This is a genomic window from Cellvibrio sp. UBA7671, assembly GCA_002483145.1.
GTDB lineage: Bacteria > Pseudomonadota > Gammaproteobacteria > Pseudomonadales > Cellvibrionaceae > Cellvibrio > Cellvibrio fibrivorans.
On record DLHJ01000002.1, the window covers coordinates 57,672 to 115,342 of the forward strand.

General features: G+C 48.9%; 47 protein-coding genes (2 of these 47 cut by a window edge). 33 read left to right on the forward strand and 14 right to left on the reverse strand.

Annotated elements, in window-relative coordinates; translation table 11 throughout:
- The 3 genes from dnaE to B4E62_RS00805 all read left to right on the forward strand — a co-directional run.
- Positions 1-906: the final stretch of a DNA polymerase III subunit alpha gene (gene dnaE / locus B4E62_RS00795; protein WP_331350693.1), read on the forward strand. Its footprint begins 2,628 nt before the window's first position; the window shows 906 of its 3,534 coding nt (coding positions 2,629-3,534); its start codon lies off the left edge, out of view; it ends in the stop codon at positions 904-906.
- 198 nt (positions 907-1,104) lie between these two features.
- A complete protein-coding gene (locus tag B4E62_RS00800; protein WP_331350694.1) occupies positions 1,105-1,554 on the forward strand; it encodes a CBS domain-containing protein in 450 nt (149 codons plus the stop codon).
- Between the two features lie 249 nt (positions 1,555-1,803).
- Positions 1,804-2,751 carry an acetyl-CoA carboxylase carboxyltransferase subunit alpha gene (locus B4E62_RS00805; protein WP_310071675.1) on the forward strand — a complete coding sequence of 316 codons (948 nt, stop codon included), beginning with the start codon at positions 1,804-1,806 and terminating at the stop codon, positions 2,749-2,751.
- 72 nt (positions 2,752-2,823) lie between these two features.
- Here B4E62_RS00805 and B4E62_RS00810 read toward each other — a convergent pair whose 3' ends face one another.
- Positions 2,824-5,022 (reverse strand): bifunctional serine/threonine-protein kinase/formylglycine-generating enzyme family protein, encoded by a 2,199-nt coding sequence (locus tag B4E62_RS00810; RefSeq protein WP_331350695.1) that lies wholly within the window; start codon positions 5,020-5,022, stop codon positions 2,824-2,826.
- 125 nt (positions 5,023-5,147) lie between these two features.
- Positions 5,148-7,691 (reverse strand): YgiQ family radical SAM protein, encoded by a 2,544-nt coding sequence (locus tag B4E62_RS00815; protein ID WP_331350696.1) that lies wholly within the window; start codon positions 7,689-7,691, stop codon positions 5,148-5,150.
- A gap of 161 nt (positions 7,692-7,852) precedes the next feature.
- On the opposite strand from B4E62_RS00815, the gene B4E62_RS00820 reads away from it, so the two are divergent.
- Positions 7,853-8,869 carry a hypothetical protein gene (locus B4E62_RS00820; protein WP_331350697.1) on the forward strand — a complete coding sequence of 339 codons (1,017 nt, stop codon included), beginning with the start codon at positions 7,853-7,855 and terminating at the stop codon, positions 8,867-8,869.
- 60 nt (positions 8,870-8,929) lie between these two features.
- Here B4E62_RS00820 and B4E62_RS00825 read toward each other — a convergent pair whose 3' ends face one another.
- The 4 genes from B4E62_RS00825 to yciH form a co-directional block, all read right to left on the reverse strand.
- Positions 8,930-9,193 (reverse strand): rhodanese-like domain-containing protein, encoded by a 264-nt coding sequence (locus tag B4E62_RS00825; RefSeq protein WP_310071683.1) that lies wholly within the window; start codon positions 9,191-9,193, stop codon positions 8,930-8,932.
- A 136-nt stretch (positions 9,194-9,329) separates the two neighbouring features.
- The gene (locus B4E62_RS00830; RefSeq protein ID WP_310071686.1) at positions 9,330-9,866 is read right to left on the reverse strand and encodes an energy transducer TonB; all 537 of its coding nucleotides are present in this window, start codon (positions 9,864-9,866) and stop codon (positions 9,330-9,332) included.
- A gap of 74 nt (positions 9,867-9,940) precedes the next feature.
- Positions 9,941-10,162, reverse strand: a complete 222-nt coding sequence (locus B4E62_RS00835) for a DUF3820 family protein (protein WP_331350698.1) — start codon at positions 10,160-10,162, stop codon at positions 9,941-9,943.
- Between the two features lie 2 nt (positions 10,163-10,164).
- Positions 10,165-10,494, reverse strand: a complete 330-nt coding sequence (yciH, locus tag B4E62_RS00840) for a stress response translation initiation inhibitor YciH (protein ID WP_331350699.1) — start codon at positions 10,492-10,494, stop codon at positions 10,165-10,167.
- Between the two features lie 100 nt (positions 10,495-10,594).
- Here yciH and B4E62_RS00845 point away from each other — a divergent pair, with 100 nt between their 5' ends.
- The 3 genes from B4E62_RS00845 to B4E62_RS00855 all read left to right on the forward strand — a co-directional run bounded on the left by B4E62_RS00845 (position 10,595) and on the right by B4E62_RS00855 (position 14,780).
- Entirely contained in the window at positions 10,595-11,803 is a 1,209-nt protein-coding gene (locus B4E62_RS00845) for a serine hydrolase domain-containing protein (RefSeq protein ID WP_331350700.1), read from the forward strand.
- Positions 11,796-12,017, forward strand: coding sequence for a SlyX family protein (locus B4E62_RS00850; protein ID WP_310071695.1), 222 nt, complete (start codon positions 11,796-11,798; stop codon positions 12,015-12,017). The genes B4E62_RS00845 and B4E62_RS00850 overlap by 8 nt, the downstream gene beginning before the upstream one ends.
- 195 nt (positions 12,018-12,212) lie before the next feature.
- Positions 12,213-14,780, forward strand: a complete 2,568-nt coding sequence (locus B4E62_RS00855; RefSeq protein WP_331350701.1) for a sensor domain-containing protein — start codon at positions 12,213-12,215, stop codon at positions 14,778-14,780.
- Between the two features lie 22 nt (positions 14,781-14,802).
- Here B4E62_RS00855 and B4E62_RS00860 read toward each other — a convergent pair whose 3' ends face one another.
- Positions 14,803-16,281, reverse strand: a complete 1,479-nt coding sequence (locus tag B4E62_RS00860) for a M48 family metalloprotease (RefSeq protein WP_331350963.1) — start codon at positions 16,279-16,281, stop codon at positions 14,803-14,805.
- Between the two features lie 220 nt (positions 16,282-16,501).
- On the opposite strand from B4E62_RS00860, the gene B4E62_RS00865 reads away from it, so the two are divergent.
- The 5 genes from B4E62_RS00865 to B4E62_RS00885 all read left to right on the forward strand — a co-directional run bounded on the left by B4E62_RS00865 (position 16,502) and on the right by B4E62_RS00885 (position 25,794).
- Positions 16,502-16,762, forward strand: coding sequence for a sulfurtransferase TusA family protein (locus B4E62_RS00865; RefSeq protein WP_331350702.1), 261 nt, complete (start codon positions 16,502-16,504; stop codon positions 16,760-16,762).
- A gap of 72 nt (positions 16,763-16,834) precedes the next feature.
- Positions 16,835-19,795 carry an insulinase family protein gene (locus B4E62_RS00870; RefSeq protein ID WP_331350703.1) on the forward strand — a complete coding sequence of 987 codons (2,961 nt, stop codon included), beginning with the start codon at positions 16,835-16,837 and terminating at the stop codon, positions 19,793-19,795.
- 452 nt (positions 19,796-20,247) lie between these two features.
- Positions 20,248-22,899, forward strand: coding sequence for a pyruvate dehydrogenase (acetyl-transferring), homodimeric type (gene aceE, locus B4E62_RS00875; protein ID WP_331350704.1), 2,652 nt, complete (start codon positions 20,248-20,250; stop codon positions 22,897-22,899).
- A 95-nt stretch (positions 22,900-22,994) separates the two neighbouring features.
- Entirely contained in the window at positions 22,995-24,608 is a 1,614-nt protein-coding gene (gene aceF, locus B4E62_RS00880) for a dihydrolipoyllysine-residue acetyltransferase (protein WP_331350705.1), read from the forward strand.
- A 172-nt stretch (positions 24,609-24,780) separates the two neighbouring features.
- Positions 24,781-25,794: an alpha/beta hydrolase gene (locus B4E62_RS00885; RefSeq protein ID WP_331350706.1), complete on the forward strand. Its 1,014-nt coding sequence runs from the start codon at positions 24,781-24,783 to the stop codon at positions 25,792-25,794.
- Here the strand turns inward: B4E62_RS00885 and B4E62_RS00890 are convergent.
- The 5 genes from B4E62_RS00890 to B4E62_RS00910 all read right to left on the reverse strand — a co-directional run bounded on the left by B4E62_RS00890 (position 25,763) and on the right by B4E62_RS00910 (position 29,981).
- Complete coding sequence (locus B4E62_RS00890) at positions 25,763-26,377, reverse strand: DUF1287 domain-containing protein (protein ID WP_331350707.1); 615 nt, start codon at positions 26,375-26,377, stop codon at positions 25,763-25,765. The genes B4E62_RS00885 and B4E62_RS00890 overlap by 32 nt on opposite strands.
- A gap of 13 nt (positions 26,378-26,390) precedes the next feature.
- Complete coding sequence (locus B4E62_RS00895; protein WP_331350708.1) at positions 26,391-26,795, reverse strand: VanZ family protein; 405 nt, start codon at positions 26,793-26,795, stop codon at positions 26,391-26,393.
- A gap of 75 nt (positions 26,796-26,870) precedes the next feature.
- The gene (gene mobA, locus B4E62_RS00900) at positions 26,871-27,494 is read right to left on the reverse strand and encodes a molybdenum cofactor guanylyltransferase MobA (protein ID WP_310071717.1); all 624 of its coding nucleotides are present in this window, start codon (positions 27,492-27,494) and stop codon (positions 26,871-26,873) included.
- Positions 27,495-27,684: 190 nt separating this feature from the next.
- On the reverse strand, positions 27,685-29,385 hold the full coding sequence (locus B4E62_RS00905) for a GMC family oxidoreductase (protein WP_310071719.1): 1,701 nt from the start codon (positions 29,383-29,385) through the stop codon (positions 27,685-27,687).
- A 2-nt stretch (positions 29,386-29,387) separates the two neighbouring features.
- Positions 29,388-29,981, reverse strand: coding sequence for a gluconate 2-dehydrogenase subunit 3 family protein (locus B4E62_RS00910; RefSeq protein WP_310071721.1), 594 nt, complete (start codon positions 29,979-29,981; stop codon positions 29,388-29,390).
- 239 nt (positions 29,982-30,220) lie between these two features.
- On the opposite strand from B4E62_RS00910, the gene pdxH reads away from it, so the two are divergent.
- From pdxH to B4E62_RS00955, 9 genes are all read left to right on the forward strand, one after another.
- Entirely contained in the window at positions 30,221-30,865 is a 645-nt protein-coding gene (pdxH, locus tag B4E62_RS00915) for a pyridoxamine 5'-phosphate oxidase (protein ID WP_331350709.1), read from the forward strand.
- Positions 30,865-31,863 (forward strand): NAD(P)H-quinone oxidoreductase, encoded by a 999-nt coding sequence (locus B4E62_RS00920; RefSeq protein ID WP_331350964.1) that lies wholly within the window; start codon positions 30,865-30,867, stop codon positions 31,861-31,863. The genes pdxH and B4E62_RS00920 overlap by 1 nt, the downstream gene beginning before the upstream one ends.
- A complete protein-coding gene (locus B4E62_RS00925) occupies positions 31,856-33,058 on the forward strand; it encodes a CaiB/BaiF CoA-transferase family protein (protein ID WP_310071725.1) in 1,203 nt (400 codons plus the stop codon). The genes B4E62_RS00920 and B4E62_RS00925 overlap by 8 nt, the downstream gene beginning before the upstream one ends.
- Positions 33,059-33,068: 10 nt before the next feature.
- A complete protein-coding gene (locus tag B4E62_RS00930) occupies positions 33,069-33,338 on the forward strand; it encodes a DUF1653 domain-containing protein (protein ID WP_331350710.1) in 270 nt (89 codons plus the stop codon).
- Complete coding sequence (gene tadA / locus B4E62_RS00935) at positions 33,335-33,871, forward strand: tRNA adenosine(34) deaminase TadA (RefSeq protein ID WP_331350711.1); 537 nt, start codon at positions 33,335-33,337, stop codon at positions 33,869-33,871. The genes B4E62_RS00930 and tadA overlap by 4 nt, the downstream gene beginning before the upstream one ends.
- A 544-nt stretch (positions 33,872-34,415) precedes the next feature.
- Positions 34,416-35,024, forward strand: coding sequence for a DUF2214 domain-containing protein (locus B4E62_RS00940; protein ID WP_310071732.1), 609 nt, complete (start codon positions 34,416-34,418; stop codon positions 35,022-35,024).
- Between the two features lie 188 nt (positions 35,025-35,212).
- A complete protein-coding gene (locus tag B4E62_RS00945; RefSeq protein ID WP_331350712.1) occupies positions 35,213-36,328 on the forward strand; it encodes a cellulose binding domain-containing protein in 1,116 nt (371 codons plus the stop codon).
- A gap of 24 nt (positions 36,329-36,352) precedes the next feature.
- Positions 36,353-39,727 carry a DUF1592 domain-containing protein gene (locus B4E62_RS00950; RefSeq protein WP_331350713.1) on the forward strand — a complete coding sequence of 1,125 codons (3,375 nt, stop codon included), beginning with the start codon at positions 36,353-36,355 and terminating at the stop codon, positions 39,725-39,727.
- A 42-nt stretch (positions 39,728-39,769) separates the two neighbouring features.
- Positions 39,770-41,017 carry a DUF1552 domain-containing protein gene (locus tag B4E62_RS00955; RefSeq protein WP_331350714.1) on the forward strand — a complete coding sequence of 416 codons (1,248 nt, stop codon included), beginning with the start codon at positions 39,770-39,772 and terminating at the stop codon, positions 41,015-41,017.
- A gap of 479 nt (positions 41,018-41,496) precedes the next feature.
- On the opposite strand, the gene ppnN is transcribed toward B4E62_RS00955, so the two are convergent.
- The gene (gene ppnN / locus B4E62_RS00960; RefSeq protein ID WP_310071744.1) at positions 41,497-42,909 is read right to left on the reverse strand and encodes a nucleotide 5'-monophosphate nucleosidase PpnN; all 1,413 of its coding nucleotides are present in this window, start codon (positions 42,907-42,909) and stop codon (positions 41,497-41,499) included.
- A gap of 202 nt (positions 42,910-43,111) precedes the next feature.
- Between ppnN and B4E62_RS00965 the strand changes: the two genes are divergently transcribed.
- The gene (locus tag B4E62_RS00965) at positions 43,112-43,780 is read left to right on the forward strand and encodes an alpha/beta hydrolase (RefSeq protein WP_331350715.1); all 669 of its coding nucleotides are present in this window, start codon (positions 43,112-43,114) and stop codon (positions 43,778-43,780) included.
- A 9-nt stretch (positions 43,781-43,789) separates the two neighbouring features.
- Here B4E62_RS00965 and B4E62_RS00970 read toward each other — a convergent pair whose 3' ends face one another.
- Positions 43,790-44,875 (reverse strand): beta-N-acetylglucosaminidase domain-containing protein, encoded by a 1,086-nt coding sequence (locus B4E62_RS00970; protein WP_331350716.1) that lies wholly within the window; start codon positions 44,873-44,875, stop codon positions 43,790-43,792.
- 432 nt (positions 44,876-45,307) lie between these two features.
- On the opposite strand from B4E62_RS00970, the gene pgi reads away from it, so the two are divergent.
- From pgi to alaS, 11 genes are all read left to right on the forward strand, one after another.
- Entirely contained in the window at positions 45,308-46,969 is a 1,662-nt protein-coding gene (pgi, locus tag B4E62_RS00975; RefSeq protein WP_331350717.1) for a glucose-6-phosphate isomerase, read from the forward strand.
- Between the two features lie 111 nt (positions 46,970-47,080).
- On the forward strand, positions 47,081-48,907 hold the full coding sequence (gene edd, locus B4E62_RS00980) for a phosphogluconate dehydratase (protein WP_331350718.1): 1,827 nt from the start codon (positions 47,081-47,083) through the stop codon (positions 48,905-48,907).
- Positions 48,908-49,003: 96 nt separating this feature from the next.
- Entirely contained in the window at positions 49,004-50,491 is a 1,488-nt protein-coding gene (zwf, locus tag B4E62_RS00985) for a glucose-6-phosphate dehydrogenase (RefSeq protein ID WP_310071755.1), read from the forward strand.
- Positions 50,485-51,195, forward strand: coding sequence for a 6-phosphogluconolactonase (pgl, locus tag B4E62_RS00990; protein WP_331350719.1), 711 nt, complete (start codon positions 50,485-50,487; stop codon positions 51,193-51,195). The genes zwf and pgl overlap by 7 nt, the downstream gene beginning before the upstream one ends.
- 87 nt (positions 51,196-51,282) lie before the next feature.
- The gene (gene eda, locus B4E62_RS00995) at positions 51,283-51,918 is read left to right on the forward strand and encodes a bifunctional 4-hydroxy-2-oxoglutarate aldolase/2-dehydro-3-deoxy-phosphogluconate aldolase (protein ID WP_007642915.1); all 636 of its coding nucleotides are present in this window, start codon (positions 51,283-51,285) and stop codon (positions 51,916-51,918) included.
- A gap of 129 nt (positions 51,919-52,047) precedes the next feature.
- Positions 52,048-53,052 carry a type I glyceraldehyde-3-phosphate dehydrogenase gene (gene gap / locus B4E62_RS01000; RefSeq protein ID WP_310071762.1) on the forward strand — a complete coding sequence of 335 codons (1,005 nt, stop codon included), beginning with the start codon at positions 52,048-52,050 and terminating at the stop codon, positions 53,050-53,052.
- 11 nt (positions 53,053-53,063) lie between these two features.
- A complete protein-coding gene (gene pyk, locus B4E62_RS01005) occupies positions 53,064-54,509 on the forward strand; it encodes a pyruvate kinase (RefSeq protein WP_310071764.1) in 1,446 nt (481 codons plus the stop codon).
- 79 nt (positions 54,510-54,588) lie between these two features.
- Positions 54,589-55,404 (forward strand): M23 family metallopeptidase, encoded by an 816-nt coding sequence (locus tag B4E62_RS01010; protein ID WP_331350720.1) that lies wholly within the window; start codon positions 54,589-54,591, stop codon positions 55,402-55,404.
- Between the two features lie 57 nt (positions 55,405-55,461).
- Positions 55,462-57,294, forward strand: a complete 1,833-nt coding sequence (locus tag B4E62_RS01015) for a C13 family peptidase (RefSeq protein ID WP_331350721.1) — start codon at positions 55,462-55,464, stop codon at positions 57,292-57,294.
- A gap of 90 nt (positions 57,295-57,384) precedes the next feature.
- Positions 57,385-57,579, forward strand: coding sequence for a Trm112 family protein (locus B4E62_RS01020; RefSeq protein ID WP_310071770.1), 195 nt, complete (start codon positions 57,385-57,387; stop codon positions 57,577-57,579).
- Between the two features lie 61 nt (positions 57,580-57,640).
- A protein-coding gene (gene alaS, locus B4E62_RS01025; RefSeq protein ID WP_310071772.1) for an alanine--tRNA ligase crosses the window boundary here: on the forward strand, positions 57,641-57,671 show its 5' portion. The gene runs 2,600 nt beyond the window's last position; only the first 31 of its 2,631 coding nucleotides appear in the window; it begins with the start codon at positions 57,641-57,643; the stop codon falls past the right edge of the window.

Here is a 57,671-nt window from a genome sequence, read left to right on the forward strand (position 1 = left end):
AACAAGCGTGCGATGGAAGCGATTATCCGCTCCGGTGCTGCCGATAATCTCGGCCCGACCAGCAATACACCGCAACATAATATCGACCATGACCGCGCAGTGATGTTTGCCGCTATGGGTGAAGCCGTTAAAACCGCTGAGCAAGCCATGGCCAATACCAATGCAGGTATGATGGATTTGTTCGGTGCGGTGATTGCCAATGACGAATCCAACCGCGATGTGTACAGTGATTTCCGCCGTGTGCGCACCTGGACTATGAAGGAGCGCTTGAATGCAGAAAAAGAAACTCTCGGTTTGTATCTCACCGGCCATCCAATTGATGAATACGAAAGTGAACTCACTCATCTGGTTAGTTCGCGTATCGCCAATTTAAAACCTGAGAAAAGCACACAGACTATTTCCGGTTTGGTCATCTCCCAGCGTATCGTGAAAACCAAGCGCGGCGATAACATGGCAATCCTGACGATTGATGATCGCACCGGGCGCATGGACGTTACCCTTTTTGCCGAGACGTTTAATAACTCGCGCGATGTGTTATCAAAAGATGGGTTGCTCGTGATTAGTGGGCAAGTCAGGTATGACGACTTCAGTGGTATGTTAAAAATGAGTGCCGATAATCTGCGCTTGCTTGCTGATGTGCGTCAGGAAAAAGTACGGGAACTTTGGCTGGAGTTGGAATCCGGTGCACTGCCCGCCAGCTTTTCACGCGAGTTGGGTGAGATGCTGGATCCCTATCGCCAGTCCCCTCAGCAAGAAGCTCGTTGCGCGATTGTCGTTGATTATTTGCGGAGCGATGCGCGTGCACAATTGCGTTTTGGCAGCCAGTGGAATGTGCGTCCGGAAGACGAATTATTACAGCGCTTGCGCGATAGCTATGGCAGCGGAAAAGTGCGTTTGGTTTATTAAATCTACTTTTATTATCGCCCTTCAACGTCACGGAAAGGCTGTGCTGCAGTCTTTTTCTTTTTTAATGCTATAGATTTGTTTAGATAAACCTGTTCTAAAAAATCAGCTGCTAAAGATTTTTTCAGTCTCTTGCTTCCATCATATCCATCTAAACTCTAATTGAAAGGTCTAAAAAACTGAATGATGGAGGGCAGTAACATGTCATCAATTCTTGTTAAAGATTATATGCAAGCCAATGTGCAGGCGATTAAGGCGGATGCCAGCGTGCGCGAGGTGGTGGAGCATTTACTCAAATGGAATATTACTGGCGCACCAGTGGTGGATGCGAGCATGGCAGTGGTGGGTTTTGTGTCGGAACAAGATTGCATTAAAGAAATGTTAAACAGCGCTTTCTACGCTGAGGATTCAGCTCTGGTCACCAGCATTATGCGGTGTGATGTGCTGAGTGTTACTCCGGATACCAGTATTCTGGAGATCGCGGAAATCATGCTCGGTAACAAACCTAAAAATTATCCTGTCACTGAGCACGGCAAGCTGGTGGGGTTGATCAATCGCCGGCATATCTTGCAGGCCTTAAAACAACACAGTGGGAGCTACTTCTCACCGGGCCGTGAGCGCCCATTATTTTCTCTGGTACAAGTTATGTAATAGCGTCTACTGCTTAGGGGTTTGTTCCTCAGTGGGGCAAATCCTGACGCCACATCTTTTCAGTCCGGTTTAAGGTCCAGGCACTCCCTTCATTTTCGCTGGAAAAGATCGACTAAATCGCCCATTTCGCGTAAGGTAGCGCCCCAATTGTGCTGCCTGTTAGACTGACTAAAAAGCCATCAGTAGCAGGCTGCAGCACTCACCCTATAAGTCAAAATGGTAGTTTGCTACCCGGATCAAGAGCTCGCTATGAATCTGAATTATCTGGATTTTGAACAGCCCATCGCCGAACTCGAAGGCAAGATTGAAGAATTACAACTAGTGGGCAACAGTTCCGATGTGAACATCGCCGATGAAATCGCCAAGTTGCGTGAAAAGAGTACCAAGTTGACTGAGACAATCTATTCCAAGCTGACCGCTTGGGATATCGTAAAAGTCGCCCGTCACCCGCACCGCCCGTATACCTCTGATTATATTTCCCGTGTGTTTACCGAGTTTGACGAGTTGCATGGTGACCGTCACTTTGGTGATGACGCAGCTATTATTGGTGGCGTAGCACGTCTGGACGGCAAACCGGTGATGGTAATTGGCGAAGAAAAAGGCCGTACTGTCAGTGAAAAAGTTATGCGCAACTTCGGTATGCCGCGTCCAGAAGGCTACCGTAAGGCTTTGCGCTTGATGGAAATGGCTGAGCGTTTCAAGCTCCCGGTATTGACCCTGATTGATACTCCCGGTGCCTATCCTGGTATCGACTCGGAAGAGCGTGGTATTTCTGAATCTATCGCACAAAACCTAGCAGTTATGTCGCGTCTGCGCACCCCGATTGTCTGTACAGTAATCGGTGAAGGTTCTTCTGGCGGCGCCTTGGCGATCGGTGTAGGTGACCAGCTCAACATGCTGCAGTATTCCACCTATTTCGTTATCTCCCCTGAAGGTTGCGCCAATATCATTTGGAAAACCGTTGCTAAAGCACCAGAAGCAGCGCAAGCAATGGGTGTTACCTCAAAAATTTTGCAAGACTTGGGCATTGTTGATGAAACCATTCCCGAGCCTCTGGGCGGCGCCCATCGCAATGTGGACGATATGGCGAAAAAACTGCAGGAACGTTTAGTGGCGCAGGTTGATCGTTTGAGCAAAGAACCAGTTGATGCATTACTTGAACGCCGTTATCAGCGCTTGATGAGCTATGGTAATTAATCCAAAATAAAATTTTGAATAAAAAAACCGCTGATGAGAGTCAGCGGTTTTTTTATGGGAGTTAATTGAAGATTAATTTTCCCGCTTGAAAATGCTATCGGAAATCTCACGAAAAATATTGCGTCTTCGCGGTCTGTTTTCGTTTTTGATTTCATTCTCTATTTGTTGTGCCGGGGTTTCTTGTACCAAGCGCAAGCCAATGGACTTGCGCGATTTGCTTGCAGTAATTGCCACTTGCGAATAAGCCGTAATGGCTTCAACTTTACTGGCAAATGATCCGCCACGCACTCTGCGTTTTATACAGGCTGATGCGGGAGTTTTATCAGCGCAATCATTTACCCATTCGGCGACATTGCCAGCGGTATCGTGGATGCCAAAATCATTGGGCGGAAAACTGCCTACCGGCTGCGTTTTATTGTTAAAGAAGCTTGCCCAGAATGATTTGCAGCCACGGCGACAATTCGCCCGCTCATGTGCGTCATTTTCATTGTTACCCCACCAGTAACTGCTGGTCGTGTTTCCACGCGCGGCATATTCCCATTCGGCTGCTGTTGGTAGGCGATAATTTTTACCGGTAGTTTTGCTAAGCCAATTGGCGTAGGCGATGGCATCATCCCAGCTGACATTAATGACCGGGCGCTCACCGCGGCCCCAGCCCATATCGTCAGGTAATGCGCGATTGGTTGCTAGCGCAAAAAAATCGTATTCATTAAATGTAATTTCGTAGCGACTGACTAAGTAATTATTTTCCAGCACTACCGTATTAGCAGTGCTGCTATTGGCATCGCCCATTAAAAATGAATCGCTATAAACCTCTACCATTTCTGGTAATGGCAGTTGGTTTGGGTTGGCAATTTGTGCTGATTTTTGTAGCGCAATGTCCCAGGTTTGGTTACGTGCATTAAGCCTTATCCATTTGGTCTTGGTTGCATAACCCGGGTGGCTGATTTCTATATGGTAAGCAGCGGGGGCGAGTGGCATACCGGTTGAATATTTATCTTTGATATTGAGTATGCGAACCCGCGCTTCAGCGGGTATAGGATTAATAGTTAGCGGCAATAAATTGTCGCTCACATTTTGGTGGGCGTTTGTTGTCTCATCACTCCCGTTTGCAGACAGCTGTGCCCATTGTTCACGTGTGCTGGTACTGGGTTGTTCATCAACAAACATAAAACCTATCGCCAATAGTACAAGTAAACCTAGCGAACCATAAACCCAGCGCAGTTTGTTGCGGCTATCGTTAAATATGCTTGATGTTGGACCAGCCATATAACCAGGTGCCGCGACAAGTGTCTGCTCTAACTGCGAGCTGGTGATGATAGTTGGCTCTGCTGGGGATGTGGAAAGTTTCCCCGCTGTCGCATTAAAAAACGCGGCAGATCTATTTGCAAAAAATCGTAGGTCTTGTGCTATGAGACTGCCTAATGTCTTGACTAATTGAACAGATTTCACAGTCCCACCGCCAACCATCATCAGCGATTTGTTGCTGGCAATAGGTTCGAGTATATCAATCAGCTCGCGCGCTGTTTGGAAGCGCTGCTCCGGTTTTTTGGCGAGCAGTTTGTCCATTATCGATTGCAGTGCAAATACATTCAGTGGAAGCTTGGGGGCTTGCTCATGAATATGTTTTATTCCCAATGCGAGCGAACTATCTGCTTGAAACGGACGCTTGCCGGTAAGCATTTCATAGAGCACTACACCAAGGCTGTATAAATCCGATCGCCCATCGCTGGTCTCGCCCTTTGCTTGTTCCGGGCTCATGTAATAGGGCGTACCGATTACTGCTCCCACTTGCGTCATATTCGCTTTAGATTTAATTGTGCGTGCTATGCCAAAATCGGTGAGTACGGGTGAGTCATCTTCGCGGAACAAAATATTTTCTGGTTTGATATCGCGATGAACGTAGCCTTTGCTGTGAGCATGTTCCAATGCAGCAGCAATTCCCAAGGTGATTTTTAATGCAGTGTCAGTCGCAACTCCCTGCGTGATTTTTTCATCCAATGAACCTTTGGGTAAAAACTCCATGGAGATATAATTAAATTTTTCATGCCGACCTATGTCGTAAATCGGAATAATATTCGGATGTGAGAGTTGGCCGATTATAGTAGCTTCGCGTTGAAAGCGTTGGTGAAATTCCGGATCTTGATCCAAAGACGGCTTCATGATTTTAAGTGCAACAGTACGCCCAACACTGTGTTGGGTGGCTAGGTAAACAGTCGCCATACCGCCACTGTTGATTTTTTTGATCAGTGTGTAGCCGGGGATTTGCATTTTTATAAATAAATCAGATTTGTATTGGCAATCAGGGAGGTTGTGCGAGCGGCTATTTTAGCGGAATTTGCTGAATAGAAACTGGCTAGTTTGCACAAATCCATTTGTGCAAAGCAGGTCGAGTATTATTTCTTGGGTGCACCAGGTTTATGCCGCGGGTTTTGTCCGGAAGGGCGCTTGTTAATGAGCTGTAGCTTGCCCGCCTTAGCGCCTGTGAATTCCTTTTTTACCGGTGCGCCAGCGCCTTTAGGTGCGGTGGTTTGGGCATTGAATTTTTTGGCGCTTTCAAATTTATCGCCAAAAGCTTTTGCTGCAGGTTTGCTTGCGCTTTTGGCAGTAGCTTGGTGGTTGTTCGTCTTGCCCGTGAATTTACCTGTAGCGGGCTTGCCCGCTGGTTTTCCTTGCACACGTGCGTTCGGGCTGTGGCCGCGACCAGTGTTGCGTGCATCCGCCTGTTCATCCGGGATCAATGCTGAGGCACTACTACCGATCAAGTGTGGCTTACGCATGGCGCGCAGTGCTTCACGGATCATCGGCCAGTTGGCGGGGTCGTGATAACGCAGCAACGCTTTTTGTAGGCGACGTTGTTCTATGCCGCGCGGAATATTAATCTTCCCGCTCTTGTAGGTTAATTTTTTCAGTGGATTGCGCTCGCTCACATACATCGCTGTCGCCAATGACATGGGCGATGGATAAAAGGTTTGCACTTGGTCTACTTCAAAATTATTTTTCTTTAACCAGAGCGCAAGGTTGAGCATATCTTCATCGCGCGTGCCCGGGTGCGCTGCGATAAAATAGGGAATTAAAAATTGTTCCTTACCCGCTTCTTTTGAAAATTTATCAAACATGCGTTTGAATTCGTAGTAGCTACTCATTTTCGGTTTCATCATTTGCGAGAGCACACCTTCTTCGGTGTGCTCTGGTGCAATTTTCAAATAACCGCCCACGTGGTGGGTCACTAGTTCTTTTACGTATTCGGGATCGAGCACCGCGAGGTCATAGCGCAAACCAGAAGCAACGGATACTCTATTTACACCGCGAATTTTGCGCGCTTCACGATATAAATTCGTGGTGTGTTTGTGGCTGGTGGTTAAATTTTTACAAATAGTCGGATACACGCACGATAAACGACGGCATTTGGATAGCGTCGGCATATCTTTGCAGGTAAGGCGATACATGTTCGCCGTAGGGCCACCCAAATCAGAAATATGGCCGGTAAAGCCCGGCACTTTATCGCGAATATCCTCAATTTCTTTAAGGATCGATTCTTGCGAACGGCTCTGGATAATACGGCCTTCGTGCTCGGTGATCGAACAAAAAGTACAGCCGCCAAAACAACCACGCATGATATTCACTGAGGTTTTAATCATGTCGTAGGCGGGAATTTTTTGCTTGCCATAAACCGGATGCGGCACGCGTGCGTAAGGCAAATCAAATACACCATCCAGCTCATCGGTTTCCAATGGAATTGGTGGTGGATTAATCCAGACTTCGCGGTTTTCATGTTTTTGAATCATCGGGCGCGCGTTGTAGGGATTTGCTTCTTGATGCAAAACACGCGATGCATGCGCATACAAAATCGGATCATTCCTTACTTTGTCGAAGGAGGGCAGACGCACGTACACTTTTTCCGCATCCATCATTTCACTGCGGTTTTGCAACGGCATGGGAATAATGCGAATTGGCTGCGGTTCATTGGGGTCGAATGCTTTTTCGCTTTCAATACCTTGTGCGGGGCAGCCTTGCGTATTTAATTGATTAACAGCGAGTTGTTCGGCTGCTTCCGGATTCAATGTCGCAATTTGCTCCGCCATTTTTTCCGGATCAAGTTGGCGCAAGCCAATCTGCGAGTTATTGATATCCGTTTGCGCAGCATCCACTACGGATTTTGCGTTATGTTGGTACTCATAGGGGTTAGGCAATTTATCGATATTACCCGGCCAATCGATGCGTGTGGAATCAATTTCCGTCCAGCCAGCGGGCGGTTCTTTTTTGATAACCACGGTACCGCGAATACTGTCGAGTTCTTTAATGCTTTTGCCGGCGGCGAGTGAATGCGCCACTTCGGCAATCGCACGCTCGGCATTGCCGTACAGCAAAATATCCGCAGTGGCGTCGATCAATACCGAGCGGCGTACTTCATTGCTCCAGTAATCGTACTGTGCGATACGACGCAAACTGGCTTCGATTCCACCTAGCACAATCGGCACATCTTTGTAGGCTTCTTTGCAGCGCTGGCTGTATACGGTTACTGCGCGGTCGGGGCGTTTACCGCCTTGGCCGCCGGGAGTATAGGCATCGTCCGAGCGCAGGCGAAGGTCGGCAGTGTAGCGGTTGATCATGGAGTCCATGTTGCCCGCGCTTACGCCAAAAAACAGGTTGGGTTTGCCGAGGGCTTTGAATGGCTCGGCGCTGCGCCAGTCGGGCTGGGCGATAATCCCCACGCGAAACCCTTGGGATTCGAGAAACCGGCCAATCACTGCCATGCCAAAACTCGGGTGATCCACATAGGCATCGCCACAGACGACGATAATGTCGCAGGTTTCCCAGCCCAATTTGTCCATCTCTGCACGGCTCATCGGCAGAAAGGGGGCTGGCTTGTAGGTTTTAGCCTGGCTATGGATGTTGGGTTTTGGGTAGGAAAAAAGGTGTTTGGCGGTGCTGTTCATGCTTCGGTACTGCGCTGGGTAAGAATCAAGTAGCCATTGTCCCAGAATCCTGCGCGCCTATACAGCGCTAATAGTGAAACCCGGTGTTATGTTGGACTGGCGACTTATCTGGTAGGCTTCAAAGCCGATGGCAAGAATCACTTGGTAATCGAGGCTTGATAATGGGATATAGTAATGCAGACCGCACACCTATCCAAAATGTGCAGAACCAGCAAGGGCCGCAGGCTGGTATAACGCAATTTGACGATAAACGTACCAGTTCAACTGCGCAATTACAGCTGCAAGGCATGATGTCTTCCAGCCCTCTGAAGGTGACACAGCGTAAAGTACAGGCGTCAATCCGGTCATCAATCATTGCGCAGAAACAGTCTATCCCCGGGGCATCCGCGCGTGAACCTAACCGGGAGTATGTAAATCCTCTTCAATCGGCCTCTGACACTATTCAGATGGTAGTATCTCCGAGTGCTACTTATGTCCCGGGGCCTAATGAACTTAATGAAATTGCAAATCTTGACGGCCAAATAGCTGCAGCTGAAGTCACGGCGCAGAATCGAATAGCCAACCCCCCAATGGGGTACGTACATACGCCAACCCAAGCGGCTTATATGGCTAATCCGACGGCTGCTATGTGGGGGTATTGTGTTGAGGAACAGCTAAACCAGCTCGCTCCCGGACTTGGTTGGGCGACCCAATATCCATTGGCGAACTCCCGCCCCGATTATCACAAGGCGGTGGGTGGACAACAGATATTTGTCGATCTGACATCTGCGGCGCAGGCTGGACCTGCAGGGGGTCATATCACTGCCAAGTTGGATATATCAGCCCCTAACGGGATCGCGCCAGCAAATTGGAAAGCTGCCGATATAACACATAATTCCCTGAATCCCCTGAATGGTATGCCCGCAGCACCTAATTACAATGGTGCGGTTACCCAGCCACACATGCAGTACTTCCAGCGATACCATAATTTCTGCCAAAACCCGCATGCAAATTGGGATCCCTATATGGAGAATCTTTTCCAGTACTACGGCAACATTTCGCAGGCAAGGTTTACCCAAGTGTTTAATCAAAATGATCGTGACCTGTTTGTGCAGAGAGCTCAGGAAGAGCCAGATGACTCTTCCAGTGAAGACTATTCAAGTGACGAATATTCTAGCGATGTAGATATGGAGGACTGATCTTGGTAGTTGAGCAGGGGCCCGCTCAGAATTTGTAAGCGGATGGGCTCAGCATTGAACTCATTGCTGCAAGAGCGCCTCGTATGCCCCTTCATTCACAGCATGATTAAATCCCATTGCGCGTAAAGTTTGTTGTGCAATACCGGAGCGATTTCCTGAGCGGCAGTACAAATGAATTACGGCATTTTTATCGGCGGTCACCTCGCTAATGCGCAGTGCAATCTCTTCGTAGGGAATATGCACTGCACCTTCAATATGACCTGCGTTAAATTCGTCTGTAGTGCGGACATCGATCCAAAGACCAGAGAATGGATTGGTAGACATAGCCAATAAACCTGTGATTATTCAAGTGGGGGGCAATCGCGTAGGATAACAATCCCAGGGCGGGAATTACCAGTCGCAAACAACTACGCCCGCAAGAGCGGGCGTAGTCTATTTTTTGCCGACTGGTTTTTGGCGGTTAGGCGCTAGCCAATAAACGGTCGTATTTGCGGCTGAGCATATCGTAGAACTGTTCACGGACTTGCACGATGGTATTTTTCAGGGCGGTGATTTGCTCAAGTGAAATATCCTTGCGGCCGATGTAAACCTGCTTGCGGTAGACCGCAATTTTGGCACCGTACAAACGCAGGCTACGCTCCAGATTCTTCTCGCCCAACATCAATAATTTTGCTTCAGCTTCGGCCAGTTTTTTAAATTCGGCCACCAATTCGGTATTGACTGCATCCAGCTCAACGCGGCGTGCCTGCGGCCAGCGCTCACCAAATTGGATGGATTCTACGACCAGCGACGAATACTTGGCGAAGATATGGGTAACCGTGCCTACCTGGGTGGAAACCTCCTCCAGAATTTGCAGGCGGCGGTTATCGCGCGCGCTGGTGGCTGGCTGCTGATTAGCCTTGCGCAGGACAATCCATGCGGTAACGGCGGCAATAAGAGCACCCAGACCAATCTTCAGGGAAGTGTCAGTTAATTGTAGAAAAAGCTCGTTATTCATTTGCTAATGCCCCTCTGTCAGAAAAACGGCGGTTTTGGTTCGTTGACAGGGGTTTTGCAATAAATAGGCCAGCGTTATTTCAGTGGTTTGAGCAAGGGCTCCAAACCATTCAGGCGGATTTCATACATCAACCCCAGCAGCTGCCCGAGTTTGCCTTTGGGGAAGCCTTCGCGTCCCATCCACATCAAATAATGTTCGGGAATATCGGCTATCACATGGCCTGCGTACTTACCATAGGGCATGGGTGTGGTGACTAATTCTTTGAGCAGTTGGGGATCAAAGGGGAATTCGTCCACGATCAGCCACCCGCCAATTTCACGGTGAAGCCGCGCTTTTCCAGCTCGGCTTTGAGTTTATCTCGCTGGTCGCCCTGAATTTCGATTATTCCATCCTTCAAAGACCCACCCACACCGCAGGTGACTTTCAAGGCTTTGGCGAGGTCTTTTAATTTGGCTTCATCGAGTGGCACGCCTGTAATGGTGGTGACACCTTTGCCATTGCGTCCGGCAGTCTCGCGGCGGATGCGCACTATGCCATCGCCTTGCGGAATACTTGCTGCAGGTTTTTCGTCTTTGATACGGCCAGTCTCGGTGGAATAGACGAGGCGGGAGTTTTTATCTTTGTTCATGATGACGGCTCACGGGAAACAAGCTGCCAATTCTAACCTCGGGCACTGGTAGAATGCGCGCAACTTTTTTACCGAAAATGCGTTTTAAAGAGATCGATCTATGACAATAAACGGCCAATGGTTGCCACGGTGGCAACCGCTTATTGATGCCTTTGCCGCTAATTTTACCCAAGGCGAGGAGGGTGCCGGTTTGGCGCTTGTACATCGCGGTAAATTGGTGGTGAATATTTGGGCTGGGCAACGCAGCAATAAACTGGCGGGGTTGGAGCAGGTTGAGTGGAGCGAGGATACGCTCGTCAATATTTTTTCGGCGGGCAAAGGACTGGTTGCACTCTGTATTTTGCAGCTGGTGGCCGAGGGCAAATTGCAATTGGATGAACCGGTTGCCAGTATCTGGCCGGAGTTTGTACATGCCGATAAAGGCGCAATTACGCTGCGCCAGTTGTTGTGTCATCGCGCGGGTTTGGCTGCGTTTCATCAGCATATTCCCAACGAACAAATTTTTAATTGGGACTTGATGACCCAAGCCGCTGCTGCTGAGATGCCTTGGTGGGAACCTAACACCGCACAGGGTTATTCGCCGTTTATGTTTGGTTGGATTTTGGGTGAGCTGGTCAGGCGCGCTAGCGGCTATGCAAGTTTCAATGATTATTTTCAAGCGCGCATAGCCCAGCCTTTGCAAGTAAATTGTCACTTCGGTGTGCCAGATTATTTGCTGGATGCGATTGCCGACACCGGCCCGCTTAAACGCCCTTTGGGGGGAGCGGCCAGCTCGACGGGTGCTGATAGCATCGCGTTAGGAAAATTGATGAAAGCTGATCCTCGCGGCGTCACCAATCGCGCGTTTTCCAATCCCATCAGTTTGATGACGGCAACGAATTCACGCGAATGGCGCCAGGCACAAATTCCGGCAGCGGGTGCACACGCGGATGCGCGGGCTTTGGCAACTATTTATGGCACTCTTTGTAGCGCTCCGGCAAACGCACAGCAACATTTACTGGATGGATCGGTGTTGCCACTCTGTTGGCAGCAGCAGACATTTGAGGATGATCGCACACTGGGTTTGCCGCTGCGGTTTAGTCATGGATTTATGTTATCGCAACATGACCGCGCAGATTGTCGCTACGGTCGCGGTGCGCGTGCCTTTGGTCACCCAGGCGCAGGTGGTTGTATTGGTTTTGCAGATCCGGATTTTGAGTTGGGTTTTGGTTACGTGACCCATCGCATGGGGCAGGGGTTATTGATCGACGAGCGCGCGGTGCGTTTGATCGATGCGGCTTATCACATTCTGGAGTTGGAAAATGTCTGATATCGAAGAGCAATTAATTGATGTGCAAACCCGCGTGGCTTATCAGGAAGATACGCTTGCACAATTGAATGATGTGATCACTAAACAAGATGCCGAGCTAGTGCAATTGAAACAGCAAATACGCCTGCTGGCGCAGCGGCTGGATGAATTAGCGCGCGACCCGGCACAGGCTGGTGAAACTGATATTACCAATGACCGGCCGCCGCATTATTGACAGTTATTCGCTGATACTTTTCCCTGGTTTCTGGTGGGGCGATTGCTTGGCGCTGCATTAAGATTGGATGGCGCACAAATCTGCATAAATAATAATAACTGCGAACTAATGCCTGATTAAGACGCGTTCAAAAAATTCTTGTCTACACTTTGGATTTGACGAATCTTAATTGGGTATAGGGCGATTTTATTGACTATGCAGCATTCCAGTTCACCGAGTGACCCGGCAAGCCCATTGCCAGCTGATCTCGCCATCGAAAACGCGTTGGATGCGTCCAGCATTGCGTCTTGGAACATGGATGTTATTAGCGGGGATCTACATATCTCCCCTGAACTCATTGAATCATTGACTGAATCTGCCCCGGAGTTAGCGCAGCTTTCCGATTTATTATCGCTCTTACCCAAAGCCGATAAATACCTTTTTCTCCAATCCTTTAATGCCGATCCCCAGGATCAGGACACCCAGCGGTTGCGTTCATGCGATGTGCGTTTGGTTGGCATCGCCGGCGAGCCACGTGTGCGTTTTGTGGGGCGATTACAATCGGGGTCAGATGTAGTGGGGCGTCGTTTTGAGGGAATGGTAATCAGTGCCCATCACTGGCTGGCAAGCCCGAGCGATGAATATGCATTGCAGTTTTTGTCTGGGCTATTTGCCGAGAGCCCAATCCCCAGTGTGATCACTGATAAACATGGAATTGTTTTGCATATGAATCAGGCCATGGAGCGGTTGTTTCATTTATCGCATCGCCAAGCGGAAAGTGCCGCTGGTTTTTATTCTATTTTGCGCGATAAGCGTGTCTGTTCTGACCCTGATCTTTATGCCGCGATTCGCGCTGTGTATTTTGACGGAGCAATACGAACGTTGGAGATGAATTACTCGTTGGGCAATATTCATCGCAGTCGTTTTATCAGCGATAAAAATTTATATTTCCGCGCAAGTTTTTTACCCATCCGCGACCGGCAGGGTAATACAGAACGCGTGCTGGTACAGTTGCAGGATTTATCGCGCGAAAAAAGTGCACGCGATGCCCTGCAGGAAAGCGAAGCCAGTTACAAAGCGTTTATCACCAATAGCTCAGAGGCAATCTGGTGTTACGACATGCAACCACCGGTTGCGGTTAATCTGGAGTTGGAGGCACAAGTAAAAAAAATTGCCCAGAGTGCCCGCTTGGTTGAAGCGAACAAAGTCTTGTTAAATATGCTCGGTGCCAATTCATTGGACGATATTTTGGGCATGGGATTGATGGAAAGCGGTTCGACAAACTATGTGTTTGATATTCATTTTTTTGTTAACAACCAATATGAAATGATCGATCACGATATAGTGCGGCAGGACCATCGCGGTAAAAATTATTATTTCCAGATTTGTTGCACGGGTATTGTGGAAGATGGTTTTCTCAAGCGTGTATGGGGTACCACCAAAGATATCACGGCGCGCAAACGTTACGAAGATAAGTTGCGCTACCAATCCTTTCATGACTCTCTCACTGCCTTGCCCAATCGCGAAAAACTTTATGCTGATATGGAGGAGTGTTTTGCGCAGCGCAGCGCAGACCAAATCAGCGCGCTCTTATTAATTGATCTGGATCGTTTTAAAGAAATCAATGATACGCTCGGGCACAACGTGGGCGATCATTTATTGCAATTAATCGGCCCACGCTTGGCCAACGAAATGTCCGAAGTGCCAGGCACCGTAGCGCGTTTGGGTGGCGATGAATTTGCGGTGTTTTTACCTCGTATTCGTAGTACCCATCAAGCAGTGGTATTTGGTCATCGTCTACTCGATGCGCTTGCGCAGGAATTTGATCTAGATGGTTTTACCACACAAATTTCAGCGAGTATCGGTATCGCCATATCACCGCAGCAAGCGCAAGATCATCATGCATTGATGCGTTATGCCGATATCGCTATGTACTATGCCAAAGGGCAAATGCTGGGGTTGTCGATTTACAGCCCTGAATATGACCCTCACTCAACCAAACGCCTCGCAATCGTGAGTGAGTTGGGGCGTGCTATTCGCGAAAATCAATTGTGTCTTTATTACCAGCCCAAAGTGTTATTGGACGAGCAGCGTTGTTACGGTTTTGAGGCTCTGATTCGGTGGATTCATCCTGAATTAGGATTTGTTCCTCCTGCGGATTTTATTCCCATCGCCGAATTAACCAGTTTAATTCACCAGCTCACGGCATGGGTGTTGGAAAAAGCGATTGAGCAGTGCCGCCGCTGGCAAGATCAGGGCATGTCGTTAAGTATTGCGGTGAATTTATCGGCACGCAATTTAATGGATGACAATATACCCAAATTGGTTGAGCGCTTATTGGCAAAGTACAAGTTACCTGCCTCGCGACTTGAATTGGAAATTACCGAAAGTTCCATTATGACCGACCCAACGCGCGCACTTCGCAATTTGGATGCATTGCATGAGTTGGGCGTACATTTGGCGATTGATGATTTCGGTACAGGTTATTCATCGCTTGCCTATCTCAAGCGTTTGCCGGTGCAAACACTGAAAATCGACAACTCCTTTGTGCGCAATATGCTGGAAGATTTGCAAGATGAATTGATCGTTAATTCCACTATCCATCTCGCTCACAATTTAGGGTTAACGGTGGTAGCAGAAGGCGTAGAAAATGAAGCGCTGCTGGCGCGCCTGAGTGAGATGGGTTGCGATGAAGCCCAGGGTTATTTTATTGGCAGGCCAATGGCAGTTATTAATGCCGATGAATGGATTGTTGAATCGGGTTGGATAAAGCAGCCATCGTAAACGATGGCTGTGTGGATAATCGTTAGAAACCTTCGACCTGCATTTGCGCTTCTACATATTTCAAACGCTCTTCAATCAATGCTGTGCGGTAAGTGTTGCCTTGTGTCAGCTTTAGCGCGTTGCGCAATTGGATTTGTGCGCGATCATAAACACCATTCAAAATAAAATATTCTGCACGCGCTTCGTGTACCCCGAGAATATTTCCTGCCAAACCGTTTACCTCTGCCAGTAGATACCACACATAGTCGTCCTTACTACGTTTGCGCGAATAGCGTTCCAGAATATCCGCGCACTGTTGATAAATGCCCGCTTTCATCAAAGCTTCGGCGTGGCGAATGATCAAGGGGTAGCTGTCTGGGTATTGCTTTAATTGTGTTTCAAGAATTTCCAACCCGGCCTTGTAACGCTCGGCGGCGATTTCAATATCGGAGCGCATAATTTGGTAGGTAATCCGCGTGGGATCTTTTTCCAGTAGTGGGGCGAGAGCATCACGGGCGGCATCAAATTGGCTGGCTTCCGTTAGTGCCAGCACCAGTCCGTAGCGGCTGGCATCAGGGTTATCGCTTTCTTTCTCCAATTCACTTTTAAACATTCTGGCTGCGATTTGCGGTGTCTCTTCAGCACCTACTCTTACACGGGTACGCACCAGTTGGAATTCCAAATTGTCTTCCACCGGTTTGCGTACGTATTGCATAGCGCGGTTGCGCGCATCAGCCACACGGGTTTCGCTTACCGGGTGGGTGAGCAGGTATTCAGGTGGGCGGCGATTAAGACGGTTGGCGCGTACCATTTGCTCGAACATATCGGCTGCGGCGTAAGGGTCAAGGCCTGCTTCAACAATGGTCTGCATACCAATGCGGTCAGCCTCCTGCTCGTTCTGGCGGCTAAACGCGAGCGACGCCTGCTGCGCAGCGGCTTGGGTGCCCATAATCGCGGCGACACCGGCATCGCTATTGCTGTTGGCGGCCAGTACTAAACCCGCCAGCATACCGGCGAGCATCGGCATCATCATGTTCTTTTGCTGTTCGAGCCGGCGCGCATAGTGGCGCTGGCTCAAGTGCCCCAGTTCGTGGGTGAGTACGGCGGCTAATTGGTTTTCAGTCTTGGCGTACATTAGCAGGCCGGTGTGCACGCCAATAATATTCCCGGGTACCGCGAAGGCGTTAAGCGTGTTATTTTCGGCGACAACCAGGTCAATCCGCTTCTCGTCCAGTTGGCTGTGTGGGATTAGTCGGTTAAACAACTGCTCCAAATAATCGATGATTAATGGATCAGATGTAGTAGGTACCTGGCTGCGATAGGCTCTGAGCCAGCGTTGCCCCAGCATCTTCTCTTGCGCAGGCGAAATCATGATTGAGCTGGTATCACCCAGATTGGGGAGTTCTACCTCGGCATGGCTCGCATAAGGGTTGGCGAATAAGCCACTCACTATCAGGAATGCCAGGCCGACAGGGGCAAGCAGGCGTTTGTGGAGGGTAGAGATGCAGCGCTGAAAAGGCATTGGCACGGTACTGATTGACTCCTGCTGGAACCCGCCCGGATAGGTGCGGCGGCAAAAAAATAGGGCGTAACTCTAGCCTTTTTGACGCGTAAAGACTAGGTTAGCAACCTTTTATGACCATAAGCCTTATTGCCAGTTCTGCTCAGCGGGAATAAATACTCCTGATGGAGGTGGCAGGCTATAGAGAGATGTTCTTTGTGCTAGCTACTGGTAACAAGCCTTGAGTGAAACTATCGACTGCTTTACCCATCCTGTCGCACGTGAGTTGGATACTTGTGGTTTGCGCTGTCCTCTGCCGCTGCTCAAGGCAAAACAGGCATTGCGCGATATGGCCGCCGGCCAAGTGCTGAGGGTGCTGGCTACTGATGCCGGGTCAGTGCGCGATTTTCAGGCTTATGCACAGTTAAGCGGACAGGAATTATTAGCCTTTGCAGAGTTGGATGCGGTCTATTGTTACCTGCTGAAAAAGTCTGTTGCGTAGCGCCAGAGCGTGAAAATTTGATCAATCAGTAATTGAGAGTTGCATAATTACTGATGGCTAAGTGAGTTTGTTATGGTGAAATGGTGTTGCAGATTTAATCTGAATGCGAGTGCTCCCTGGCTAGCGGCAGTTGCGTGCCTGTTTGCCAGTCAATTGTTGTCGGCCCAAGGTAGCAGTGCAACGGGCGGCAACACGCAGGAGAACAGTGTTCAACGCAGCGCAAATTCAATCTTTAAAGCAACAATCGACCTCAATACCACTGCCGGTGTTATCAAAAGTGAAAACGATAAACGCAATTATCGTTATCTGGTGTTAGATAACCAGCTGCGTGTTCTGCTTATCTCTGACCCCTCCACTGAAAAATCAGCTGCTGCATTGGATGTTAACGTCGGCGCAAATCAAAACCCGGTGGATCGCGCGGGGCTCGCCCATTTTCTGGAACACATGTTGTTTTTGGGGACGGAAAAATATCCGCAGGCGGGTGAGTATCAGGAATTTATCTCCCGGCATGGCGGCAGTTTTAACGCCTATACTGCAGCTGAAAACACCAACTATTTTTTTGAAATCGATAACGATCAATTAGACCCTGCATTGGATCGCTTTGCGCAATTTTTTGTGGCACCGCTATTCAGCGCTGAATATGTCGAGCGTGAGCGAAATGCGGTTAACTCTGAATATCTCGCTAAATTAAAAGATGACGGGCGCCGCGAATGGGATGTTTATCGCGAGCTGATGAATCCTCAACATCCCAGTGCGAAATTTTCAGTAGGCAATTTAACTACCCTGGCTGACAGGGAAGGGCATCCGGTACGCGAAGATATGATTGCGTTTTATCAGCAACATTATTCATCGCACTTGATGAATTTGGTGGTGCTCGGGCGTGAAAATCTGGATGCGTTGGAAGCTGGTGTACGCGCCCGGTTTAGTGCGGTACCCAAGCGCGATATTCATATTGCTGATAATTATCCCCCATTGTTTGATAAACAGCGCTTACCTGCCAGTGTAGATATCAAGCCGGAAAAAGAACTGCGCCAGCTGACATTTAACTTCCCGATTCCCAATCCTGATCAATTCTACGAAAAAAAACCATTTGCTTATATTGCCAATTTATTAGGGCATGAAGCAGAGGGGAGTTTATTGTCTCTGTTGAAACGGTTGGGATGGGCTGAGGCCATTTACGCCAACACGGGTTTACAGAGTCGTAAGGATGCCGTATTCCAGCTCAGTATCCAATTAACCCCGCAGGGCGTGCGGGCGCGCAATCAAATAGTGTCACTGGTATTTCACTGCATCGAGCAACTGCAGCCGCGCAGTTTGTCTCCCTGGCGCTATAGCGAGCTGCAACAGTTGGCCGATTTGGAATTCCGCTTTCAGGAAAAACGCCCACCTATGCAAACGGTTAGCGCATTGGCAGAGTCTATGAAAACCTATGCACCTAAAGATATTTTGCGTGGGGACTATGTTTACACTGCTTACGATGAGAGGCTAATCAAAAAAAGTTTATCCTACTTAACCAGCGACAACCTGTTGCTGGTATTGACCGCGCCCGATGTTGAACCTTATCGCGTATCGCCATTTTATTCTGCCCCGTTTGTTGTGCGGGCGGGTATTCCTGAGTTATTGGATTTGAAACCAGCCGTGCGCAAAGAGTTATTTTTGCCCGAAAAAAATCTGTTTATCCCCAAGCGCTTGGCGGTTAAATCAGGATCAATGCTGGAGGAAACTGGTACGGCGGATATCAAGCCACAGTTAATTCTTGGCAACAAAAATATGCGGGTATGGTTTGCACAAGATCAGCAGTTTATGCAACCGCGTGCGCTGATTAATTTGCGTATCAAGTCGCCCTTGGTTGCTGCCAGTGCAGAAGGTGCTGCACAGGCACAATTATTTGCAGCGTTGGTTTCTGATCAGCTCAATGAATTTTCCTACCCTGCACGGCTCGCAGGGATAGATCACACAATAACCGCCAATGTGCGCGGCTATGAACTGAGTATATTTGGTTATTCCAGTCGTCAGGGATTGCTGATGAATAAAATGATGGAAGTTATGCGCACCAGCAAGTTTAACGGAGAGCGGTTTGCGCTTATCAAAGAAGATTTGCTCCGCACCTGGCGCAATCAGAATAAAGACTTACCTTATCAGGTGCTTGCCAAACAATTGCCCGTACTTCAATCTGATCCTTACTGGAGTAATGCGCAGTTAATTGCGGCCCTGGAAAATAAAACACTGGAACAATTTGCGCAGTTTGCTAGCCGCCAGTTAATCGATGCAAAAATGGACGCACTTTTTTATGGCAATTATTTTCGCGCGGAGGCATTAAAGCTCGCGGTACTGGTTGAGCATGAATTATTGAATCGTCAGGCCGGGCGCGAGCTTCCTGCTGCAAAATTATTGCTGCTGCCCAAGGGGTTGGAGAAGCCTTGGCTCTATGCCTATCCAGTGGAGCATGCCGATAATGTGGTTGAATTATTAATCCAGAACCCCTCTACATCAATTGATGATGCTGCACATATGATGCTCGTGAGGCAGTTGCTGCAACCGGAATTTTATAATCAATTGCGTACCGAAAAGCAGCTGGGCTATGTAGTGGCTGCGATAGCTGCACCTCTACTCAATCTTGAAAATAGTTTACTGGTGGTGCAGTCGCCCAGTGTTAGGGAAGAAAAAATTATCGAGGAGATCGATCTTTTTTTAGATGAGCAGCAGGTGCAAATAGGTGAAAATTTTACTATTAACCAGCAATCGCTAATTAAAAAATTACGCGAACCGGCGCGCTCACTCAAAGAACAGGGTGAACGTTACTGGAGTGCCATCACAACTTTCGATAATCATTTTTCGCGTCGTCTTGATCTTGCAGATGCTGTTGCACGCATCACGCCGGAATCACTTGATAATTTTTATCGGGCGGTATTCATGGATAAAAATAGACGTCTCTGGTTAACCTCTGATGTGCCGGTAGAGAGTGAAAACTTTTTTCTCGTCGATGATTTGTTGATTCATAAACAGCAAATGCAAAGCATTGCACTGCCTTGATATTCATGTGTTGCGAGATATATAAGCCTTCGCTCCAAGTTCATTCATTGTTATGCTTTTTTTTGGTGCACCCCAAAAGAAAATTATCATTCTTTTTACTGATTACTGCTTGGTGAATCGCAAAACTTTGGGTAATAATGCCAGCCCTGTTGCGAACATGGTTTTTTAATAGCGTAGCTATATTTGAAACGCTTGGTTCAGCGATTTGTGCACTAAAGTTGTGCCCCTCCAGAGTGTTACCAAATTGGCGAGGGCTGGTAAAAAATTCCCACTTATGCAAGAATTCGGGGATTTTTTACACAAGTAAAAGGAATATTCCTCCTGTAACTCCATGAAAGTTCTGCACATTTTAAATAGGTGTGCAAATTTTGTGCGATGCCCAGATCCAAATTCCTGTATTAGATACTACTGCTACGTGATATGCGCCTGCGCGCATAGCTGAGGAGATTTGAATGCTACAAGATATTGATGCCATTGAAACAAAAGAGTGGCTGGACGCCCTTAAGTCAGTTGTTCGTCACGCCGGTAAAGACCGCGCTGCTGAGTTGTTGAAATCACTGTCTGAGTCCGCCGTTAACCATGGCATTGAACAGCCTTCATCTATTCGTACTCCCTATCGCAATACCATTCCTGTCGACAAAGAAGTTGATTATCCCGGCGATCTGAAAATGGAGCGTAAGATCCGTTCCATTATTCGCTGGAACGCTATGGCCATGGTAATGAAGGCCAATGACAACGATGAAGGCCTCGGTGGCCATATCGCCTCATTTGCCTCATCCGCTACTTTGTATGATGTAGCCTTCAACAATTTTTTCCGCGGTAACGATGGCGATGTCCCAGGTGACCTGGTGTATTTCCAAGGCCACGTATCACCCGGCATGTATGCCCGCTCTTATGTAGAAGGGCGTTTGAACGAAACCCATTTGGATAACTTCCGCCGTGAAGTCAATGGCGGTGGTTTGTCATCCTATCCTCATCCATGGTTGATGCCTGACTACTGGCAGTTCCCTACCGTATCTATGGGGTTGGGGCCGATCAAGGCTATCTATCAAGCGCGTTTTAACCGTTACATGGAAGCGCGTGGTTTGACTCCGGTCAGCGACCGTAAAGTCTGGGCATTTTTGGGTGATGGTGAGTGTGATGAGCCGGAAAGCCTGGGCGCTATCTCTCTCGCGGCGCGCGAGAAGCTCGACAACCTGATTTTCGTGATCAACTGTAACTTGCAACGTTTGGACGGCCCGGTACGCGGCAACGGCAAAATCGTGCAAGAACTGGAAGGCGTATTCCGTGGCGCTGGCTGGAACGTAGTTAAAGTTCTGTGGGGCGCTGGTTGGGATCGCCTGTTGGAAAAAGACAAAACTGGCTTGCTGCAAAAGCGCATGGACGAAGTTGTCGATGGCGAAATGCAAAACTACAAGGCCAACGGGGGGGCGTACACCCGTGAACACTTCTTCGGTAAATATCCTGAGCTGTTAGAGCTTGTGAGTGATATGAGCGACCAGGATATTCTGTATCTTGCTCGCGGCGGCCATGATGTTAAGAAGGTATACAATGCCTATCACAATGCCGTAAACACCAAAGGCCAGCCAACGGTGGTCCTTGCGCAAACTGTTAAAGGTTATGGCATGGGTTCATCGGGTGAAGCCATCAACAAAACTCACTCGGCCAAGTCACTTGCCGTTGAAGATCTTAAAAAATTCCGCGATCGTTTTGAGTTGCCGATAAAAGATGAAGAGCTTGAAGCTCTGCCTTACTATCGTCCAGCCGAAGATAGTCCAGAGATGCAATACATGCGTTCTCGTCGCCATACGCTTAATGGGTATTTGCCTTCGCGTAAAGCGGATTTCGATCCCGTTGTTGCTCCAGCTCTGGATGCATTCGCCGCGCAGTTGAAGAGCACAGGCGAGCGTGAAATTTCCACCACCATGAGCTTTGTGCGGATTTTGTCTTCGCTCGTAAAAGACAAACAAATCGGCAAGCAAATTGTTCCGATCGTACCTGACGAAGCTCGTACCTTTGGTATGGAAGGTATGTTCAAAACTATCGGTATCTACTCATCCGAAGGTCAAAAATATACCCCGCATGATGCTGGCCAAATGATGTCTTACCATGAATCGGCTACCGGTCAGATTTTGGAAGAAGGTATCAACGAAGCTGGTTCTATGGCCTCGTGGATTGCTGCGGCAACTGCCTACAGCAACTACCGCGTACCTATGATTCCGTTCTACATTTACTACTCCATGTTTGGCTTCCAGCGTATTGGTGACCTCGCATGGGCAGCGGGCGATTCACAAGCGCGCGGCTTCTTGTTAGGCGCGACCGCTGGCCGTACTACCTTGAATGGTGAAGGCTTGCAACATCAGGACGGTCACAGCCATGTTATGGCTAACACTATTCCTAATTGCCGCACCTATGATCCAACCTATGCCTATGAATTGGCGGTGATCATTCAGGACGGTATCAAGCGTATGTATCAAGACAAAGAGAATATGTTCTATTACATCTCTTTGATGAATGAAAATTACCAACATCCTGATATGCCTGAAGGTGCCGAAGAAGGCATTATCAAAGGTATCTATCAATTGGAGAAAGGGACTGGCAAAGCCAAAAATCGTGTTCAATTGATGGGTGCAGGTACTATTTTGCGTGAAGTGCGTTTCGCTGCAGAAATCCTGCGCAGTGATTTTGATGTTGAAGCAGATGTGTGGAGCGTAACCAGCGTGAACGAACTGACCCGTGATGGTCAACGTGCTACCCGTTGGAATATGTTGAACCCGACTGCTACGCCGCGCAAACCCTACGTTACCCAGGTACTCGAAGCGAACGACGGTCCATTTGTTATCGCAACTGACAACCTGAAAACCTACTCTGAACAGCTGCGCGCCTATATTCCTGGCTCATACACCGTTTTGGGTACAGAAGGTTTTGGTCGCAGTGATACCCGTACCCAGTTGCGCCATTTCTTCGAAGTAAATCGTTACTTCGTGGTGGTTGCCGCACTCAAATCTTTGGCAGACCAAGGCAAAATTAAAGCCGACGTGGTTGCCAAGGCCATTAAGAAATTTGGCATTGATCCGGAAAAAGCGGATCCAATGAGCGTATAAAACCGTCGCCCTCTCACAAAGAGGGCGATGTTGTTTGTATCCGTCCAAAACATTTATCAAATGTAGAAATAACTGATTAGCGAGGAACTACTACAGTGGCAATTCAAACTATTAAAGTGCCTGATATTGGCGGCGCAGAAGGCGTTGAAGTTATCGAAATCTCCGTAAAAGTGGGCGATGTGATCGCCGAAGGCGATTCGATTGTCGTGCTTGAAACCGACAAGGCTTCAATGGAGATCCCAGCCGATAAAGCAGGCAAGGTTGTCGCTATCAAAGTGAATTTGGGTGATAAGGTTTCGCAAGATGCAGTATTGCTGGAAGTAGAAGCTGAAGGCAGCGCCGTTGCTCCGGCACCGCAAGCTGCAGCTCCTGCAGCGGCAGCGCCCGCTGCTGCGCCAGCACCAGTCGCGGCGGCACCTGTGTCCGCAGCCGCTGCCGAAGTGCCGATGGTTGTTCCCGATATCGGCGGCGCTGAAGGCGTGGAAGTAATCGAAATTTCAGTAAAAGTGGGCGATGAAGTTGCCGCAGGCGATTCATTGATCGTATTGGAAACTGATAAAGCATCGATGGAAATTCCTGCAGAAGCAGCCGGTAAAATTGTGAGCCTCGCAGTAAAAGTGGGCGATAAACTTTCCCAGGGTTCTGTAATTGGCCTGTTGGCTACAACTGGCAGTGCCGCTGTCGCTGCGCCAGCTGCAGCACCTGCAAAAGCAGAAGCTGCGCCAGCTGCGGCTGCACCCGCGCCTAAAGCTGAAGCACCAAAGGCGGCTCCTGCTCCGGTTGCTGATGTTGCACAAACCGGTGATGTTTACGCTGGTCCAGCTGTACGCAAACTGGCTCGTCAACTTGGTGTTGATATGGGCAAAGTTTCTGGCACTGGCCCACGTGGTCGTCTGTTGAAAGATGACGTACGTTCTTACGTTAAGCCCATCGTGCAAGCAGCTCAATCCGGTGCATCTTTTGGCGGTTCAGGTATTCCAACGTTACCCGTTGTCGATTACTCCAAGTTTGGTGAAATCGAAATCGTTAAAATGAGCAAGATCAAAAAACTGACTGCTGACGCTATGACCCGCAGTTGGTTGAATGTTCCGCGTATCACCCAATTCGATGATGCTGATATCACCGATCTGGAAGTTTTCCGCAATAGCATGAAAGCTGAAGCAGAAAAGCGCGGCAGCAAATTGACTCCATTGCCATTTATCGTGAAAGCCGTTGCTGCAGCCTTGGTTGCTGAACCATCATTCAATGTATCTGTACATCAGGATGGTGAGAGCATCGTGCACAAGAAATTTGTACACATCGGTATCGCGGTAGATACACCCAACGGTTTGTTGGTTCCTGTAGTGCGCAATGTTGATAAAAAAGGTCTGTTTGAACTGGCCGATGAAATTAATGTGCTTGCCAAAAAAGCACGCGATGGCAAGTTAACTCCTGCAGAAATGCAGGGTGGTTGCTTCACTATTTCCAGCTTGGGTGCTATGGGTGGTAACGGCTTTACACCAATGGTGTCTGCACCTACCGAAGTGGGTATTCTGGGTGTATCCCGTGCGCAAATGAAGCCTGTGTGGAATGGTAAAGAGTTTATTCCTCGCAACATGCTGCCATTGTCACTGTCTTATGATCACCGTGCAGTAAATGGTGCAGATGCAGGTCGCTTTATGACTTATCTTGTATCGGTAATTGGTGACTTGCGTCGCTTGTTATTGTGATGCTTTGAGTCGGTGTAGTTAAAGAAGGGTCAGCATTTGCTGGCCCTTTTTGTTTTAGGTCTCCTTTGCTTGTTTACCTGTTTTGTTTTTCAATTGTTGCCAGTTACACTACATAAGAAATTATATCGGCATCTATTCGGTCATTTTGATTTCTTTAATGAGTAACATAACGATGACCTACGTTAGAACTATTCTGCGCTTTACGATAACTGTGTTGTGCGTTGCATTGCTTGGCTGCCAGGCAATCACCCAATTTGATGATCCAACCAATACCTATACCCCCGAAACGACCTACCAAAAACTGATTGGTGAATATCCGTTTATTGATATTGCCCGCCGTGCTGTTCCTGAATCTGTGCAAGAGATTAAAAACATCACGTATGTTCGCTACGGCCAGCGCGCGTTGCAGTTGGATTTGTATCTACCTAAATCTGCGTTGATTCAGCAAAAGCCGGGCATTGTGTTTGTTCATGGTGGTGGTTGGCGCGCGGGTTTCCGCACTAATTTCACACCTATGGCGATTGGTATGGCAGAGCGCGGTTATGTGGCGGCGACTATCAGTTATCGTTTATCGCCAGAGGCGCAATATCCGGCAGCGGTTCACGATGTGAAAGCCGCAATTCGCTGGTTGCGTAACAATGCCAAAAAATACGGTGTGAATCCTCAACAGATCGCAGTGGGTGGCGGTTCAGCGGGCGGGCAGATTGCAAGCTTGACGGGGGTGACGAATGGATTGGAAAAATTTGATCCAAACGCAAAAAAATCCTCTATATCTAGCGCCGTACATGCGATTGTCAATATCGATGGTTTATCAGATTTTACCTCGGAGGCTGCGCGTTTCCATGAGGACGATCCACGCAAAAATCCGTCAGCGGCCGGTGCCTGGTTTGGTGGACGCTACGCCGAAAAAACAGAATTGTGGCACGAGGCATCACCACTGTTTTATGTGAATAAAAATACTCCGCCGATTTTATTTTTAATCAGTGCCCAAGAGCGATTTAGTGTTGGGCATAAAGAAATGATTGAAAAAATGAAGCCGCTCGGGATTCCCTATCAGGTTGCGCAAATTCCGGATTCTCCCCATTCCTTTTGGTTGTTTGATCCCTGGCTGCAACCCTCCGTGGATGTAGTGGCGGGTTTTTTAGATCAACAATTCAAAATAACGCGTAGCGATAATGCCCGCTAATCGTATAGTCAAATAACATGTCTTCAAGTTTTGGGCCTGCGCCAATATTATGGACGATTAATGGTCGTAGGCCATCCGCAGAGTATTGATCGCTCACGATGCCGATGTGCGGTAAGTTGCCGGGCAATATCCAGGTGACCAAATCACCTGCTTGGTAATCTTGCGATTCACTGGATGCGATTAATTTTTTGCCGTGGCGGGTAAAAAAAGTTTGCAGGTTGGGTACGCGGCGATGATCGATATTGCTATCGGTTTTGGTTTGTCCCCAATTCTTTTTTGCGGGGTAGAGCGAAAAATTTCCGCGCATATCTTCGTGCACTAACTGTTGCAGATCTATACCGAGTTTACGGTAAGCCCGAATAATCACATCAGTACATACGCCGTATTGTGCGGGTACGTCACCCATTGGGTAGGAGATGTTAAAGTAAGCGCCGTTATAAGTGACATTGTCCTGTGTTTGCGCAACTGCCGCTGCGACGAGTGTTTGAGCATTATTTGTCGTGCGGGCAATGTTTTCTGCACTGCTGTGTTGTGCAATCAAAATCACTAAGCTACTAACGAGTGCGGTAAATAATCTGCTCATTGCTCCCGTCCTTTTATTTTCCGGATTTAATGTCAGTCAATTGCGCTGTGGTTTTCCAATACAGCAATTTTGCAAAAGGCGAAATGGTTTTTTCCAGCAACACGACGGTCATCAACCCCAACAATACACCGCTGCCATTAGCCAAAATATCCATGCCGCTAAAAGTGCGTGGTGGATTGAGATGTTGGCCGAGTTCAATCGCAATTGAATAGACAATTAAAAATACGGCGCGTTGCCAAAGTGGCCAGGTTGGCCGAGCAAAACTAATGGAGATGGCTGCTACGCAGTAGCCGGCAAAATGCATCAGCAAATCGTTGAAAACAGGAATGGAATTTTCAGGGTGGGGGGTCAGGCCAAGATAGGTATAAATCGCTAACAGACTGTAAAACTGTGCAACACACAACAATCGCCAAAACATGGTCAAATCTCCGCAAAAGATCGGGAGAGCATAACAGTTTGGATTGTGCGGGGCGATTGCAGCCGCGAACTAAGTTTACTTGACCAGTGCGACCAGAGGTTCTGCAGCGTATAGATCTTGCGGGACATTGATATTAAAGAACGGATCATAACCTTCAGCGGTGAATTCTACTTCTACCAACTTTTGCTGTTTGATCCAATCCTGTAACCGGGGGATATCACCAGTTTGTAGCTGCTGTTCAATTTTGCCCAGCAGTGATGCATGCCAGAGCGCAAAAATTGGATGAGTACGATTTTTGGATGCTGCAACGGCAAGCTGTGCATTCTGGCTAGTGGCTGCATCAAACAATTTGGTGACCAGGTCTGCAGGAAAGAAAGGAGTGTCAGACGCAAAACTGGCCAACCATTCCGCATCTGGATTTGTGGATTGCATCCAGGATAGTCCTGCATGGACACCGGCCAGCGGGCCGAGATTGCCGGGGTAAATATCGGGAATGACCGGCAGGCGGGTGCGTGCAAAACGCAAACTATTGCCGTTGGCATTTAACAGCAGCGACGCAACCTGTGGCTGGGCGCGTTCAACAGTCCGTTGCAGTAAGGTTTTACCGGCAAGAGGCAGCAGGCATTTATCGCCGCCGCCCATGCGTTTGGCAAGTCCGCCGGCAAGGATAATACCGACAACGGATGGGGAATTACTCATAGGTGTGTTTGGCTGGGTCAGAATCATGGTCTGGGATTAGTGGACCGCGCATCCCGGCATGTGGCGCGTTAATCCTTGTTTGCTCATGGTGATAGTGTAGCTGTTGGGCGGACGCATCACCATGCTTTTTATGTGAAGGATTTGTCAGTCTGCGGATTTGTAACAAGGGGCGGTCCCTGCCCAATTGTATTTAGAGTGCACCTGCCAGAATTTGTTGATGAGCATAGTCTACCGCGCGCGCGGTCAAGGCCATGTAGGTAATGCTAGGGTTCTGTGTACCAGAACTGGTCATACACGCGCCATCAGTCACAAACACATTGGGTACATCGTGCATTTGATTCCATTTATTCAGCACACTGGTTTTGGGGTCGTGCCCCATGCGCGCAGTCCCCATTTCGTGGATACAAGCTCCCGGCGCAGTAGCGTTGTTGTAAGAGGTGATGTTGGTACAGCCGGCAGCTTCCAGCATTTCTACCGCACACTTTACGCCGTCAGCGCGCAGTTTATGCTCATTATCCCGCAGCTTGGCGTCAAAGGTGATCAGTGGCATGCCCTGTGGATCGGTTTTGCTGAAATCGAGATACATCCGGTTCTCGTGATAGGGCAGCATTTCGCCGAAGCAAGTCATACGAACGCTATAAGCACCGGGTTTAAAGATCGCTTCTTTAAGTGCACTGCCAACAACGCCCTCTGGCGCATTGTTAATTCGGCGTGCTTCACCCTGGTAACCAAAACCGCGCAGGTAATCAGCTTTTTTACTCTGCTCATCAATATTGGTGAAGCGGGGGATGTAAAAGCCGGTCGGTTTGCGGCCGGAATAGTAGGTATCTTCATGACCCGGCAAAATGCCGGAAGCACCCATACCGTAATGATGATCCATAAGGTTATGGCCCAATTCGCCACTGCTATTACCCAGCCCGTTGGGGAAGGATTCCGAGCGGCTGTTCAGTAAAATGGCGGTGGTGCCCACTGTGCTGGCATTACAGAAGATGATTCGCGCTGATATCGCCAGCTGTTCACCCGTTTCCGCATCCTTGATGCGTACTCCCGTGGCTCGGCCACTGGCTGGATCATAGGTAATTTCCTGCACAATACTGTTGGGGCGCAGTGTCAGGTTACCTGTCTCTTCCGCGACCGGTAAGGTCGCTGACAAACTACTGAAGTAGGCGCCGAATGGGCAGCCGCGCCAGCAGCGATCGCGTGATAAACATTGGCCGCGTTTCCCCTTGTGCACTTCCGGTTTGTACTCACTTAAATTCGCGACGCGCCCCGGGGTTACCACTCGCTCGGGGAATTTCTTGGCCACCGTCTCGCGCAAATGTTGTTCGGCGCAATTGAGTGGAAAGGGTTTTAAAAATACTCCATCCGGCACCTGTTTTAGATTTTCCTTTTGCCCGCTAACACCCACAAAGGTTTCAACGTAGTCATACCAGCGTTCCAGATCGGAATAGCGAATGGGCCAGTCAATGGCGATGCCTTCTTTTTTATTGGCTTCGAAATCAATATCGCTCCAGCGATAACATTGGCGCCCCCACATCAATGAGCGCCCACCTGTATGATGGCCGCGAATCCAATCAAAACGCTCATCTTCCTCGTATGGATATTCGTCGTCTTTGTTGATCCAATGTTTGTTTGCCTGTTTGACCCACCAGGGCAAGCGATTCTGCTTTTGGTAATGCGTAGCAATTTCAGCTTGCGGAACATGGTCTTGATGCGGAAGCTCCCAGGGATCCATCATCGCCGTGGGATAATCGCCATGGGTTACCGCACGGCCGCGTTCGAGTACCAGCGTTTTATAGCCTTTGGTGCACAGTTCCATCGCGGCATACCCGCCGCTGATTCCAGAGCCAATAACTATTGCGTCAAAATCAGTTTCAGTAGTTCTAATCATTTTTAGAGCGCCCATGCTTTATTGTTAACCTCGTCCAGCGCAATACAGGGTTTGTAAGCACCGGGAATAGGTAGATAATTTAAAAACGTTTTAGCGACGGTTTCTGTGGTCAGGTAATAAGCGATGATTTGTTGTTTGAATTCCACCAAAGCTTTTTTTGCAACCGCTGTATCATCGCTCTTACTCAGCTCAAGCGTTTGCAATGTTTCTACTTGTGCGGCTGGTAAGCGCTGCAAAAACTCTTGCTGGTTCAGATAAATTTCCAACGCGGACCATTGGGTTTTAAACGCTGCTTGGTAGTGGGAGTCAAATACTTTTCCCAGCATAGTGTCGAGTGTGCTGTGCACTTTTACATCGGTTGCAGAGGGGCTGTCTGTACGTGGCAAAATGGTATCCGCCAGCAGCGCTACCAACGTAAATTGTTCCGGTGTAAAAAAGTGCAAAAGGTTGGATGTGGATGTGCCATCGATGTTTTTCGCGCTGTCTGGTGCGGGAGTCTGCTCTGAACAGCCGGACAAAATTACACTGGCCAGAGATGCTGATATCGCGCTACCGGTAATCCAGGCGGTATATCTGAGAACTTCGCGTCTGTTCATGGGGAAGCTTGCCTTTGTTGGTGTCAATTTTATTGTTAGTCTGGCGAGTGATTGGGACCATCCCATAAACTTGCACAGCATATAGTCAACATTGCCATAAGGCGTGGGTGATGTAAATTAGTGAGTCATTTTGCTGCCAGTGCTGAATTCCGGGATATCGTCAATTCCAGAACAAAAGTAATGATGGTCTGACATTTCTTAACAGAATCCTGCTTGCATCTGTTTTTTTTGGAGTTTCTATGGATTTACATTTAGAAGATTTTCGCCGCGAATATACGCAAGGCGGATTGGAGCGCGAAGATCTGGCAGACAATCCGCTTGAACAATTTGATCGCTGGATGCAGCAGACGATTAAATCCGGCATTCCCGATCCCAATGCCATGACCATCGCTACTGTCGATACAACCGGCCAACCGTCGCAGCGTATCGTGTTGTTAAAACACCTCGACGAAAAAGGGTTTGTGTTTTACACCAACCTCAATAGTCGCAAAGCGCAAGAGCTAAAACAAAATCCGAAAATCAGCTTGCATTTCCCTTGGTATCTGATGGAGCGGCAGGTGAAAGTCTGTGGAATAGCTGAGCAATTATCGGCAACTGAAGTTATGAAATATTTTGTCTCGCGCCCACGCGACAGCCAGTTGGGCGCTTGGGCATCGCAACAGAGCCGCCCGATTTCATCGCGCGCACTTTTGCTGCAGCAATTTGAATCCATGAAAAATAAATTTGCTAAAGGTGAAATTCCGGTACCGGATTTTTGGGGCGGGTTTCGCGTTAAGCCCCATCAAATTGAATTTTGGCAGGGCGGTGCGGCACGGCTGCATGATCGCTTTCAATATAATTTGCAAGCCGATGGTAGTTGGAATATTCAGCGTCTTGAACCATGATGAAATTTATTGCATTAAAAAATCCCGGTGATGTTGATCAGTTGGAGTTGCAAACTATGGCAACGCCGCAGCCAAACGACGATGAGGTTTTAATTCGTGTCTATGCTGCCGGTATCAATCGCCCGGATATTTTGCAGCGGCAGGGTATGTATCCACCTCCTGCAGATGCATCACCCATTTTGGGTTTAGAAGCTGCGGGAGAAATTGTCCACTGTGGCGCAAACGTAAAACGCTGGAAACAGGGCGATAAAGTGTGTGCGTTGGTGAATGGGGGTGGCTATGCTGAATATGTTGTTGCACCTGCAGCGCAGTGTTTGCCAATTCCACAGGATTTTTCTTATGTACGTGCTGCTGCACTTCCAGAAACTTTTTTTACGGTATGGCACAACCTCTTTCAGCGCGCGCGGTTAACAGCAGGTGAAAGTCTGTTAATTCACGGCGGCTCCAGCGGTATAGGCACTACAGCGATTCAATTAGCACGAGTCTTAGGTATACAAGTTTTTGCAACTGCTGGATCAGCAGAAAAATGTTCCGCAATTACTGCCTTGGGTGCGGCTGCAATTAACTATCATGAGCAGGATTTCGTCTCGGTAGTTAAAGAGCAAACCCAGGGGAAGGGTGTGAATGTGATTCTGGATATGGTTGGTGGCGATTATATCCAGCGCAATTTTTCTGCCGCTGCAAAAGAAGGGCGCATTGTGAATATCGCTTTTTTACAGGGCAGTAAGGTACAAGTAGATTTTATGCCGCTGATGCTCAAGCGGTTAACCTTGGCCGGTTCTACTTTGCGCGCGCAATCAGGGCAGGCAAAGGCAGGCATTGCAATTGATCTGGAAGAAAATGTCTGGCCGTTATTAAGTAATAAAAAGATTGAACCGGTGATTGATTCAGTATTTTCGTTTGAGCAGGTTGCTGCTGCGCATATGCGCATGGAATCGAATCAACATGTAGGAAAAATTATTCTCGATTTAACACTAAGTGATAATAAAGATGACTGATAAAAACCGCCGCCCCCTGGATGGCATTCGTGTGATCGAAATCGGGCAATTGCTTGCGGGTCCTTTTGCTGGTTGTATGCTCGCTTACTTCGGTGCGGAAGTAATAAAAATTGAACCGCCGGAAGGCGATCCTATCCGTGGATGGCGGGTACTGGAAAATGGCACTTCGCACTGGTGGCGCAGTATCGGGCGTAATAAAAAAAGTATCACTCTGGATTTGAAAAAATCCGAAGGCCAAAAAATTGCGCGGCAATTAATTGATGGCGCCGATGTGGTGATCGAAAATTTTCGCCCCGGTGTGATGGAGGGGTGGGGGCTTGGTCCGGATGAGATTAAACAGTCGAATCCCACATTGGTGTATGCGCGCATTTCCGGCTACGGCCAAACCGGTCCTTACGCTAGCAAACCCGGATTCGCCTCTGTCTGTGAAGGCATGAGCGGTTTTCGCTACGTAAACGGATTTCCCGAACAGGCGCCAGTGCGTCCAAATTTGAGTATTGGTGACACCATCTCCGGAATTCATGCAGCACTTGGTATTGCGTTAGCGCTGTTGGAGCGTGAGCGAAATATAGATGGTGAAGGGCAAGTCGTGGATGTTGCGCTATACGAATCCATGTTTAATTTAATGGAAGCGGTAGTGCCGGAATTTTCTGGTGCAGGTGTAATTCGCGAACCTTCCGGTACAACGGTAACCGGTATTGTGCCCACCAATACTTACCGCTGCAAAAATGGAAAATATGTGGTTATTGGCGGTAATGGTGATTCCATTTTCCAGCGCCTGATGGAAGTCGCCGGTTATCCCGAAATGGCGCATGATCCACGTATGTCAAATAATGCCGGTCGTGTTAAACATGAATTGGAAATCGACAATGCACTGGCTGCTTGGTGTATGAGTAAAGATGCCGATGAGATTTTAGGGCTTCTTGAGCAAGCGCGCGTACCGGGTGGACCGATTTATAACGTGCAGGACATGTTTGCTGACCCGCACTTCAACGCGCGTGGAATGTTTGAACAGGTAGAAATCAATGGCAAGCCATTAAAGATTCCGGCGATACTGCCCAAGTTATCCGACACTCCCGGCCGCACTGACTGGCCGGGTGGTGACATCGGAAGCCATACACAAGAAATCTTGCAATCAGTCTTGAATTTATCCCAAGTACAAATCGATGAACTAAAAACCGCGGGCGTTATTTAAGGTAATCACTATGAAGTTGAAATCCGGTTTGTATCGCCACTACAAGGGTAATGACTATTTTGTGTTTCAGGTGGCAACTCACAGTGAAACCCGCGAGCCATTGGTGTTTTATCGCTGTTTGTATGGCGATTATTCCTGGTGGGTGCGCCCGCTGGATATGTTTCTCGAAACGGTTGAGTTGGCGGGTGAAACTATTCCGCGGTTTCGCTTTGTGCGCGCCTTAACGGAACAGGAGCTTGTTAATTATCTGGCGCCGCTCGTGGAAGTAAAAAAATCGTGAGCAACACCGGACAAGAACATTCTCCCGAGAGCGATATTATTTTTTCGGCAGAGGACGCTCACTGGATGAACTATGCCTTGCAGCTCGCGGAAAAAGGCGAAGCAATGGGTGAAGTGCCGGTCGGCGCCGTTATTGTGCAAGATGGGAACATTATCGGCGAAGGTTTTAATCAGCCGATTAGCAGCCATGACCCTACTGCGCACGCCGAAATTATCGCGCTGCGCCAAGCTGCAATGCAGGTGCAAAATTACCGCTTGGTCGGCTCGACGATCTACGTCACCCTTGAACCCTGCACCATGTGTGTGGGAGCGCTGATTCATGCGCGTTTAGCACGTTTAGTCTTCGGAACAACAGAACCCAAGGCGGGTGCTGTGATCAGTAAATCCAGGTTGTTGGATAATAATTACTTCAATCACCGCATCGACTATGCTGGTGGTGTCTTGTCAGACCGGTGTCAACATCAACTCAGTCAGTTTTTTGCCCGTCGCCGGCAAGAAAAGCGCAATCAAAAATTCATTTCGTCGCCTGAGTAACTTCTTCCCTCCTTATCTTTTCCTACCTCAGAATTTTTATAGATAAAAAATGGGTTCCGGGTTTTTTGCGGAGACCCATTAGGTTTTATTGTCTTTTGGTCTATGCATTTGTTTTTTTAATCATTATTTTCGTGTTTCTATTGATGTTGGCGTCATTTTCATTGTTTTTGTGAGTTCTGTGCTGGTTTTATATGTGAAATTATTAAGTAATAGACTGGAAAACTATTTTCAATTTGGTATACAATTTGAAAATAATAAGAAAATTATTTTCAAAAACAAAAATAACTGTTTTAGTTATAAGTAATAAGCGCCGCATGGAATAAATAGGCGCAAACAACCACACCAGCCGCCGAGAGAACGAGAGACCCGGGTATTGCCTACTGCAATTGTCTGCAGTGGTTATGCCTTTCTTCCTGTTACCCAGTTGTTCGATGTTATGCCGTCCAGATCTGCCAGGGCACGGATTTATTTCTGTTTATGCCTGGTAGCTGCGCATATTCGTGGGTATTGGTTTCAAGAATTACAACAAAAGGCGCAGACGACTATGTTAAAAACCCTGATTGTTTATGCCCATTTATTGGCAGCCTGTGTGGCCATCGGTGTCTTGTTGATTCAGGACATGGCATTGGCCAAAACCAAAGGCAGGAGCCTCTCTGCTGGCATCGTCAAGGAGTTGGTTCAGTCGGCAAATGTTATGTTCGTTGCCTTGATTGTGTTGTGGATTTCCGGGTTGGTATTGGTGCTGGTTGGATATTTGGAGAATCCCCAACAGTACCTGATGAATGAAAAACTCTGGGCCAAGTTCACGGTAGTGAGCATCCTGACCCTGAATGGTATTGCACTCCATTATTTTAGTTTCCCCCGCGTGACCTCTGCCCAAGGGCTGCTGGGACAGCCCTCTCTGGAGCAAGTACTGGTGGTATTGACCGGTGCGATTTCATCGGTTTCATGGCTGTTTTCCTGCTACCTCGGTATTGCCCGCCCTTGGAATTACACCGCTGATTACGGGTTTGTAATGTCGATTTATGCCTTGCTATTAGTGGGTGCCTGCATTGTTGCTGGTGAGGTGCTGCGCAGTTTGCGCAAGGCTAGTTGCGAGCCACCTACTTTGACTGAGCGGATGCCGCTCAACGTATCGCGCGAGTTTGAATAATAATTTTCCCGGCCTCCTGGCCGGGGTTTGACCCAGTGACGATGTACAAATAATCGTCATACAACACGCTGTAGCTCTAGCCCTGACTCATTGATTCAGAGCCATAACAACAAAAACGTACAAGCAGTTTTATCACCGTTGTTAATCCCTGCCGATATCAATCGGCATACATTTCCGAGGAAGACACTATGAGTAGCCTTAAAGCCTCAGTGGTTAACCCTCGCCTGACAGGTGCCTTACGGCGTTCCTGTTATGCGATAGGTTTGTCGCTGGCTCTATCCACGCTGTCCACACAAGCCTTTGCCGCTTGCCAATACACAGTCACTGGCCAATGGAGTAATGGTTTTACCGGATCGGTCAAAATCACTAACGACACCGCTACCGCAACTACGGGTTGGAGTCTCAGCTGGCAATACACTGGCGATAACCGCATCAGTGGTAGCTACGATGTGAGTATGAGCGGCACCAACCCCTATACCGCCAAAAATGCGGGTTGGAACGGCACTATCCAGCCCAATCAAAGTGTGACCTTTGGTTTTCAGGGCAGCAAAGGTGCAGCTGCAGCAGAAGTACCTGTGTTGACTGGTACCTTGTGTGGAAATGCAACCAGCTCAGCAGTCAGCTCGTCTCGCTCCAGTGTGGCAAGTTCCATTGCCCCCAGCTCTATATCATCCAGTTCGATTGCACCGAGCAGTTCATCCCGCTCCAGCCTGGTAAGTTCCAGTGCGCCCAGCAGCCGCTCCAGCATGCCAAGTTCTTCGTCTGTATCCTCAGTTGATAGCGGGGGCTGGTCCTTGAACTCCACTGATTCCTACTTGAATTTTGTCACGACTAAAAACACTCACAACGTAGAAGCTCATAACTTTACCGGGTTGAGTGGAGAGATTAACCCAGCCGGCATTGCGACCTTGTCGATTGACCTGAATTCGGTGAATACCGGTGTGGCGCTGCGCGACCAGCGTATGCGCGACCTCTTATTCGAAACAATTACCTATCCAACGGCGACTGTCACTCTGGCTGTTCCTGCCAGTGTTATCGGTGGGCTTACGGTAGGTCAGTCCAGCCAAAATGACATCACCGCCAGTCTGAATTTGCATGGTGTGACCGCTAATGTCACCACCCGTGTGTTGGTACAGAAACTCTCGTCCACCCGTGTGTTGGTACAAAGTCTCGCCCCGGTATTGACGAAAGCCGATACCTACTCCTTGACCAACGGTGTAGAAGCTCTGCGCGCGGCGGTAGGCATTGCCTCCATTAACGCCTCGGTGCCAGTGGACTTTGCGCTCGTCTTTGACGCCCGTTAATTGGATGGAGCATAGGAACTTATCATGAAAAATTTATTGAAAATGTCGATGTTAGCTACAGGTGCCATCTGGGGCGCCATGGCCGCATCCAGTGCGCTTGCACAGGGCGCTTGTAGCGTGGCCTACCAAACCGAAAACAACTGGGGCGCCGGTGCCCAGTACAAAGTGACGCTTACCAATACCGGTGCCGCCAAAACCAACTGGGAACTTTGCTGGAGCTTTGCGGGTAGTGAAACTGTGTCCAGCCTGTGGGAGGGGACTTACACCCAAACTGGCAAAAATGTTTGTGTGAAAAATGTGGGTTATAACGGCAATCTATCAGCCAACGGCTCAGTCGTCTTTGGCCTTATTGTGGCCAATCCAGGCGCAGTCCCTGCTGCTTACACACTGAACGGCGCTGCTTGCGGCGGTACGGCGAGTAGTGCCGGCAGTAGCAGTAGTGTTACCAGTAGCATCGCGAGTAGTGTGGCATCGAGCAGTTCCAGCTCAATAGCGGTGACCGCTGCGCGTTGGTTGTTAGATGCGCCCAAATCGACGTTCCATTTCGTGTCAGTGAAGAAGGCGATATCGGGCGTTGAAACTCCGGAAAACCTCACTTTCAGCCAACTGCAAGGAACCGTGTCGTCGACTGGTCAGGCGACCCTTACTATCCCCTTGGCCAGTATCAGTACTAACAACACGGTGCGCGATCCCCGCATGCAAAGCCTGCTGTTTGAATCGGCTTACCTGCCCAGCTTGCATTTCACTAGCCAGCTCGACTTGGCGGCTCTGGATACCCTGGCTGTCGGTAGCACGCGCGTACAGTCGGTGACTGGCAATCTGGTACTGCATGGTGTAACCAAGGCTATCAGCTTTGACGCATTGGTCGTGAAGCACGCCAGCAACAGCGTCAGTTTTTCGCCGCGTAAACCCGTCATTATCAACAGTGTGGATTTTGACTTGAATGCCGGTGTGGAAGCTTTGCGGGCAATTGCGGGTTTGAGCAACATCGGTGAAAAAGTACCCGTGTATTTCAAAGTGTTCCTCAGCCGCGATAACCCCACCAACGTGCCAGCGATTAGCCTGGCTGCCGCGCCCAATACGCCGCTCAACCTGACCGGCTCCGTGGGTTTTACCGGCACAGCCAGCTTGAACTGGGCGGATGTTAGTGCCAACGAAAGTGGCTTCTTAGTGCGCCGCAAAGGTGCGGATGGCCGCTGGGCAACTGCTGCCAATGCTGCTGCAAACAGCGTTGGTTATCAGGATGCATTAACAGCCTCTGGTAGCTATGACTATAAAGTCATCAGCTACACCGACAGCATTCCATCGGCACCGACTGCACCTCTGACCCTGACCTATGACAATCCGGCTTCTTCCTCTGCCTCGTCGGTGTCGTCGGCTGTGAGCTCGTCAGTAGTCAGCACGAGTGCGTCCAGTCGCAGCTCGGGCAGTTCGAGCAGTGTTCCTTATTTGGGCGACGCAACCCGCGGTCAAAATCTTTGGACACAGCGTGGTTGCGTGGGTTGTCATGGGGTTGATGGAGTGAAATTTGCGGACGGTAGCTTCGCGATTCCGGTTAACCCTAATCGTGCTCACTACTCGCAAATCAAGGGTGAAAATCTCAGTCTGCGCAACTACATCGCTAAGTACATGCCAGAAACGAACCCCGGTTCCTGTACTGGTCAATGTGCGGCGGATTTGGAAGCCTTTATCTTCACTTGGCGTAAACCTGCCGATGGTATTCCCGATAATCCGGCGACCGCGTTCTCTTGCCCGAATACCACTACCGCACCTGGCCAGCGCACACTGCGTTTGCTGACCCGCGCGGAATACCAGCGTTCAGTGGGCGATTTGGTTAACTACCAGGACGATGTTGTTTCACGTCTGCCGGACGATGCCATTGCCGGTTCGTTCCTCAATAACAATGGTTTGCTGGTCGATACCGCCCGCTACTCAACCTACCTATCAACTGCTGAGCGTATTGCTGATTCGGTTGCGACTCGCTGGAGTTCAGTGCTGGCCTGTACACCTACCACGGCTTGTGCCGATAAGTTGGTCAGTGATTTGGCGCCCCGTATTTTCCGTCGCCCACTGACCACTGCCGAGCAAACCAGCTATCAAGGTTTGGCGCGTGGCACCACTGGTGGCCGCACAGTGACAGAGGGTATGAAGGTTGCGTTGGCGACCATGTTGTCAGCGCCACAATTCCTGTACCGCTCGGAGTTGGGTGAATTGAGTGGTGGTAATCTCTACAAGCTCAATGGCTACGAGATGGCAACCTACCTGAGCTACACCTTCACTGGCACTACACCTTCTGTGGACTTGATGGCTGCAGCTGCCCGTGGTGACTTGAATACTGCCGCAGGGATACGCCAACAGGCTGCTACGTTGATGAACTCGGCAACCACCAAAGTACTGATGGGTGATTTCATCAACCGCTGGTTGGGCACCGAAAAGCTGGCTACCCAGAATAAAGTCGGTGTTGCTAACTTTGCCGTTCTGGCGGGTGATATGCAGAAAGAGTTGGGTAAAAACTTTGCCTACGCAGTGCTTGAATCATCCACTACCTTTGCCACGGTGTACAACCCAACCTTCACGCACGTGAACCAACGTCTGGCGACTCACTATGGCCTGACTTACAGCGCTACCGGTGCTGATACAGACGGATTTATTCGTGCAAACACCAGTGATCGCGGCGGTATCTTGACCTCGGGCGCCTTTATGTCGCGTTATGCAAGAGACAATGATGCCAACTTGATCACTCGTGCAGTTGCCGTGCGCCGTAAATTGATGTGTCAGGATATTCCTGAGCCGCCATCGGGTGTTTCTTTGGATCGTGAAGCGTTGGCACAGAAACATGCTGCCTTCTTCAACGATCCAAAAACCACCGAGCGGATGATTGCGGACAAAATCACCGAGCCAACGACTTGCTCCAATTGTCACCTGGAAATCATCAATCCACTGGGTGGCGGCATGGAAAACTTCGATGCTGCCGGCCGCATCCGTACCACTGATCTGCGTGGCAATGCAATCGATACAGTGGCGACTTTCTTCTCACCCTATCAGCAACTGCAGTTCACTAATGATCCGGATCGCGTGATTCACCAGCCTGAAATTACTTTCAACGGCGCAAAAGACCTCGCGCGTACGATTGTCGAGCATCCGCTGGTGTCCCAGCAGGCCAAAACCTGTTTGGCAACCCAGTTTGTGAGTTACAGCAGCGGTGTTAGCTCTTACTTCCTGATCGATAGGGATGAAAGCCGTGAAGTGCCGTTCGAAATGTCACCCGGTGAGCACAACGCCTATCGCTGCAATATTGAAAAGTTGACCAATGTTCTGAACAGCAATGGTCCGCGCGCGATGTTGCAGGAAATTCCCGCGTTGGATTCTGTGATTTACCGGCAGGAGTGGGCGCGCTAAGGCGCGCTCCATTCTCCTTGTTAACGAATTGGAGTCAAAAAAATGAGTTATAAAGATTACTTCGATCAAGAGCGCCGGAACTTCCTGCGTGTTGTGCAACGTTCGGGTATCGCTATGGGTGCGATACAGGCGTCCAGTTTACTTGCGGGCGTGATGATGGCTCGGGTAGCAGAAGCGCAAACTGGTTCGCCCAATAAATCCGTTACCGTATTTATGCCGGGTGGTTGTACTCCCGCAAAGTATTTCCCGACGGGCACTACATTGCCAACCCAGTCCACTCCCTTGCAGAGTCATTTCTCGGCAGGCCGTGTCGCCTTGCTAAAAAATGCCACCATGATGAATGGTGGCCACGGTGTTATGTTCAACCGCTTTAATGACCCTAACCCTTGGGGCAAACAAAGCTTCGACGTAAACCTCGGCAAGGTGCTGAGTGCCAACTCTAATGCTCCGGTGAAGTGGCTGAATCTGGGTACTACAGCAGTATCTGAATTGTCACGTGACAACGCGGGTATTCCAACTATCACCAGCCCTCAAGCCGCGTTGGATATTTTGTTCGCGGGCGGTGGTGGCGGTGGTGGCGGAACTGTTGCACCGCGCAAATCCATGGTGGATTTCCATTATGCAGCGGTCAATGATCTGAAAACCAAGTTGGGCCAACATGAGAAGCAAAAGCTAGATAGCCACTTTAATGCGATCAGTGAAATAGAGGCATCTATTGCAGCGACTAATCCAGGTGGCACTTGTTCTGCCCCGCCCAATACGACTGCAGTTGGTTTTGACGCAACTTCAAAGCTAATGACCGATATCGCAGTATTGGCATTGGAGTGCAGTTTGTCTTCGTCTGTATCACTGGCGTTTGGGACTGACGAGCACACTCATGTACTTGATGGAGCCATGATCACTGACACGACCGGTGCTTACCGTCCGCGCCCATCACATGATTCTCACCATAATCAAGGTAACCCTAATTACGCCGGTTATTACGATCAGGATGTGCGTTACTACATGTCGCTTACCGCACAGTTACTGGATAAATTACAGGCCAAAAATTTGCTGGCATCTACCATAGTTACCCAGGTATCTGACATGGGTAACGTCGATGCTCACAGTGGACAAAATTGCCCAATGTTAGTGGCTGGTGGTGGTGTGCGCGGTGGAGTGATTGATGTAGGTGGTTTGAGTCAAGTTGCTTTGTTCCAGACAGTTGGTTTGGCACTCAAGGCAAATCAGGGGGCAAATGGGGCGTTGTTTAGGAATTGGGGTGCCAGCACCATTTCCGGACTTTTTTAACCGCCAACTACTAGATAATTGCTAAATCACAGAGGATTACTGATCAATAGCAGGGATGCTGTTTTTAAGCCGGTGTTGCGGTGCATTTGACGCATGCGCAGTCCGGCTTTTTTATTGTCTGTTTTTTTGTAAGTTAAGTGGTGATTCTTTCGCTTTTGCAAACCCACAAATGAGTAGGGGCCGCAAAAGCGGCCCCATACAATGCTATCCCTAAGTAGAAGTAGTCAATTTGCGTCGATTTTCCTTTCGAATCCCTGACCGCCTTTCCTCCTGCGCTAGTGCAATCCTTTGATGTCATCCGACATCGCTTCCCTAACAGGTGGGCGCATCCATTGACCTTGCCTGGCCAGCACACATCATTGTCTACTTCCTTGGTGTGGTTATTATGCTGCTGTAGCGGGTGTGAGAATAGTCGCTAAAGTCGCTAGTTTTTGTGAGACATTGACTACATCCTAGATCACTTGAGTCTATGTAAGCGGTTACTTAATAACCTTATAGCAAGGTATATACTCGCGCCCTGGTAATTTCATCCGGCTTTGGCGAGCGAAGGATTCCAATAATTCATCAACGGGGTGCATGATTTCGTAATCTCCATGTAGCTCAAAGTGCCCGTGTTTCTCAATTGCCAGGATACCTTCTTCTTTTACATTGCCCGCTACAATCCCGGAAAATGCGCGCCGCAAATTGGCGGCCAGTTGGTTGACCGGTTGGTTTTTGTGTAGCTCGAGGTTGCGCATATTTTCATGGCTGGGAACAAACGTTTGTTGCAGATCCGGGCTGATTTTTAATTGCCAGTTAAAGTAGTAGGCGTCGTCGCTGTGTTTGCGGAACTCGCGTACTTTTCTAATACCGTCTTTCATTTCCTGTGCAACAGTAGCAGGATCATTAACGATAATTTTGTAGTGCGCTTGCGCTTCTGCACCCAGTGTGTCGCCGATAAATTTATCGATCCGTGCAAAATATTCAGCTGATGTCTCCGGGCCGGTAAAAATAAGCGGGAAAGGAATGTTTTTATTATCCGGATGCAACAGCAAACCAAGGATATAGAGAATTTCTTCTGCGGTACCTGCACCGCCTGGGAATACAATAATTCCATGACCAAGACGCACAAAGGCTTCAAGGCGCTTTTCAATATCAGGCATGATGGTGAGTTGATTTACGATGGGATTAGGAGCTTCAGCAGCAATAATTCCCGGCTCTGTAATTCCAATGTATCTGCCAGTGGTGATGCGTTGTTTGGCGTGGCCAATGGTTGCGCCTTTCATGGGGCCTTTCATTGCGCCTGGGCCGCAGCCGGTGCAGATATCCAAACCGCGCAGGCCCAATTGATAGCCTACTTCTTTGGTGTAGTCATATTCAATTCGGTTGATTGAGTGACCGCCCCAGCAAACCACCAGATTGGGGTCAAGACCCGGTTTCATTAAATTGGCATTACGCAACATGTGAAACACGGCATCGGTTATACCTTCAGACGTCCCCACATTAAATTTTGGATTGCGACTGAGTTCATCATTGTTGTAAATCACATCGCGCAATACCGTAAATAAATGCTCGCTAATACCGCGAATCATTTTGCCATCGACAAACGCGTTGCCGGGTGCATTCTTCACCGCGAGTTTTATACCGCGCTCTTCTTGTACGATGCTGATATCAAAATCTTTATAGCGTTCCAGTAGTTCTTTGCCGTTATCCGTATCATTGCCCGTATTGAGTACGGCAAGGGCACAACTGCGAAATAATTTGTATAGACCGCTTTGGCTGGAGTCTAATAACTTGGCGACTTCAACCTTGGAAAGAATATTCAGTTGATCAATGGGGGCGATAATGGCGCTTACTGTTTCGTACGCGCCTGCTGTTTGCGCGATAGGTTGATTATGATTCACGTTATTCATGGTGTTCCTTAGCATCACGGATGCAGTTGTTCCAATAAGCAGTTTTGATATGGCGTTTTTGAGGCTATGAAGCAAGTGTAGTGTTATTTTGCTGATTGTGCGTATCGGTGCGCTTGCCCAATTGAGTAATTGTCAGCAATATTACACATCAATAAAAATTCTGAACAAAAATTAAGCAAAACTTACGTAAACGAGAACCCTTATGGAATATTTACCTTGTGTTGAAAAGCTAAATCAGCCGCAGATACCTGTTACTGCTAGCGTAATTTGGCTCCATGGTTTGGGAGCAGACGGCAATGATTTTGCACCTTTAGTGCCAGAGTTACGTTTACCTGAGGAGTTATCGGTACGGTTTATTTTTCCGCATGCGCCACAAATTCCCGTCACCATTAATGCTGGATATATCATGCCTGCCTGGTACGATATTTTGGAGATGAATCTGGAACGTAAAGTGGATGAATCGCAATTAATCGCCAGTGCTGAAGCTGTGCAGCGTTTAGTAGAGCGTGAAATTGCGCGTGGTGTGGCTAGTGAAAAAATTATCCTGGTGGGATTTTCCCAAGGTGGAGCGGTTGCCTATCACGCGGGGTTGACCTACAAAAAATCACTGGCAGGGTTGTTGATTTTGTCGAGCTATTTTGCCACTCATACAACAGCTAGTATTCACGCCGCAAATCAAAAGACGCCGATATTAATTCAGCATGGCATTCTTGACCCTGTAGTGAACGAGGCGTTAGGGCAGCGCGCCTATCGCTTTTTACAAGATCGCGGTTGCAATGTGCATTATGAATCCTATCCAATGGAACACACTGTATGCATGGAGCAAGTTGAATCCATGTCGAAGTGGATTCAATCGGTGCTGCTAAAATAAAACGTTTAATTATTCAGTCAGGCATGCAGGGTCAAATTGGTATTCATCATTTAACCAGGCAATGATTTCTTGCGCGTATGGGTTGTTACCAAAGCGCTGATAAGTGGTCTGTAAAAAATATCGCTCTTGTTGAGAAAGTTTTTTCAACCCGAGATCTTGTAATTGATGGGTATCTTGTTGCAATTGTTTCGCTAAAACATCGCCGCATAGATTGCTACAGATGTTAGTAAAGGCGGCATCTGCAGAGTAATTTTCTTTTTCACGGTAAGCCAAGGGTAAGCTGGCCAAGGGAATTTGCGAAAGCCAGGGTTGATTCATTGGGTTGACGGCATGCCCGGCTACTTTATCAGCTAATTGGCTGTGGCCCTGATCAAATGCGCGCAGCTGCAATAAGTTGGATTTCACTGCGCCGTCATTAACCGGGTAGTTATCCCACAAAAAGGGTTTGCGGCCAATTAACTCGGTTACTTGTGCGAGATGTTCAGCAGGGTAATTGGTTGAGCAGACTTTTTCCCCGGTCCAAAACATATCGATACTTTTATCCAGTTGCTGCGCGAAGGTTTGCCAGTAGTTCTCCGGCATTGAGCCAAATACGCGTTCCAGTACTGGATCAAAACTGTAATAAGTGGGGCAAAAAATAATTTTTTTGGCGTTGCTGGCCGCTGCTGTCTGATGGGCGATATCGATCTGGATCTGTGCGAGCCCGGGAATGTCGCCGCGCATATCATCAAATAAAATGCACAGGATATCGGGCTCCAATTGATTAATCTGTTGGATGCGCAAGTCTAGTTGCGCGCGCTGGTTGCGCGTGTTGTCGAGATAAATTTCGTGGGGGCTGAGGCCGATACCGAACTGCACATTAGCTGCGCGATAAATCTGGCGTAAATCAGCCAGTGATTTTTTAATCTCAACAGGCCAATCTATTTGCCACTGTCTGCGTAAATTTTTGTCGTCTTTTGGTGCGTAGATATAAAAACCGTACTCATTTAGTGCAAGAAATTGCGCGTAATTTTTTCGATCCTGCCAGCTCCAACTGCGGCCAAAAAATCCTTCAATGACACCAAGAGATGCTGTGTAGTTTTTATTCGTATGCATAAGTGGGATCTATAGGCTGAATGAGTAATTATGACCTTGGGATTCTCTTGGTGAGCGACTGTATTTTTTAGCTGATCTAACAAGGGCAATCGACCCTGTAAACACTGCGCTTTAATTGACACCTAAAACCCATCTGCCTATCATAGCGGCCTTTTTAAACAGCGCAATTCTCGCGGCAATTACGCTGTTTTTGTGTTGTTGCCACGCAACCGCTGCTGATTGTATTGGCACGAACGTTCGGCGTATTCGCAGCTTATCAGTTTCGTTTGCGCTTAAAGGCTTAATTCTAGGATGGTAAGCATATAACTTTGAAACTGGTAGGAAGTTTATCCTTCACTACTTGTCGGAGTCGGGTCGGACTCAAACTAACAGAATAGAAATCAACCACTTGTTTAGGTATATCACCTACGCATTTTTGTTTGTGGAGTAGAAATGACTAACCCTGATGTGCGCCCTACCGATTTGCCTGCGTGGAAAACCCTTACTGCCCACGCAGCTCAAATGAAGTCCCGACACCTGAAAGACTTGTTTGCCGCTGATGATAAACGTTTTGCCAAGTTCTCCCTGCAATTATCCCATCTGTTATTTGACTACTCCAAAAACTTAATTACTGATGAAACCAAAGCGGCGCTGCTGGCATTGGCTAAAGAGTCCAATGTTGAAAGTTGGCGCGCCAAGATGTTTGCTGCCGAGCACATCAACGCCACTGAAGACCGTGCGGTTATGCACGTTGCCCTGCGCGATAAATCCTCCAAGCCGATTGTGATCGACGGCGCTGACGCGCGTCCGGCAATTAATGCCGAGCTTGAGCGTATGCGCAAACTGAGCGAAAAACTGCGTTCGGGTGAGTGGATTGGTTTTACCGGCAAAACTATCACCGACATTGTCAGTATCGGTATTGGCGGATCCAACCTAGGGCCATTGATGGTGTGTGAAGCGCTCAAGGATTACAGCGATAAACGCTTCAATATGCATTTTGTCTCTAATATCGACGGTGTGCAAATTGCCGAGGTATTGGCCGGCCTGAATCCGGAAACTACCTTATTTGTTATCTCCTCTAAAACCTTTACCACGCAAGAAACCATGACCAATGCGCGCACTGCCGAGCAATGGTTTATGGCGGCAGCGGGTAATAAAGCAGCGATTGCCAAACACTTTGTGGCGGTCTCAACCAATCGTAAATTGGTAACTGGTTTCGGTATCGCCGAAGAAAATATTTTTGATATGTGGGATTGGGTCGGTGGCCGTTTCTCACTCTGGTCGGCGATTGGTTTGCCGATCGTATTGTCGCTCGGTTACGAACTGTTTGATGATTTGCTGCAAGGCGCTTATGAGATGGATCAGCACTTCCAGACAGCGCCGCTGGCGGAAAATGCGCCGGTAATGCTGGCATTGGTGGGGATCTGGAACCGCAACTTCCTCGGTTATCCTGCCCATGCGCTCCTGCCGTATGACCAGTGCCTGCACCGTTTCCCAGCTTATATGCAACAGGCGGAGATGGAGAGTAACGGTAAGTCTGTTAATTGGGCGGGTGAGCAGATCAGTTATGGCAGTGTTCCGCTGGTATGGGGCGAGGTGGGTATCAACGGCCAGCATGCTTTCTACCAAATGTTGCATCAGGGTACCGACATTATCCCCGCTGACTTTATCGGTTCAATCGCTCCTACTGTTGCGGTCGAAGGTCATCACGACGCGTTGATGGCGAATTTCTTCGCGCAGACACAAGCCTTGATGCTGGGGATTGATGCGGACCAGGTGCGCCGCGAGTTAAGTGCAAAAGGGATGAGTGCTGCACGCATTGAGGAGATCGTGGAACATAAGGTGCATCGCGGTAATCGCCCAACTAACACTTTCTTATTAAATAAAGTCGATGCTCGCTCGCTAGGTGCCCTGATCGCGCTTTATGAGCACAAAATTTTTGTTCAAGGTATCATTTGGCGCATCCATTCATTTGATCAATGGGGCGTGGAGTTAGGTAAAGTCCTCGCTGCAGGGATTCAGCCTGAATTGGATTTGGCGAAAGAAACCAATCCAAAACACGATGCTTCAACGCGCAACTTGATTGATTTCTACAAGCGCGCCAAAGCAAATTAAGTGGTAGTTCCGAGAGATTCATAAGCAGAGCGCCGGGCAACGTACCCGGCGCGATTGCGCGCAAATCAACCGATTTGCGCTAGATACAGCCCCAAGAGCAATGGTATTCCCATGACTGACGTACTAAGCACAGATCCAAGACTTGTTGAAATCACCGAGCGGATTATTGCCCGCAGCCGCGACACCCGTGCCGCCTATCTTGCGCGCGTCAACAAATTCCGCAGTAAAGGGCCTGCTCGTCACCATCTGGGTTGTGCAAATCTTGCCCATGGTTTTGCCGCTTGCAATAGCTCCGACAAGGAAGCCTTGGCTGAAGGCCAGGCTGCGAACCTCGGGGTAGTCTCTGCGTATAATGAAATGCTGTCTGCCCATGTGCCCTATGGTGAGTATCTGGAGCCCATCAAGGCGGCTGCCAAAGAAATGGGGATGACCGCACAAATGGCAGGCGGTGTACCGGCGATGTGCGACGGCGTAACCCAGGGATTCCCTGGTATGGAGCTGTCACTGTTTAGCCGCGATGTGATTGCGATGAGCACTGCAATCGCGCTGTCACACGATATGTTTGACGGTGCTATTTGTCTGGGGGTCTGTGACAAAATTGTTCCCGGTTTAATGATGGGAGCACTGTCATTTGGTCAGCTGCCGATTATTTTTATTCCCGCAGGTCCGATGACTCCCGGTCTGCCAAATGCCGAAAAAGCCAAGGCGCGCCAATTATTTGCTGAGGGCAAAGTAGGGCGCAAGGAGCTGTTGGCCGCAGAGAGCGCTTCTTATCACAGCGCCGGTACCTGCACTTTCTACGGCACCGCCAATACCAATCAAATGTTGATGGAAATCATGGGGATTCACTTACCCGGCAGCACCTTCATCAACCCCTATACCCCTATGCGTGAGGCCTTGACCCGCGCTTCGGTGCATCAACTTGCCCGAATTACTCGCGATGAGTTGGTAACTCTGTCCGACATAGTGACCGAGAAATCGATTGTTAACGGTATTGTCGGCTTGATGGCCACTGGTGGTTCAACTAACCATGCTATGCATATCGTTGCTATCGCCCGTGCTGCAGGCGTGTTGATTGATTGGCAGGATTTGTCTGACATTTCAGATATAATTCCGCTCATGTGCCGCATCTATCCGAATGGATTGGCCGATGTAAACCGCTTCCAGGCTGTTGGTGGTATGGGCTTCCTGATGCGCGAGCTACGCAATGCCGGTTTGCTGCATGACGATGTAAAAACCGTTATGGGTGGTTCAGGCTTGTCGGCGTATACCAAAGAGCCATTTTTGGAAAATGGCGAGGTGGTTTGGCGTGAAGGGATACAGGAAAGCCTCGATGATGCAGTCTTGCGCCCGGTTGCCAAACCTTTTGCACCCGAGGGCGGCATGAAGTTGCTGAAAGGTAATATTGGCCGTTCAGTGATCAAAATTTCCGCAGTCAAAGCGGATCATCGCAAAGTGGTTGCTCCTGCGATCGTGTTCCACAGCCAGGAAGAGTTGCAATCCGCGTTCAAGCGCGGCGATCTGGAAAAAGACTTTATTGCAGTGGTGCGTTTCCAGGGGCCAAAGGCCTGCGGAATGCCTGAGTTGCATAAGCTGACTCCACCGCTGGGTGTATTGCAGGATCGCGGTTTTAAGGTGGCCCTTCTGACTGATGGCCGTATGTCGGGCGCCTCTGGTAAGATTCCGGCAGCGATCCACATGACGCCGGAAGCCCTGGATAACGGTCCCATCGGCTTGATCCGCGACGGCGACATGATTGAATTGGATGCTGAATCCGGCACATTACAACTGCTGGTCAGTGAGGAAGAGCTAAGTGCTCGCCAACCTGCCCAGTGTGATTTATCAGCAGTTCACTATGGTATGGGGCGTGAATTGTTTGCGCCCCTCCGCGCCACAGTGGGATTGGCTGAAGAAGGAGCTACTGTATTTAACTGGTAATTGCCCGTTAAATCCTGGACCCCGAACCTGTGTTCGGGGTCTTCGTTTTTAAAAAGTAAATCCACTTTTCAAGATTCACAAACAGGATTACCCCTCATGCTTGAAGCATTTGATTTTGTCATCTTTGGTGGCGCTGGCGATTTGGCTCTGCGCAAGTTGATTCCCGGTCTCTATCGCGCCCATCGCGAAGGCTCTTTGGCCGCAGGCTCACGCATTATTCCAACCTGCCGCAATACCCAGATGGTTGCTGAATACAAAGACAAGGTGCGCGATGCCGCAGAAAAACACCTCAACTCAGATGAGTTTGATGCTGCCGCTTGGGATGCATTTTCCAAATGCCTGTTTCCGGTATTTGTCGATATTGGTACTAAAGATGAGCATTGGGACGCTTTGGCGCAATTGCTAAATAGCGGTGGCAACAGCCAGCGTGTGTTCTATCTCTCTACCCCCCCCTCAGTGTTCAGTATCTGCTGCAAACATTTGCACGAGACTGGTTTGATTACCGCCACCTCCCGTGTAGTGGTGGAAAAGCCCTTGGGTTATGACGCCAAAACGGCAGAGGAAATTAATAGTCAGATCGCTGAATACTTCAGTGAAGATGCTATCTTCCGTATCGATCACTATCTCGGTAAAGAAACCGTACAAAACTTGCTGGCGCTGCGTTTTGCCAATGGCATGTTTGAGCATCTGTGGGATGCGAAATCTATCGATCACGTACAGATCAGCATTTCGGAAACTGTTGGCCTCGAAGGTCGTGCCAGCTTCTATGATGGCGCTGGTGCGCTGCGCGATATGGTGCAAAACCACATTCTGCAGTTGCTCTGCTTGGTGGCGATGGAGTCACCGAATAAGATGACTGCCGATCGCATCCGCGCGGAAAAACTGAAAGTATTGGAAAGCCTGCGCCCTCTGAATGGCAACACGGTTAAGTACAACACTGTGCGCGGCCAGTATGTCGCCGGCGAAATGGGTGGAAAAGCCGTTCCCGGATATCTCGATGAGCTGGGACAAGCGAGCAATACCGAAACTTTCGTTGCGATCCGCGCTTACATCGACAATTCCCGCTGGGCCAATGTGCCTTTCTACCTGCGCACCGGTAAACGTATGAAGCAACGTTTTGCCGAAATCGTTATCCAGTACAAAGATGTTGCACACCGTGTATATCCTGAATCTGCCGGTATGGCGACGCCTAACCGTTTGATCATCCGCCTGCAACCGGAAGAAAGTATCAAGATCATTATGGTGTCCAAAGATCTGGAGAAGCACGAGACGCACCTGCGCCCCGTTGTGCTCAACCTGAATTTTGCCGATACCTACAAGGATTTCTATTCAGATGCTTATAAGCGCCTGATGTTGGATGCCGCCGCTGGAGATGCGAGTTTGTTTATCCACCGCGCTGAGGTGGATGCAGCTTGGGCGTGGATCGACCCGATTATCGAAGCCTGGCAGCGTCCGGAAAACAAACCGCACGGCTACATGGCCGGTAGCTGGGGGCCGCAAGCTTCGGCACAGTTGATGGCCAGTGACCGCCGTCGCTGGTTCTCCATTGACGAAGTCTTGTCAGGGGCGGATCAGGAATGGTAAGCGAGCGTTTATTTGACAGCCGCGCGAAAATGATTGTCGCGCTGCAGGCAGAATGTGAAGCAGCGCTGCGCGCAGCGATCGAGGATCGCGGTGAAGCGACTTTTATGGTGTCGGGCGGCAGTACACCTGAACCGCTGTACAAAGCTTTGAGCAACTCCGATCTGGATTGGGAGTCTGTCTACGTCGCCTTGGTTGATGAGCGCTGGGTGGAGTTTGCGCACGATAAAAGCAATGAAGCTTTTACCGTAAAGCACCTGATCCAGAATAAAGCTGCCGTCGCCAATCTGGTCGGTATGAAAAACTCAGCGGAAACCGCAGCTGAAGGTTTGGATGATTGTGAAAGCGCTTATCAGCAACTAGCGCAACCCTTTGATGTCACCATACTCGGCATGGGTTCCGATGGGCACACTGCATCATTATTTCCTCATGCGCAGGGGTTAGATGAGGCGTTGAATCCGGAGTCTGAGCAATTGTGCGCGGCGATTATCGCCAAGCAAAGCGAAGTAACCGGTGCAATTACCGAGCGCATGACCTTGACATTGGCTGGTTTGCTCCGCTCCAAAACCTTGGTGTTGCTACTGACTGGCGATGAAAAATTGGCAGTACTACGTGCAGCCCAGGCGGGTACCGATATAAAAGAAATGCCGATCCGTGCAGTGTTGCAACAGCAAAAAGTGCCGGTTGTGGTTTATTGGGCGCCTTGATTTTTACCGAATTCCGAACTGATCTGCGGAAGGTTTTTTTAGGGCAGATTATTCTTTCGAACTTTTTTGAACAACGAGGGACATACAGTGGCTTTAACTATCGATCAAATTGTCAGAGTAGCGCCAGTCGTACCCGTTATGGTGGTGGAGCGCATTGAAGATGCTGTGCCCTTGGCCAGAGCGCTTTATAACGGTGGGTTGAAAGTGTTGGAAATTACCCTGCGCACCCCCTGTGCACTGGATGCTATCAGTGCCATGGTAGAAGACTTGCCTGATGACGCGGTAATTGGTGCCGGCACCATTATTACTCCGGCAGATTTGGAAAAAGCGGTAAAAGCGGGTTCAACCTTTTTGGTTAGCCCGGGTACTACACCGGCGCTGATCGAAGCGGCTAAAGCCTGCCCAGTTCCGCTGTTAGCCGGTGTTGCAACACCAACCGAGGCAATGAATCTCTACGTACAAGGATTTACCCATCAGAAGTTCTTCCCGGCTGAAGCTGCAGGCGGTGTGCCTATGTTGAAGTCAATTGCCGGCCCTTTGCCGCAGATTACGTTCTGCCCAACCGGTGGAATTGATTTGGCAAAAGCACCGAGCTATTTGGCATTGCCAAACGTGCATTGTGTTGGTGGTACCTGGATGGCGCCGAAAGAATTGATGAAAGCCGGACGCTGGGATGAGATTGAGCGTCTCGCTCGTGAAGCAGCCAGCTTGCCACGCGGTTAACCTGAGGGCGCCGCCGCTTGCAGCGCCCTTAATGAATACAAGAACTGGGCGTATCAAACGCCTGAACAGGGCGTAGCAAGCAGCGCCCCTACAGCAAAAATTATTGAACAGCTTACTTAGGAGAATGTAATGATTAGAGTGGCAATTAACGGTTACGGTCGTATCGGTCGCAATGTACTGCGTGCCTTGTATGAATCAGGCAAGCGCAGCCAAATCCAGATCGTAGGTATCAACGACTTGGGTGATGCGCACCTCAATGCCCATCTCACCAAATATGATTCTGTTCACGGCGGATTTAACGGCACCGTGAAATTTGAAGGCGATACCATGTTCGTCAACGGCGATGCTATCCGCATCACATCCGAGCGCGATCCAGCCAAGTTGCCCTGGGGCGAATTGAATGTTGATGTGGTGTACGAATGTACCGGCATATTCACCAGCAAAGAAAAAGCTGGTTTGCATTTGGCTGCTGGCGCCAAGAAAGTCATTATCTCTGCTCCAGGTACCGACGTGGATGCTACCGTGGTATTTGGTGTAAACGACAAAGTGTTGAAAGCGACTGACACCATCATCTCTAACGCCTCTTGCACTACTAACTGTCTGGCACCGGTTGCCAAAGTGTTGAACGATAACTTCACTATCGTGCAAGGTTCTATGACCACAATTCACTCATATACCAATGATCAGGTATTGTCTGACGTATTCCACAAAGATATTTACCGTGCGCGCTCAGCTACCCAATCCATGATCCCAACCACTACCGGTGCTGCTAAAGCAGTAGGTTTAGTGTTGCCTGAATTGAAAGGCAAGATGGATGGTATTTCTGTTCGTGTTCCAACTATCAACGTTTCTCTGGTTGACCTGAACGTATTGGTAGAAAAAGAAGTTAGCGTTGAAGCGATTAATGCAGCGATGAAAAAAGCCGCCGAAACTGAAATGCCAGGGGTATTGGCTTTCGTTGATGAGCCTCTGGTTTCAATCGATTTCAATCACAATCCGCATTCTTCCAACTACGACTCACTGCAGACCAAGGTGTACGGCAAGTGGGTAAAAGTATTGGCGTGGTACGACAACGAGTGGGGCTTCTCCAACCGTATGTTGGATAACACCCTTGCACTTATGTCCGCTAAATAAGAGAGCCCATCATGTTAAGACGTACAAAAATCGTCAGTACTTTGGGACCTGCTTCCGAATCTGCAGAAGTATTGGAAAAATTGATTTTGGCGGGTGTGGATGTGGTTCGCTTGAATTTTTCGCACGGCTCGCCGGAAGATCACAAGCGTCGCGCAGAAATGGTTCGTGAATTGGCGGCCAAGCACAACCGTTTTGTGGCGGTGCTCGGCGATCTTCAAGGCCCAAAAATCCGTGTTGCACGTTTTGCCGAAGGTAAAATTCATCTCAAGGTAGGCGACAAGTTTGTGTTGGATGCAGCCCTGGGGCGCGATGAAGGTAACCAGCAGCAAGTGGGTATCGACTACAAAGAGTTACCCAATGACTGTAAGCCCGGCGATGTGTTGTTGCTCGATGATGGCCGCGTAGTTCTGACTGTTGACAAAATCGAAGGCACACGTATTTATACCACCACTAAAGTGGCGGGTCCTTTGTCCAACAACAAAGGCATCAACCGCCAAGGTGGCGGCCTGACTGCACCAGCACTGACAGAAAAAGATATTGCCGACATCAAAACTGCTGCTGAAATCGATGTGGATTATCTCGCGGTTTCTTTTCCTCGCTCTGCAGAGGATATGGATTTCGCACGTAAATTGATGGTTGCTGCAGGTGGTCGTGCCGGTTTGGTTTCTAAAGTTGAACGCGCAGAAGCCGTGGCGGATGATGAAACACTTGATGGCATTATCATGGCAAGCGATGCGGTGATGGTTGCACGTGGTGACTTGGGTGTCGAGATTGGCGATGCAGCGCTGATCGGTGTGCAAAAGCGCATCATCGCTCGCTCACGTGCCCTCAACAAAGCGGTGATTACCGCAACGCAAATGATGGAGTCGATGATCAATAGCCCGCTGCCAACGCGTGCTGAAGTATTCGACGTTGCTAACGCAGTGCTCGATGGTACCGATGCGGTAATGCTATCGGCGGAGACCGCGGCCGGCAATTTTCCGGTTGAAACTGTTGAAGCTATGGTGCGTATTATTCTCGGTGCTGAAAAACATCCCACGGCGAGTTTTGATAACTACCGTATGGATCAGGCTTTCAGCAGTGTTGATGAATCAATCGCGTTGGCGTCTATGTTTACAGCCAACCATCTTGATGGTGTTAAGGCGATTATTTGCTTTACCGAATCAGGTAGTACACCGCGCTTGATGTCGCGTGTTGGTTCGCAGTTGCCCATTTTTGCGTTCTCTCGTCATGTGAGCACCCAGCGCAAAGTGGCAATGTACCGCGGCGTACAACCTATTGCATTTGACACCAATAGCGCTCCTTGTGCAGATGATTTTGTGCGCGCAATTGCGATGCTCAAATCACAGCGCACCTTGGTCGATGGTGATTTGGTCATCGTTTCCAGCGGTGATACCACCTTGCTGGGCGGTACCAATACCATGAAGATTCTGCGTGTTGATGAAACAATGAAATAAGTGTGTGACAACGAAAAAAACGGCAGCTAGTCTGCCGTTTTTTTTGTCCAAAATTTACTGATTGCTACTGGAGTCAATCGTGAAGTTACAACAGTTCGTCGCACTTGTCTTATTTATACTCGCCAGCATGGCGTCTGCAGCACTGGAATTGACCGGTGAGTGGCAGCAGGGTGGTGTGATTATTGGCAAGGTGTCGCAGGGAACCCGGGTGGAATATCGCGGCAAACCATTGCAAATTTCTCCTGCAGGTCAGTTTGTCATTGGATTAGGTCGCGATGCAGAGAAAGCGGCAACTCTTGTCACAATTGACAGTGCTGGTACTCGTCAAGAGCATCGATTTGATGTGAAAACGCGTACTTACAATATTCAAAAAGTAACTGGTGTTCCGCAACAAACGGTAGAGCCTGATCCGGCACAAGTTGAGCGCGCCAAACGCGAAGCGCAAATGGCAGCCGATGCGCGTAAAGGCGATTCACCGCTGACATTTTTTGCGCAGAAATTCGAATGGCCACTGATTGGGCCGGTAACGGGTGTGTACGGCAGCCAGCGATTTTATAACGGTGTACCCAACTCACCGCATTACGGTGTTGATATAGCCAAGCCCTTAGGTACTTTAGTAAAAGCACCTGCTGGTGGTGTAGTGACGCTCGTTCACCCGGATATGTTCTTTTCGGGTGGGACATTAATTATTGATCATGGCCACGGCTTGTCATCGACTTTTATTCATTTAAATGAAGTGCTGGTGAAAAAAGGCGATGCGATTACCCAGGGGCAATTTATTGCGAAAGTGGGTAAAACCGGTCGAGCTACTGGCCCGCATCTTGACTGGCGGATGAACTGGTTTGAAGAGCGCGTTGATCCGCAATTGTTGGTTGAGCCTATGCCTGCCGAATAATTTTTTTCAGTTGTTGTTATTCAATTATTTTTTATCAGCGTTCATAACGGATTGTGTATGAAGCCTATTGCTCTGATTGTGGTTGCTTTTTTAACTGGCGTTGTTCTTACCTTGATTGCGGTGCAAGGCACATTTCGCGATTTGCGCTTCGCTTTGTCCCCATCGCTCAATTTTGCTGATGGTGCGAGCTATGTTGGCGATCTTAACGCTCAAGGTCAGTTGGAGGGGCAGGGACGCATGCGCTGGACGAATGGCGATGAATATGATGGCGAATTTTTAGCGGGGCTCATGCATGGAAAAGGTAAATTTGTTTCTGCTTACTCAGGTAATTACAGCGGGGATTATGTGCGTGGCCGAATGGAAGGGCGTGGCTTATTGACGTATCCGGACGGTAGTCGCTATGAAGGTGAATTTGCCGGGAATCAATTTCACGGTAAGGGCAGGCTCGCATATCCACGTGGAGATGTTTACCAAGGGGATTTTGAAAAAAATAAAATGCATGGTAGCGGCAAATGGACGTTCGCCGATAAATCTTTCTATATTGGTCAAGTGGTTGACGGTGTAATTCAAGGAAAGGGTGAATTGCAGCGCGCAACGGGTGAAAAATACACTGGGGATTTTGTCGCGGGAAAAATGTACGGTCAAGGTGTGTTCGATGATGGACGGGGCAATCGCTACAGCGGTGAATTTCAAAGTGATAATTTTACTGGCTCAGGAACTTACACCAGTCATGATGGCTTCACTTATGTCGGTGAATTTAAAAACTGGCGGCTGAATGGCAAGGGAATCCAAACCGATGCCGAGGGCAATCACTGGGAGGGAGAATATCAGGATGGCCAGTTGGAAGGTAAAGGCAGTTATATCGCAAAAGAGGGCGAACAGTACACCGGTGAATTTCAATTTGGAAAATACGATGGGCAAGGAAAATTGATTGCCAGTAATGGGGATATCTACGAAGGCGAATTTTCTTATGGTAGCAAACACGGCAAAGGCATATTGATTTACCAAACACCTATCGATGGTGTTAGTCGAATTGACGGTCGCTGGGAATATGGTCGTTTGGTCGATGGGGGCGAGACAGTAAAAATTTTTACCCCTGAAGAAGTTGCGGAGCACGCACTCTATAAAGAATCCGGTGAATTACAACTCGCGTTGGATTCCCTGCAGACATCAAATCCTCAAAAAATTGAATTGTACAGTTTAGTTGTGGCTGGATATGGCACTGAAGAAGTATTTCGTCGAGAAAGTAAATTTATTGAAAATTTATTTAGCGCTCAATATGGCAACCGCGCAACGGCGATTTATTTGGCCAATAGCCAGCGCTCGTTGAATGAACGTCCGCTGGCGACATTAACCAGTATCCGTGCAGCGATTACACGTATTGCTGAACGCATGGATAAGGAGCAGGATATTTTCTTTTTGTATATCACCAGCCATGGTTCCAAGGATAAAAAAATCTCACTCAACCACAATGGTCTTGCACTAGCGGATATAGAAGCAAAGTGGCTTGGTGATCTGCTAAAGGCTACTGGCATCAAGCATCGCGTTGTTGTGTTGTCAGCCTGTTTTTCCGGTGGTTTTATTGATGACCTTAAGGATGAGCAGAGCCTGATTATGACCGCCGCAGCTGCCGATAAGACCTCCTTTGGCTGCGCCGATGACAGCCTGTTCACCTATTTTGGCAAAGCCTACTTCAAGGAGTCGCTCAAGCCCGGAGTTGATTTTGAGCAGGCCTTTGTGAAGGCAAAGAAGATGGTTTCCACTTGGGAAAAAGAACAAAAAATTACCAAATCGCATCCCCAAATTTACTCGAATAAACGGGTTGTGGAGCAGGTAAAGCGCTGGCAAAACGGACTTATCCCACCGCTTTCCGGCGATTTAGCTCCTTAATTGCCGCTATAGCCCCATGGCTGTAGAGACAGGGCTGCAAAATGCAGTGTAAGATACCGCCCCCAACTGGCCTAAGCGTGACCTAAGACCATGATAGATAAAAAATTACTCAGTATTTTGGTGTGCCCGGTGAGCAAGGGTGAACTTGAGTATCGCCCTGAGCAGCAAGAGTTGGTGTGTTGGGATAGTGGTTTAGCCTATCCCATTCGCGACGGCATACCGGTGATGCTGGAGCATGAGGCGCGTAAACTGAGCGCCGAAGAAATAGAAGAACATCGCGCCTGATTAGGCGAGTTCCTATCTTTTTATACAAATCGCATTAATTCGAACATTTAGTGGATGCAATATGAAGAGCGCTGAAATTCGCAACGCCTTTT

Bases quoted from the DNA above. Each gene is read 5' to 3' on its own strand.
- B4E62_RS00810 (WP_331350695.1), bottom strand. From the start codon at position 5,022: ATGCAAATCCCCGGCTACACACTGATCAAAAAAATCAACAGTGGCGGT.
- B4E62_RS00885 (WP_331350706.1), top strand. From the start codon at position 24,781: ATGACCTACGTTAGAACTATTCTGCGCTTTACGATAACTGTGTTGTGC.
- B4E62_RS00805 (WP_310071675.1), top strand. From the start codon at position 1,804: ATGAATCTGAATTATCTGGATTTTGAACAGCCCATCGCCGAACTCGAA.
- B4E62_RS00920 (WP_331350964.1), top strand. From the start codon at position 30,865: ATGAAATTTATTGCATTAAAAAATCCCGGTGATGTTGATCAGTTGGAG.
- B4E62_RS00870 (WP_331350703.1), top strand. From the start codon at position 16,835: ATGGTGAAATGGTGTTGCAGATTTAATCTGAATGCGAGTGCTCCCTGG.
- B4E62_RS00930 (WP_331350710.1), top strand. From the start codon at position 33,069: ATGAAGTTGAAATCCGGTTTGTATCGCCACTACAAGGGTAATGACTAT.
- B4E62_RS00890 (WP_331350707.1), bottom strand. From the start codon at position 26,377: ATGAGCAGATTATTTACCGCACTCGTTAGTAGCTTAGTGATTTTGATT.
- B4E62_RS00950 (WP_331350713.1), top strand. From the start codon at position 36,353: ATGAAAAATTTATTGAAAATGTCGATGTTAGCTACAGGTGCCATCTGG.
- B4E62_RS00970 (WP_331350716.1), bottom strand. From the start codon at position 44,875: ATGCATACGAATAAAAACTACACAGCATCTCTTGGTGTCATTGAAGGA.
- ppnN (WP_310071744.1), bottom strand. From the start codon at position 42,909: ATGAATAACGTGAATCATAATCAACCTATCGCGCAAACAGCAGGCGCG.
- B4E62_RS00850 (WP_310071695.1), top strand. From the start codon at position 11,796: ATGTCTGATATCGAAGAGCAATTAATTGATGTGCAAACCCGCGTGGCT.
- B4E62_RS00905 (WP_310071719.1), bottom strand. From the start codon at position 29,385: ATGATTAGAACTACTGAAACTGATTTTGACGCAATAGTTATTGGCTCT.
- gap (WP_310071762.1), top strand. From the start codon at position 52,048: ATGATTAGAGTGGCAATTAACGGTTACGGTCGTATCGGTCGCAATGTA.
- B4E62_RS00965 (WP_331350715.1), top strand. From the start codon at position 43,112: ATGGAATATTTACCTTGTGTTGAAAAGCTAAATCAGCCGCAGATACCT.
- B4E62_RS00955 (WP_331350714.1), top strand. From the start codon at position 39,770: ATGAGTTATAAAGATTACTTCGATCAAGAGCGCCGGAACTTCCTGCGT.
- B4E62_RS01015 (WP_331350721.1), top strand. From the start codon at position 55,462: ATGAAGCCTATTGCTCTGATTGTGGTTGCTTTTTTAACTGGCGTTGTT.
- B4E62_RS00820 (WP_331350697.1), top strand. From the start codon at position 7,853: ATGGGATATAGTAATGCAGACCGCACACCTATCCAAAATGTGCAGAAC.
- pdxH (WP_331350709.1), top strand. From the start codon at position 30,221: ATGGATTTACATTTAGAAGATTTTCGCCGCGAATATACGCAAGGCGGA.
- B4E62_RS00830 (WP_310071686.1), bottom strand. From the start codon at position 9,866: ATGAATAACGAGCTTTTTCTACAATTAACTGACACTTCCCTGAAGATT.
- yciH (WP_331350699.1), bottom strand. From the start codon at position 10,494: ATGAACAAAGATAAAAACTCCCGCCTCGTCTATTCCACCGAGACTGGC.
- B4E62_RS00825 (WP_310071683.1), bottom strand. From the start codon at position 9,193: ATGTCTACCAATCCATTCTCTGGTCTTTGGATCGATGTCCGCACTACA.
- B4E62_RS00945 (WP_331350712.1), top strand. From the start codon at position 35,213: ATGAGTAGCCTTAAAGCCTCAGTGGTTAACCCTCGCCTGACAGGTGCC.
- pgi (WP_331350717.1), top strand. From the start codon at position 45,308: ATGACTAACCCTGATGTGCGCCCTACCGATTTGCCTGCGTGGAAAACC.
- B4E62_RS00800 (WP_331350694.1), top strand. From the start codon at position 1,105: ATGTCATCAATTCTTGTTAAAGATTATATGCAAGCCAATGTGCAGGCG.
- B4E62_RS00925 (WP_310071725.1), top strand. From the start codon at position 31,856: ATGACTGATAAAAACCGCCGCCCCCTGGATGGCATTCGTGTGATCGAA.
- aceE (WP_331350704.1), top strand. From the start codon at position 20,248: ATGCTACAAGATATTGATGCCATTGAAACAAAAGAGTGGCTGGACGCC.
- pyk (WP_310071764.1), top strand. From the start codon at position 53,064: ATGTTAAGACGTACAAAAATCGTCAGTACTTTGGGACCTGCTTCCGAA.
- mobA (WP_310071717.1), bottom strand. From the start codon at position 27,494: ATGAGTAATTCCCCATCCGTTGTCGGTATTATCCTTGCCGGCGGACTT.
- B4E62_RS00855 (WP_331350701.1), top strand. From the start codon at position 12,213: ATGCAGCATTCCAGTTCACCGAGTGACCCGGCAAGCCCATTGCCAGCT.
- B4E62_RS01020 (WP_310071770.1), top strand. From the start codon at position 57,385: ATGATAGATAAAAAATTACTCAGTATTTTGGTGTGCCCGGTGAGCAAG.
- zwf (WP_310071755.1), top strand. From the start codon at position 49,004: ATGCTTGAAGCATTTGATTTTGTCATCTTTGGTGGCGCTGGCGATTTG.
- B4E62_RS00860 (WP_331350963.1), bottom strand. From the start codon at position 16,281: ATGCCTTTTCAGCGCTGCATCTCTACCCTCCACAAACGCCTGCTTGCC.
- B4E62_RS00910 (WP_310071721.1), bottom strand. From the start codon at position 29,981: ATGAACAGACGCGAAGTTCTCAGATATACCGCCTGGATTACCGGTAGC.
- B4E62_RS00845 (WP_331350700.1), top strand. From the start codon at position 10,595: ATGACAATAAACGGCCAATGGTTGCCACGGTGGCAACCGCTTATTGAT.
- pgl (WP_331350719.1), top strand. From the start codon at position 50,485: ATGGTAAGCGAGCGTTTATTTGACAGCCGCGCGAAAATGATTGTCGCG.
- B4E62_RS00895 (WP_331350708.1), bottom strand. From the start codon at position 26,795: ATGTTTTGGCGATTGTTGTGTGTTGCACAGTTTTACAGTCTGTTAGCG.
- B4E62_RS00815 (WP_331350696.1), bottom strand. From the start codon at position 7,691: ATGAACAGCACCGCCAAACACCTTTTTTCCTACCCAAAACCCAACATC.
- B4E62_RS00940 (WP_310071732.1), top strand. From the start codon at position 34,416: ATGTTAAAAACCCTGATTGTTTATGCCCATTTATTGGCAGCCTGTGTG.
- edd (WP_331350718.1), top strand. From the start codon at position 47,081: ATGACTGACGTACTAAGCACAGATCCAAGACTTGTTGAAATCACCGAG.